This is a genomic window from Lysinibacillus sp. CNPSo 3705, from assembly GCF_028674935.1.
Lineage (GTDB): Bacteria > Bacillota > Bacilli > Bacillales_A > Planococcaceae > Lysinibacillus.
In genome coordinates this window covers 1-57,671 of the sequence record NZ_JAQZSD010000051.1, presented here as the reverse complement: position 1 = coordinate 57,671, position 57,671 = coordinate 1, and the positions used below count along the sequence as shown (strand labels likewise).

Sequence of the window (57,671 nt, the reverse complement as noted above, 5' to 3'; positions counted from 1 at the left end):
TCCGACACCAACTGCAGCGGCTGAAATGGCTGTACCTGATCAACAAGAATTATTTCAACGGGTGCTTACACAAAAATCACAACTGCATCAAATCGTAAGAGCGCAACTTATGGCAGAACGTCAGCGTCTAAATAAGCTCCAACAATCTTATCCGTTGTCAATGCCAGAACGCCTATATCGACCATTTACTGAAAGGCTAGCACAACTTGAAACGGGATTACAAAAAGCCATGCAGGTCGATTTGATGAAGAAAACAGCGCGGTTTCAACAACTACATAGTGCGGTAGAGCAGCACTCGCCCAAAAAGGCATTAGCTTTCCATCAACGAGAGCTAGAAACTCACGTCCAACAACTAACTCGTGCTGCAACTCATTATGTAACGAAACAAAAACAACAATTTGAAGCAACTGTCAGAACTTTAGAAGCATTAAATCCACTTGCCATTTTAACAAGGGGCTTTACGGTAGCTTATAAAAATAATCAAATGTTAAAATCAGCAGTTGATGTAAAGCCACAGGATCAATTAACACTTTCCTTCCATGATGGAAAGGTTATTGCAGATGTGGTAAAGATCTTGCCGAAAAATGAGGGGGAATAATTGTGGCAGAGAAACAACAAACTTTCGCAGATGCAATGACGGCACTTGAGGAAATTGTCCGTCAGTTAGAGCAAGGTGATGTACCTTTAGAAAACGCGATTGATTTATATAAACAAGGTATGGAGCTATCACAATTTTGCCATAGCAAACTGCAACATGCTGAGGAGCAGTTAATTTCTATTGTCCAAGAGACAGGTGAGACTACGGCATTTGATCCACTAAAGGGAGAGAACTAAAAAATGAACGAGCAATTAAAACATTTTATTGAAAGCAACATACCTCAAGTTGAAGCTGAAATGTTTGCACTAGTCGAGAAAATTGATGCACCAGCCAATTTAAAAGAATCCATGCTTTATTCATTAAAAGCAGGAGGTAAACGTATTCGCCCACTCTTCGTATTGGCTGTTCTTGAACTTTACAATAAGGATTTGAAGGATGGTTTAACGGTAGGATCTGTAGTTGAAGTCATCCATACGTATTCATTAATCCATGATGATTTACCAAGTATGGATAATGATGATTTCCGTAGAGGAAAGCCAACAAATCATAAAGTTTATGGTGAAGCATTAGCGACACTTGCAGGCGATGCATTGAATACACTTGCGTTTGGCATTTTAGCACGCATGGATGTATCAGCTGAAAAACGCATTGAATTAGTTAATCTGTTAAGTAAAGCAGCTGGTGCAGAAGGTATGGTTGGGGGTCAAGTACTCGATATGGAAGGTGAGAAGCGTCAGTTAAACATAGCTGAACTTGAGCATGTCCATATCAATAAAACGGGCGCTCTTTTACGATTTAGTATTGAAGCGGGAGCAGTGTTAGCTGATGTCATGCAAGAAGAACGCGAAACTTTAAAGGAATATGCGCATCATATCGGTCTTGCCTTCCAAATTCAAGATGATATTTTAGATATTGAGGGCACTACAGAAGAACTAGGTAAAACTGCAGGTAAAGATGTAGCAAGTGATAAAAGCACATACCCAGCTCTATTATCTTTAGATGGGGCAAAAGAAAAGCTTGCTGAGCATTATCAGCATGCCATTAACGCACTAGATAAATTGGAAGTAGATGCCAGCTTATTACGTGAGTTTGCAGCCTATATTGTACATCGTAAAAACTAGGGGAAAAACAAGGCGTTAAAGGCACATAATATGCTAGAATAGGTGAAGGCGTTTGCCAATGTGCAAACAATAAAGTGTTCGTACTTTTAGCATATTAATAACACTGTTATAATAGTGGAAACACAATTACGGTGAATAATTTATTGAAAAGGTGTGTGAGAAAGGTGGATTTAAATAATATAACTAGTCCAGCCTTTTTAAAAAACTTAGATAAGAAGGGTCTTGAGCGACTTGCACAAGAAATTCGTACCTTCTTAATCGAAAAATGTTCTGTCACGGGTGGTCATATCGGACCGAACCTAGGTGTTGTGGAGCTAACGATTATGCTCCATAAAATGTTTGACAGTCCACAAGATAAGTTTTTATGGGATGTTGGCCACCAAGCTTACGTGCATAAAATTTTGACAGGTCGTGCAAATCAATTTGATACATTACGTCAGTTCAAAGGGCTTTGTGGTTTTCCAAAGCGTGTGGAGAGTGAACATGATGAGTGGGAGACAGGTCATAGCTCGACATCTTTGTCAGGAGCCATGGGTATGGCAGCAGCGCGAGATATCAAAAAAGAAAAGAGCTTCGTGATACCAATTATTGGAGATGGAGCTTTAACAGGCGGTATGGCGCTGGAGGCATTAAACCATATCGGCCATGCTAAAACAAATATGATTGTCATTTTAAATGATAATGAAATGTCAATCGCTCCAAACGTCGGAGCGCTACACAGTGTACTAGGGCGTCTTCGTACAGCTAAAGAATATTCAAAAGCTAAAGAAGAGCTGGAATCGCTCATTAATAAGATCCCGGTGCTAGGCGGTAAGCTTGCTACAACTGCTGAGCGCTTAAAGGATAGCTTAAAATATTTAGTAGTATCGGGTGTGTTCTTTGAGGAGCTAGGCTTTAAATATCTTGGTCCGATTGATGGACATGATTTCGATGCTCTTGAGTCAACATTATCACAAGCTAAAAAAGTGAAAGGGCCAGTGCTCGTTCATGTCATTACGAAAAAAGGTAAAGGTTATAAACCTGCTGAAGACGATACAATTGGGAATTGGCATGGGACAGGTCCGTATAAAATTGAAAACGGTGCCTTTGTAAAGTCCGAGGTGAAAGGTCCAGCATGGAGTAGCTTGATTGCTGAGACTGTCCGCAAAATTGCTCATGAGGATAAACGCGTTGTCACGATCACGCCAGCAATGCCAGTAGGTTCAAAATTACAAGGGATTCAAAAGGATTTCCCAGAACGTTTCTTTGATGTAGGGATTGCTGAACAACATGCAGCAACGATGGCGGCAGGTTTAGCGACACAAAACATGAAGCCGTTTTTAGCCATTTACTCAACATTCCTGCAACGTGCCTATGACCAAGTACTACATGATATCGCACGTCCAAATTTAAATGTCTTTATAGGAATTGACCGTGCAGGCTTAGTTGGTGCGGACGGTGAAACACATCAAGGCGTATTTGATATTGCATTCCTTCGTCATATACCAAATATGACAATTATGATGCCAAAAGATGAAAATGAAGGTCAGCATATGGTGAAAACAGCCATTGACTATGATGGTGGTCCAATTGCATTACGATATCCTCGAGGCAATGGTATAGGCGTTCCGTTAGATGATGAGCTTATGGCGTTACCAATTGGTAGCTGGGAAGTGTTACGTGAAGGGAAAGATGCAACGATTTTAACCTTTGGTACGACGATTCCTATGGCAATGGAAGCAGCCAATATTTTAGCGCAGCAAGGTGTTGAGATAGAAGTAGTCAATGCACGTTTCATTAAACCAATGGATGAGGATATGCTTCACCGTATATTAACAAGCCGTAAGCCAATATTGACGATTGAAGAGGCAGTACTACAAGGTGGTTTTGGTAGTGGTGTATTAGAATTTGCCCATGACCATGGCTATTTAAGTGCAATAATTGATCGTATGGGAATACCTGATCATTTTATTGAGCATGGTAATGTAGATCAGCTTCTCGCTGAAATTCATATGACGGCTGAGGATACAGTGGCACGTCTGCATGTGTTACTTCAACAAAAACAGCAAGTAGGTTTAAATAAATAATGACAAAACAACCAAAAGAACGTGTAGACATTTTACTTGTAGAGCGTGGACTATGCGAAACACGAGAAAAAGCAAAGCGCTCTATTATGGCAGGGCTTGTTTTTTCTAATGAAACTCGCATCGATAAGGCGGGGGAAAAAATTGCTATAGATGCACCACTACAAGTAAAAGGCTCTGATTTAAAATATGTTAGTCGTGGCGGCTTGAAGCTTGAAAAGGCGCTACAAATTTTTGATATGTCTGTAGAGGGGAAGCTAATGCTTGACATTGGCTCCTCTACAGGAGGATTTACAGATTGCGCATTACAGCATGGTGCAAGACATTGCTATGCATTAGATGTTGGTTCTAACCAACTAGCATGGAAGATCCGTTCTGATGAACGTGTAACTGTCATGGAAAAAACAAATTTCCGCTATACGACAGCGCCAGATTTAACAGAGGGCTTGCCAGACTTTGCTACAATTGATGTTAGCTTTATTTCACTATCGCTTATTTTACCTGTCTTAAAAACTTTGTTAATGCCAGGTGGCGATGTAATGGCATTAGTGAAGCCTCAGTTTGAAGCTGGGAAAGAGAAAGTCGGTAAAAAAGGCATTGTTCGTGATAAAAAAGTACATTTAGAAGTTTTAGAAAAAACTGCTGCAATGGCGACAGAGGTTGGCTTTGTCGTTAAGGATGCTTCGTTTTCACCAATTACAGGGGGCGAGGGAAATATTGAATTTTTATTCCATTTAGTGAATCCTATAGGTGATGAAGAAATTCCTGCATATACAGCTTTTAATGCACTCGTTGAAGAAGCGCATAGTGCACTAAAATAACACGTGCTCATTTACAGAGCCGTGTTTTTTCTTGTGCTTTTATGTTTAAAATGGTAGTGTAAATATACAAATATTCAACTATTTATAAGAGGTGACCGACATGAATAAAGGACAGAGGCATATACGAATTCGGGATATTATTGCCAATCATGAAATTGAAACACAAGATGATTTAGTCGATTTTTTAAAGGATGCAGGCTATAATGTGACACAAGCAACAGTATCACGTGATATTAAAGAGCTTCATCTTGTGAAAGTACCTTTGCAGGATGGACGCTATAAATATAGCTTGCCCGCAGACCAACGTTTCAATCCAATACAAAAATTACACCGTGCGTTAGCTGATGCTTTTGTCAGCATTGATGGTGCATCACACTTTTTAGTTATGAAGGCTCTTCCTGGTAATGCCAATGCTATTGCATCACTACTTGACCATTTAGATTGGCCTGAAATTTTAGGTACTATTTCTGGAGACGATACTATTTTAATTATTTGTCGTAACGAAGATGAGCGTGAAAATACAAAAAATCGCTTATTAGAAATGCTGTAAAATAGCAGGGTAATTTGATACAGAGGTGACAATTTGTGTTAAGAGAGCTTAGTATTCGAAACTTTGCCATCATTGAGGATTTAACAGTTAGTTTTTTAGATGGTTTAACAGTTTTAACAGGTGAAACGGGTGCAGGAAAATCAATTATTATCGATGCCGTACATTTACTTGCTGGCGGCCGAGGCAATTCCGAATTTATTCGTCATGGAGCTAAAAAGGCTGAATTAGGTGGTTTATTTCAAATTTCAAGTTCGGGGCATCCTGTTTATAAGAAACTTGAAGAGGCAGGCATAGAAATAGAAGAAGATACCATTATTTTGCGCCGTGATTTAAATGATACTGGAAAAAGTGTTTGTCGAGTAAACGGCAAACTAGTGCCATTATCTGTACTACGTGATATTGGCTCTAGCCTTATCGATATTCATGGACAGCATGAAAATCAAGAGCTTATGGATGAGAAACAGCATATTTATTTACTTGACCATTTTGCTGAGGAACAACTGACACCTATTCAAAATTTGTACAGTTCTCAATACGAAGAATATCGTTCATTAAAAAAAGAATTAGCTTCGATTTCAATTGACGAACAGTTAATGGCACAACGTATTGATTTGTACCAATTCCAAATGAAAGAGCTAGAGGATGCCAATTTAAAACTTGGCGAGGAAGATGAGTTACTGGATGAACGTCGCCGTTTAATGAATTTTAATAAAATTTTCGAACGCTCGAGTGCGGCATATGAAGCTATTCAGGGTGATTCTAAAGGCCTTGACTGGATTGGCAATGCGATGGGTGCATTAGAGGATGCTGCGACAATTGACGAGCAATTTAAAGAAGCTTCAGAAACTGTCACGACTGCATTTTATGCATTACAGGATGCTGCTTACCAGGTCAAAAATGTATTGGATGAATTAGAATTTGATCCGGCTCGATTAAATGAAGTTGAGCAACGTTTAGCCTTAATACAAAATTTGAAACGTAAATATGGTTCAACAGTTGAAGAAATATTAGCGTATTACGATAAAATTAAAACAGAGTTAAATGAGCTTTTAAATCGAGACGAAATTTTACAAGTAAAAGAACGAAAAGTATCGGAAATGGAAGCAGCATTAAATGAACTTGCTGCAGAACTTTCTACTGTTCGAAAGGACGCTGCACATAATTTAAGTGAAGCTATTATGGCCGAACTACGTGAATTACATATGGAAAAAGCAAAATTCATTGTTAATTTTGATGAATTGCCTTACTTTGATGCAAATGGCAAAGACCAAGTAATTTTTTATATTTCTACGAATGTAGGCGAGCCGCCAAAATCTTTACCGAAAATTGCTTCTGGTGGAGAATTATCGCGTATGATGCTTGCGTTAAAGACGATTTTCTCATCCTCAAATGGCATAACATCTATTATATTTGATGAGGTAGATACTGGTGTAAGTGGTCGTGTAGCACAAGCAATCGCAGAAAAAATTGCTGCAATATCTGTTAATTCTCAAGTTTTATGTATTTCGCATTTACCGCAAGTGGCTGCGATGGCCGATCATCACTATTTTATTAAAAAAGAAGTCGAGCATGATCGAACATTTACGTCATTGCTGGAAATAGATACGAACGCTCGTATTGAAGAAATCAGTCGCATGATGTCTGGAGCGGAAATTACAGATTTAACGTTGCAACACGCCACAGAGCTCTTAAAAATGGCGAATGCACGAAAAAAACAAATGAGATAGCAAAAGAATCCAGAAACACTGTTGTTTCTGGGTTTTTTCTTTTTGCGCAAATATTTACCGCTTATAAGAACGCCACAAAAACACATAGTAAAAGGACAAAAATAAAAAGGAGGTGTCGTATGTATCGTCGTTGGCGTCAATTTGTCATTTTGCCTATGCTCATCGTTTTATTATTCATGCCCGTAAAGGCTTTTGCCGCAAAAAAGCTAATTCCGATGGGCGAAGCAATTGGTATTCAACTTCAGCTATCACATGTATTTGTAGCACATGATGTGCTGTTAGCTTCCAATCAGTGGATGAAAGGAGGCGCTGTAATTGAAAAAATAAATGATATTACAGTAAAAACACTTGTAGATGCCAAAAAAGCTGTTGCTCGGCAAGGACAACAGAAATGGACGATAAAAAGTGAAGGAAAAGAAATGACACTTGATTTACAGGAGCAAGAAGCAGAACATGTTATTTCCTTTCTAAAAGATGAAACAGATGGAGTAGGAACATTGACATACATTGATCCAGAGACAAAAAATTACGGTGCATTAGGCCACCAAATCGTTGATTCAACGTTACAAGAAGCCCCTATTTTCCATGCTGGCTCCATTTTTTTAGCTTCGATTCAACAAATTCGTAAAAGCATACCTGGTCAGCCTGGCTATAAAATATCCTCCATTGAAAAACAACATAATCGATTAGGAAGTATCGATAAAAATACAGTTTATGGAATTTTTGGCCGTTGGGAAGACGGTTATCAACAAAGTTTGCCTAAAGCAATTGAAATTATGCATGAAAAGGATATAAAAACAGGGAAGGCTGAAATCTATACTGCTATTGAGGGCAGTAAGGTAGAAACTTTTTCAATTGAAATTACCAAGGTTGAAAATGAACGCCTTGAATTTATAGTAACTGACAAAAAACTCATTGAAAAAACAGGTGGTATTTTGCAGGGGATGAGTGGCAGTCCTATCATTCAAGACGGTCGTTTTGTAGGTGCGGTTACACATATGTTTGTGGAGGAGCCAAAAAAGGGAGCAGCGCTTACAGTAGCAGAAATGTTAAAAAAATCATCTTAAACGAAGGAGCTGCCAAAAAGGTAGCTCCATTCTTTCATAAAAATATTTTGTTCATCAAGTATTTCGTTTATTTATGAAGCGATTAGCGACACTTTAAAAAAACTGTAGTTTTATCTCCGTTTTTTCACTAAAATAAAGGATATAAGCATTCGAAGCTTTGCAGGTATTTATCATAACTTGTCGATATAAAAAGAAAGTATCGGACTACATACTCATTTTTGGAAATTGAAAAGGTTTTTAAAACGAAAATGTCGAAAATTCCAAAGTGTGCAAAAATTGCATTAGGGGATAGGTGACGCTTTGGGGTAATTCAAAGCACAGTTCAAAAGGAGGAATTTAAATGACAAAGGTTAAAGTAGCGATTGCAGATGATAATCGTGAGTTGTTAAAAACGATGGAGCAGTATTTTCAAGGGCATCCTGAAATTGAAATAATTGCAACTGCTTCAAACGGGAAAATTTGTTTACAAATGCTAGAAGAATTCACACCAGATATTTTGCTACTAGATATAATAATGCCGCATCTTGATGGGTTAGCTGTTTTAGAGTCGATGTATCAAAATGAACGAATGTCATCAATTCAAGTGATAATGTTAACTGCTTTTGGCCAAGAAGATGTGATGAAACAGGCTGTAGATTTAGGTGCATCCTATTTCATGCTAAAGCCATTTGAATTTGATCAATTGGTTCAAAAAATCTTACATTGTGCAGGGCAGAAGGCTACACTTCCTAAAAAGACAAGTGTTTTACAACCAGCGGCACCTCAAAAATTGAATCAACATCAATTAGATAGCACGATAACAGCCATTATTAAAGAAATCGGCGTTCCTGCTCATATTAAAGGTTACTCTTATTTGCGAGAAGCTATCCAAATGGTGTTCGAAGATATCGAGTTATTAGGCTCTGTGACGAAAATTTTATATCCAGAAATCGCTAAAAAGTTCAATACAACACCATCACGAGTTGAACGTGCTTTGGATACACGGTACATCATTTAAAATCCAAGCCGACAAATAGTGAATTCATCGCCATGATTGCAGACAAGATTCGCATTGATATGATGGCGAGTTAAACGCGGTATGACTGCGTTTGTGGACGATAGGCTAGCGGAGAATAGCCGGTAAACTTATTATATATAACGATTATATTACGTATATGATGACGCTTTTTTAAACAGTTTTTAACGCTGTTTAGGGGGGCGTATTTTTTTATGTCATTAAGTACGTTTTTAATCGAAATTGACCGTTATATGTTGGATTGTTCCGCTAAAGGTCTATCAAAGAAAACGCTAAGTTCATATGAACAAACTTTAAAACTATTTGCGCGATATTTGGAGGATACCTTCGATATTACTGACGTTAAGAGCGTCACAACGGAGCACATAAAGGCTTATATCCGTTCAATCGAAGAAAGGGGCAAGTTTCAAGTAAGTGCTGCAGAAACGCCTGTTAACTATCCGGAGCGACGCGGTGATTACGGCAAACCTGTTAGCAAGACGACAATAGCAAATTATGTGCGTAACATAAAGGCGTTCTATTCGTATTTATACAACGAACAGATGATTCGCAAAAATCCGTTGAAAGACGTTAAGAATGTTAAACCGGAGCGAAAAATCAAAGTTATGCTCGAAGATAATGAACTAAAACAGTTTTTCCGTTCTTTCGACGTAAGTAAATTCGACCAGTATCGTGATTGGGTAATAGCGCGCATCATTTTTGATACTGGCGCAAGAATTAGCGAGTTATTAGAGGTAGTGCCAGCGGATATTGATTTGCGAGGAAATGCGATGTTACTCCGAAAGACAAAAAACGGTAAGCAGCGCTTTGTTTACTATTCAGAAAAGACACGTAAGCATCTAAAATCGTGGATTGCTTATAAAGATCGCTATAACGATAGCCCATACGTATTCCCAACGAATCGTGGCACAAAGTTGCGTATAGAAGGCGTAGAGCGTTCGTTTAGATTGAGGAGTCGTGATGTTGGTTTAGAGGTAACGCCTCACTTGCTTCGAAATAATTTTGCAAAAAGATATCTAATTAACGGTGGTGACCTAGCGACACTTTCTCGATTATTAGGACATGCAAGTGTTGAAATAACCTCGCAGATTTATTTAGATTTCGCAGATAAAGAGGTTATGCAGAAGTATCGGCAACATAGTCCGCTAGAGAATTTGGATATTTAAACAGAAAAAAGCCGCTAGTGTTGACGCACTAACGACTTTACAACTTAATATCTACGCTAAAAATTGCCTGGCAGCAATAGCGTTTACTTAGGGTTCATTATATCGAAATTTTTTCGATGATGCAACTCCTATTAAGTGCACCCATTTTAGCAGTAGCGACGAGGTTGCCCACTAATTCGTCGTTAAAATAACCTGGAAAGGTTGCCGGACCGTTGCAAAAAAATCGGATATATCCCTGTCAAAGCGGTTTCTTGTTTCCGTTGGGATGAATCGAGGCGTACGCTCATAATCGGTACGGTGGTTTACTGGCTAACTAAGGTTAGGGTAAGCGCAGTCAAGCGGACAAGCAGTTAGCAAAAGCTAACCAATCAAGGACAGTTCGCACACGTAGGACAGTAATTACGTGAGGCATCGCAGAACGAAAGTTCTCTACGAAACAAGACGACTAGACCCCTCAATGAAACTCCATGACGTTGAATGATCGCGTAGTTACTTTATGTCTAACTTACTTATAATAGTTTGCTAGATGTAAGGTAACAACGTTGCGCCAATTTCCTAATTTCATCAGCCATTCTGTTGAAAAATCGGGTTCGGTCGTCAAGCGTTAATCTACAATAAATATTGATGTTTTTTTGTTATTGGAGTATAGAGTGCAGCACGCTTTACATATCTTTTAACTAGGGTGGATTGATAAAGAGAGGTGATTTATCAATGTATAACAAAGCGAAGTTAGATAAATTTGCGGAGGGTGTTCGCAAGCAGACGGAGAAGTACGGATTGCCTACTGCGCCAAAAAAGAAGAAGAAAAAGAAAAAAACCGAGTAGACGTAGCGTTGTCCACTCGGTTTTATTTTACAAGTCTAGAACAAACTCAGGAATTTCATTTTTCACAATAACTTTTATAAAATTTTTATACGGTTCCGAAACCACCTGGCCATTTATTTTCGTTTTTATAATTTTAAAGTTTTCTCTATCGGAAAGTTTGTCAGATAAAGTCATTTGTTCGATAAATTTCTTTGTATATTTAATTGCGTTATTGTATTTTTTATTATCATTATCAATTAAATATATGAAATTTCTTTGTTTATTTGTTTCAAAATCAATATAAATCACTGCATATCCTATTACTTCTATAGTTCTTCCGTCCCAATATTCATCAAAATTATCCGAATTATTTACTCCTTGAATAAAAAAGAATTCAAGATTGCGATTTAAAAATAAACGACTAAATGAATAACTTTCGTGTACCAACATAGTAACTCCTCCTATTATTAAAAATATGACGATAGCCGTTATTGGCCGTCGTCTTTTTTGTTGGGTTCTAATTCAATTAAATCGTTTATGCTTGCCAATTGCAGTGCCTCACATAGCTTTTCTAAATGTTCGATTGATAAGCGATCAACATAGCCCCTACATAAATTTGAGATTGCATTAGGTCGAATATCAGCTAAATTCGCAATTTGCGCCTGTGTCATGCCCCTTTCTTTTAGTATGTCAGCAAGTTTAATATGTATTTTTCTCATTACTACCCAGCCCCTTCATAGCTATTATAACCATAATTGTATCGTTTTATTACTTATTCGTAAATAAGTGTTGACGATATATCGTATATGCGATATATTAATATCGAGAAGTAAAACAAACGGAGGTAAGAGCGTATGACAATTAAGCTAAGCGAACAAGTTACTGTAATTATCAACGATTGGTATTCCGCAATTATCGTCGAAGGAAAAGAGTTCGGAATGGTGCGAGGGACGAACGTATGAGGCAATCAACAGCTCGTAAACCGTCGTCACAGTCATTTGAACGTAGTTATATCAAGTCGTATGTAAAGTTACTCACGCAACAAGCAGCTAACACAGCGCAGAAGGTTGAAAATTATTTCTTTGCAGAAGATGGCTCAGAGGATGAATTAAAAACGTGGTATTGCGTAGCAACGGCATTTTATGTAGCCGCAATAGTATTTGTTTTTGTAGCGATAAATTAAACGGGAGGTTGTTTTATGATTACACAGATGCAGATTGTTGAAGTTGAACCAGGCTATAGTTACGTCGTTGAAAGAACTCGGATTATGGATCAGGTGCATTTAGAAGTATTCAGGCAACCGGGATATCCAGACGATGCAATTTTGTATATTGGTGAGAATGAAGTATTATTCGCATGGAATGAAGAAGTTGCTAAGTTATTTTCCGAATTGAATACGTGCGAGCCTACAGAACTTATATATTTTTTAGCACAAGCACCGAAATTATTAGCTTAATACGTAATTTTCACATAAAAACTACGGTATCGGAAGCTGATACAGGAATTTGATACGGTGGATAATACGGAGTTTGCTACAGATGACGATTTTACGGATGTTTAGGCACGTCTTACTTGCCATGACGGTTGGATAAAATGGAGACGATTCAACGCTGAGTGAAGGCAACGGAGCGCACATAGACGGATTCTATTGCGCTACATACATCAGAGCAGTTGGCGATGCTCACAGAATAACAACGGTGTTGCAAACGGTATTTAGCGTAACATACAGGCGACTTTTTAAAAGATTTAAACTAGCGGAGTGGTTGGCGACATTCCGTTAATCAGAGAGAATAACGAACTTGCTTCTTATATATGACGGTTTTCATGTTGCAGCGTGAGAACCGTTATTTTTGTTAAGTATGTAAAACTTTATATGCATATTCATGATAAAATGGAAAAAATTAAATGAGTGTGTTGGAGGAATAGTAATGAGTATTAAATTTCAATGCAGGATTGAATTACCTTATATTATTCGATTAAATGAAGCGAAAGATTATGAAAAAGATTTTTATTTTCCCGAATTTGAAAAATTTCATCTCAGATTACTCTTTAACGATATTGATTACTACAATATTTACAACGATAAATACGAGGAAAGTGTTTGTAAGTTTATTCTAATAGAAGTAATATCAAAAAACTATAATTATAAAGACTACAGAGTAAATAAGATAACAAAAAAAATTGAAGGTGAACAAATTGAATGCGAGGAAAGTGTTGCAGATGTACCTGACGATGTTGCAAGAGAGATAATGAGTGAAATTTCCATCAGGCTAAATCACGTACTTCGTTTTATTAGAGAAAACACCAAAATGTTTTGGATAGAGGAAATTCCAATTAATCGAATAAACAAAATGGTTGGGATCTTTTCATCTTTCTATTTTTACGCACCTACATATGAATTGGATAGAAACATGAGATATAATATTACATTTTTAGACACATATATAGATCAAGTTGAAAGTGAAAAAGTTGATGATAATTTTTTTGAGAATTTCAATGTAGAAGAAAATGAATACACTATCAGTTTTCAATTCTTGGATAAAGCACAATCGGCATTATACGATTCTAAGTTTAAAGATGTGATAATTTTTGCTTCAATTGCTCAGGAATCTTTTATTTCAAAGTTTATTGAGGACATTTCAATCGAGGGAGATATAGTTTTTGATAAATTAAATAGTATTTTCAGTAAATTAATGGATCTAAAGTACAACGTAATACTAAAATGCTTGAAATCTCGCAGTCTAAAAGAGATTAATTCTGAGTATTGGAATTCGATTAACTCTGTTTATAAATTAAGAAATGACATCATGCATACGGGTGTTTTAAAAGATGAATCAAAACTTAGTTTTGAGAAACTCGATAAAGACTTAAGTAATATTAGAAAAGCTTTTAATGAAATATTAGCTTTATAACAGTAAAAGGAAATAAAAGATAATACGAGTCTTTATGCTAACACATAAATCCTCTATGTCGCTAGCGCTCCATATCTGATATTACATTATTGATGATATCTAGCGATTGTAATAATATCATTGTAATAGACAGACGCGGACTTATTTTGCGTTCTTTGCAAAATGAGGACGCAAAGGTTTTAATAGGTTGTTCCAACCAAACGGAAACTTTACTGATTATTTACCTTTGATATTTGGCGTTATCCAAACGTAATACTACTGATAAGATAGACGAGATGTCGATGTGATATGTCTGAATACACAATATATGCGTATTTCATAGCTTTTTAACTACAAAAGTAACTATATATTGTGTTGTTTTGTGATTATCCAACGGGACGTAAAAGGCAGGTAATTTTTCGATTTTGGGACGTAAAAGGCAGGTAATTTTTAAGGAGTGGGAAATTGTGAAAATACAAAAGGGTCAAGTTATCGAGGAATTGGCGTTCGAAGCGTTACCAGGTTCTGGCGCAATTGAATTTATGAAAAGCGTATTGGACTTGGACGGATGCGATATATACGATGCCATGCTGTTGTTGCGAGAGTTAGAAGAAGAATCACCGGAAATATTTCAAAATAAGCGTGTTAGACCGTGTTGTGCTTGCGGTTATTTATTCTACGATCATTCAAAGCCTAATTCGGCGGTCGTATGCTCCGAAGAATGTAGGTCGCGTAAAAACGTCTACTTGCGAAAGTTGAAACGAAGAGAACAGGCGATTGAGAACGGTACGAAACGTGAAATGGCTCGCGATAACCACTATTCGCATGAGTATGGATTTTGGTCGAGTGATGAAAGATTAATGGAAACGGAACAACGCCATTTCGTGAATACCGATGACCTAGAAAAGACGGTTGCACGTTCGCAGCAACGCCAATTAATGGGAGGTAAGAAGCGCTCGACTTCCCAGAATATTGACGATATCCAATCGGCAACTACCCGTCGTTCTCGCGAGTTTTGGGGTACAACTTGGGCTACGGCATATGACGACGAGAAGTAATTTTATACTGCGGTCATTCCGTCTAATAGTGGAATAGCGGTTTTTAGATGGTTGCGTGCAGATTAGCTAGGTTGAGTTTTTAGCTAGTTGTTGGCTATACATTATAGGACTATCGAATGATTTTATAGGAAGGTTGCACACAAATACCGTGTTTTGCGCCTTACCTTATGTAGAGGAAGTAAAAACTTTCATCCACTAATACACTATTTGCCGTTTTAGACACCTATACAAGGGAAGCCATACTTTATGCGATAAGTCATTATATAGTTTGAGGAAGTAAATATCATAAATTCAAGCGGTCCATTCGGGCGGCTTTTTTATTTTGCTAAGTAGTTGAGGAATTTACACAACAAGTTTAGAGGTGGTGAGGAAATGTCAAAATTGAACGCAGCTCAAATCAAGTATTATCGTGAGGCACTCGGATTAACACAAAGCGAGTTGTCGAAGGAATTAGGTATTTCAACAACGATGCTAAGCTCTATTGAACGCGGCGACCGTCGCCTCACACCAATGGTCGCAAATAAAGCGTTTCAAAAATTCGATGAATCACGGCATCGTTTGGCGAGGGTTATCGCTGAACTAGGCGAACTCGCCGATGCTTTACAAAAATAAAACGGAATCAGAAAAGGAGAAGATATGACATGACAGCATTATCAGCAGGCAAACAATTCGTACAATTAAACCCAACAACACGATGTAAGGCTATCGCACAAAAACAAAACTACGTAGTAAAAGACGGCAAGCCTTACAGCCTAGACACTGGCGAATATTTAGGCGATTTATTCACTCATGACTTAGTACCAAAAATGACGGAATCCAAGTTCCGAGCTATTGAATCCATACAGGCGTTAGGCTCTCACGAAGAAGAAAACGGAGGCTTTGTATTCGCCTTCTTTCAGCAGTCACGAACAATAATTGAACGTTTCCCTTCATTAAATAACGCTGACATGGCTCGATTAATGTACCTTGGAACATACATCGCATGGAATACAGGACGATTGCAATACGATAACGGCAAGGTAATCAGTCATGAAGGTTTTGAAAAGTTGACTGGCCTTAGTCGCAAACGTGCACGCGAACTATTCAGTCGTTATTGCCAGGAAGGTATCATTTCAGAGTCGGAAGGGGTGCTATACATGAATCCTACCGTCTTTTTCAGAGGAAACATTAAGTCAATTCAATCGCACACAGCGGATTTGCAACATACACGAATGTTTAAGAAAACAGTACGTGATTTATACGATTTATCGAACGGCAAAACGGTCGGACAGCTTGCGCTAGTCTACTCGGTATTGCCGTTTTTAAATTTCGAGACAAATATCGTTTGCCACAATCCAGATGAAACGGACGCTGAGCGCTTACAACCGATGAATATTGAAAGTTTAGCGGAGTTACTAGGTTATGCAAATGCTGCAAAGCTGAAAATGACGATGAATCGCGTGAAAATTGACGGAAAAGTAGTGTTTGGATTCTTTGAAAACACGAATGACCGTCGCCAAAAAGGAATCACAGTAAACCCACGTGTAGTATTCGGCGGAAATGGTGAGCAGTTACAAGCAATAAGAACACAATTTAATCAATTCGGAGGAGCTTAGAAATGAGACTAAAGCAAACTATTACACAAATCGGCGTCGCAGAATATGACGTGCAGATCGAAATGGCAGACGGAAGCATTTATGCTGAAACTTTTACTCAGAGCAATGCAGTTTATCCGGCATTTAAGACGCTCATTCGCGTACTGCAACCTTTTAAGGACGTAGCTTTACGTGTTGAAACGAACAGTAAGCCACTTGCAGACGAATACAATGCAACTCAGCAGAATCCGAACGCAGCTTTACTGAACCACTTGAAAATGGTAATTGCGCGACAAAATCTCGATGTCACAATCGAGTGCGTAGCGTAAATATAAACACTTGAAATGAAATGGAGCAGATATGAAATGACATTAGAATACCTTCAATTAGTCGCAAAACTAGCTTACATCGAAACAAAACTTGCACTTGCAGTGGAAGTAGGTGAGCGCAATGTGTAAAGAGCTTACTTGTCGTATTTGTAGCGAGACAAAAGCAATTGAGCTATTCCGACGTGATGCGAAGAGCAAAACTGGACACCAGAACATTTGTCGAAGTTGCCGTAGTAAGCATCGCGAGAGAAATGGCGAGACTCATAGAGTACGTGCTCGACATTATGCAGCTAGGGCGGGGGATACAATACCACTCGTTTCCTGGGAGTATATTGCCGAATTAGCCACGCAAGATTGTGTATATTGCGGTATATCGCTCAAAGACGAGGGTGTTGTTGCGACGTGTGATCATGTTTACCCGCTGAAAGACGGCAATGCGTATGGAGGAGCAAATATTCCTTCAAATGTTCTTCCGGCATGTAAAAAATGTAATGGCAAAAAGAACGGAATTTTTGCGATAGAAGCATTCGATAAATATCTCGAGCAGTTCAAACCGGAACTATTACGACCGTTCGTTCAGCGTTTTATCGGCGGTCTTATTGGTCGGAAACTGACCGACATTGAAGTTGAGCAGATGATAGGTCACCTACGCGACGAGGCTGCAGAGGTCCGACGTAATGAGGCGAAACAAAAGGCGGTGCAATCCGCTGTCTAATAACCGAGATTTCGAAGCCTGGCGCATACCGGGCTTTTTTATTTTATACGTAGGTGCGGGACATAACGAGGCTATTCGGCGCTTGAAACAACGAAAAGGTTATAAAGTCATGGCCACGTACACAGATCACACAGGAAAGTTACATGCGGTGCAATTCAAGATTCCTGACAATTTACATAGGGGTCTTAAAAATGTACTAAAACGGCTCGAAAACGGCGATTATGAGCCTTCCTAATAAATAAGTCGAGTAAATATTTTTAAGCGCTAATATCGAAAGAATTGCTTAAATTTATTACCCTAGATGGTCAAACGGAAAGGAGTGACTCTAATGCGCTTTGCTTTACTATCACTTGTCAATTTGCGAGAGGTTTCGTTCATTTCACTATTAATCTATCAAACAGATGAGCGCGGTATATCTAATGTAATTGGCGAAATCTCAAAGCCTTACGAGGATGTAACTAGCTTGCTAGACGATTTATATACGTATGAAATAAACGAGCTGCAGACGGATAGCCAGGAATTGTATCGAGACTTAATGAGCGCTCAGTTCCTGGTGATTTATCGCAGAGAAGTCGAAGGGACACGCGAGCAGATAACTCGTAACGAGGAAATGCTAGTCGATTTATTCGAGTTGGACAAGCAAGACGAAACTGTTATTCCGACGTGGCGATTATGGTGTATAGACAAGTTAGAAAAAATTATTCAAATACTAAAAACAAAGGGGATTAAATCGGATGGCAATTAAAGAACACGAGTTTACATTATTACAAGATTACAGAAATGAAGGTGCTGAAAGAGCAGCAAAACTAGCGCAGTATCAAGCAGACTTAACTAGTGCTCGCTCGCGTTTAAGTGAGTTGCAGACACAGTATGAGTATACGTTTACGGAGAGTGTTAAGCGCGGTACGGATGCAACTGCTCAACTCGTTAAAATTGACGATGACATTGCACTACAAAAAGAGGTTGTCACACGCCGGGAACGTGATGCTCGTTTAGCGCACGCAGCATTACCGGAAGGGACTATTTCATCCGTCGACTTAGTAGACGAATATCAAAACGTGTTCGTGCCTAAGGTTCGTGCAGAGTATGAACCGATTGTACACGCAAAATTAAAAATGGCGCGAGATTTGTTAATTAGCTGTATCATTGACCACCGCAATGGTGAAGATGCTTACGGATATTTACGTGAGGAAATGGTGGGAATTTCTAAAGCTAATCGTTACGAAGGTAAAACTAGTGCGGTTATGGTGATAGAACACCCGACAAGCTCGGCGAAAGTTATGCGGAGTCTAGGAGTTACAAATGGGGTGCATGAAGTAATCAACCAGGTTGGTTTATTCACTAACGGGCATAAGCCAAACGATTTCGAATATATCGCAGAAGTAACAACAAAAACAAAAGGAGCGAAATAATTATGAGTAAATATGACGAGCAATTAGAAGCATTGATGGCACAACAAGCGAAGGGTAAAGGCACTAATTTCCGCGTTTTAGAATCTGGATTAAAGCAGAAATTGAAAGACGGTACAATTCGACAACAGGACGTAGCAATCGCATTACAAGTCGCAAGTGAAATTGGTTCGTTAAGTTCGCGTGTTTTATATGCAAACATTAAACGAGCCGCACGACAAGAGCACGAAACGGAACAAACTGAATAACGCAATATTAACGCAAGAGGCATGACGTTTTAATCGACGTTGTGCCTTTTTCTATCCATAAAAACGCAAGGAGGATACGGAAATGCAAATAAATCAACGCAGACAGGAAGTAACACAAATACTAGGCGATAACGAAGTAATATTCGCTGCAGCTAAGTTTATCGTTGAAGTAGAACGACTGCACGGTAATATTTCGAAAATAAAAGTTAAGCAAGCTGAGCAATTACGTTTGCCACTCTTAACTATCGCGGTGAGTGACCGTGTACAAGCTAATCACGCTCGAAAGCGATTAGAGGCATTAAATGCTGCAATCGAATATGCAAATGGAGATGTGAGCGCACGCAAACGATATATCGCAGCAAGTCAACAAGCTGATCGTTTAGCGGAAATAGTGGCAAAGAGAGTTGATCGCATCCAATGGCCATAAATTTAACAGCCGTATTTAAGATGCGTGACCAGGGTTCGGCGCAAATGCGTAAACTTACGCGGATGATGGATACTATGAACCAATCAAGTCGTATTGTTAGCGAAGGTGTATCGAAAACGAAAAAATCAGTTAGTCAGCTTGGTTCTACTGCGACATCAGCTTCGAGTAAACTAGGCGGGTTCGCTACGCAAGTTAGCCGATTACATGTAAGTTCTAACGGTTTAAGTGCGTCATTAAAGGGGGCTCAAAGCACACTTGTTGGACTAGCCGGTGCATATCTAACGGCACAAGGCGCAGCTAAAGCATTCGACGCGACAATTGGCAATGCAGCACGCTATGAACAATCTGAAGTCGCAGTAAAAGCGATTTTTAATGACGACAAAAAGTCCAATGCGTACATGAAGATGGTTGATAAAATGGCTATTGATAGTCCATTACTTAACTCTACCGATATGCTAGCGTCATCCAAATCGTTAGTAGCGATGACTAAAAACGTTGATGACTTAGGTAAAGCCTGGTCGATTATTGAACGTCTTATGGTACTTGACCCGACCCAAGGAACTGACGGAGCAGCTTTTGCCTTGAAGGAAATGTGGCAAGGCGATAGTTTATCGATGGTCGAACGTTTCGGACTAAATAAAGGTGAGCTAAATCGTGTTAAAAAGTTAGCAATCCCGCAACAAATATCGGAGATTAATAAGATGCTAGACGGCATGGGAATTACCCAAAAAACGGTATCCTCAATGGGAGAGACGACCCTCGGATATTGGGCGCAAATAAACGAACGAGTCGGAAAGTTCATGCGGCAAGTCGGGAAGATGGGGAACTCGAAACTAGGTGCAACCTTAGGGCAAATCGTTAAAGCGTTCGATAACATGGATTTAGACGGAATGGCAGCAAAATTAGACAAGATATTAGCAAGTCTTGTAGACAAAGCTATTGCATTCGGAAAATTCGTATGGGAATGGAGGAAGCCAATCGCTTATATTGCCGGAGCAATTACTGCAGCATTAGGCGCCTTTGCAATAATCGGAACAATCTCAGTTCTTGCGAATCCAATTTCGCTAATTGCCGCAGCAATATCTGCGGTGGCCGTCGGATTCAAAGCTCTTTACGACAATAGCGAATCATTCCGTGGTGCCATCAACGGTATTATCGGCAAAGTAAAGGAACTGTGGTCCGCATTTAAAACCGGAGGTACGAGCGGATTAATAGATGCGCTATTTCCGCCAGGCATCGCAGATAAAGTAAATGGAATTGTGGATGGAATTAAATCGAAAGTCTCCGAATTAATGACGGCGTTTAAAGAAGGTGGGTTTGGCGGAGTATTCGATAAGCTCTTTGGAGACGGAACGTTTGAATCGCTCAAAACTAAATTCGGAGAAGTCCGCGAATATATCGCCGAAAAAATAACGGAACTTAGTCCGACATTTGACCGTTTGAAAGAGATCTTCTCTACGGTATGGTCCACGATAGTAGACGTGTTAACAAACGCTTGGTCGATTATTGAGCCGTTCTTAAGCGGTTTCTGGAACATGCTGCAGATTCTCGGAGATATTGCGATGATAGTATTTAACAACGTTATTATGCCGGCCATTTCGTTTTTAGCTCAGCTATTCTCGACGTTATGGTCTGTTGCGCAACCAATACTAGAAGGACTCGGTATAGGGTTTGAATTAGTATCAACTATACTTAAACGTCTTTGGGATAACGTCCTTACACCGTTTATTGATTTCATATTAACCGGCGTCAAAAATGCGTTTGATGTGTTTACTGGCGTTCTGCAAATAGTACAAGGCGCATTCGACTCGCTAGGCGGTGCTATATCGACAGCTTACGGATACGTAAAAGACTTTATCGGATTTTTAGGCTCCGTTAAATTACCGGATTGGTTAACTAATGGTGTTAATGCAGGCGTAAGTTTCGTCGGTAATATGTTCGGCGGGGACAAAGGCGGTAAGAAATCGCATTATAGCGGACTAGACTCCGTACCATATGACGGATATTCAGCGCGTCTCCATAAAGGCGAACGCGTTTTAACTGCGCGTGAAAACAGGGAGTATTCGGAAGGTAAAGGTGGAAACGGTTCTGGCGGAGGAATTGTCGTAACAGGAAACTCGTTCACCGTCCGCGAAGAAGCTGACATCGAAAAGATTGCGTATCAACTATCGAAATTAATCGAAAGGCAGGCGACACAAGTTGGCTAAAAATCGTATCGAGTTTTGGTTGAAAGATCGGCATAACGTCTAAACAAACGGTAGGCATCGGCTTTTATAGCGGTGCTTGCCGTCTTTTTTTGTGCCTAATCGCGTAAGAACTCCGATACTAAATGATAGCAATCGGGCATAACGCAAAATCGACGCATTATATAGAAGAAACTCGAAATTAACATTGCCGAATATGTCCGCTTTTAACGCATTCTCGACGATTATCACCGTTTGACAATCGGCATAATCCGTCATTAACTTGACCTTCCGAAATTGACGACATTATATAGAAGAAAGCCGAAAAGACAACTTTAGTAGAGTTTAGTTCTGACGCATAATTGACGGGTAGAGGCATCGAATGGACGCGCACCTGAAACGCTTAGCGAGAGGTTTACATTACCTTACATAATTCGAAGGTTTCGCCGGTACATATAATAGAAGAAAGCCGTAATCATTACTATTCATGTAAAGTGAGATAACGTAATGTTAACGCAGATTACAGGGGGCAGACGACCGGATTGGACGGGGCGGTCTGAAACTCAAGGGGTTCAAAATTAACGCTGTTTTGACGCAGAATAATAAACATCATAATCGAAGCTATCGAATGTATGCTTTTTAATAAAAGGATACATATAAAACGTTGATAAATAGCCGTTTAATAATTGCGTATCAAACGAATGTATGCTATTTTAGATGTAACGATAAAAAGGATACATTCAAAAGGGGCGTAATTATGGCTAATCATAACGAGAAAAAAGGCATGTTAATCGATGTGCAGCCGTTAAAATCGAAAGAAGAAATAAGCGAGATGTTAGAAGCTTTAGGCATGTCGAAGGAATATGGCCTTCGCAATCAACTGCTATTCAAGCTCGGCATATCTACCGGCTTACGTTGCGGAGACTTAGTTGCGCTTAGAGTCGAACAAGTAAAGGGTAAGTCATCGTTTAAGATTCGGGAAGGTAAGACGAAGAAGGAACGCACTGTCCACCTCGATCAGCTAATGGTAGCTATCGCAGACTATATCGATACATTGCCGCCTGGAACAACGTACTTATTCCCATCACGCAAAGGCGACGCACATATTAGCACAACACAAGCTTATCGTATTATTATTGATGCTGGCGATAAAATCGGCAATCATTCCGTTGGTTCTCATACAATGCGTAAGACTTTCGGATACACTTATTACAACGCTACTAACGACATAGCAACGCTAATGGAAATCTTTAATCATAGTTCGCAAAAGACAACGCTTCGTTACATCGGAATGACTGACGAACGAATTAAACAAAGTATTAAAAACGTTTCATTCTTTTAATAAACGCGATCAACAGCGATTCAATTCGTTTGTTGGTCGTTCTTTTTTTTTGCGTCGAAAGCGCGTAACCCCCAAAGGCCTCGATTCTGACTGGCGTCATCTGGCCCTCAGACCTTGCACACAACTTTTCAACGTTTTGGCGTATACCTTGATATTAATAACGAGGTGATTTCTAATGAGATTTGCTAAACATAAATAAATGAATTTCTTTAATTGATAGAAATTGTTTAAGGTATAATAAACATAAAAAAGGGTGATTAAATTGCGCAAAACTGGTTATGAGAAAAAAATAGTAGCATTTATAGATATATTAGGTTTCAAAAATATTGTTGAAAATACAGATAAAGCTTTTTCTATTATTGAAATAGTAAGTGAGATTAAAAAGTCAAAAAAAGAATTCATAAAAGAAATGTCCGCAAAAGAGATAGAGGTCACTTGGTTTTCTGATTGCATTGTAGTATCAGCTCCACTAGATATTTACTATGTTGATTTTATCTTAGATATTATTCAACAAATGCAATGTGAACTAATAAAAAATAAAGTACTTATTCGTGGTGGTATTGAAATAGGAGATTGTTTCCACAAGGGTGAAAAGCTATTTGGTCCTGCAATGAATGAGGCTTATAGACTTGAAAGTAAAATAGCTACTGTCCCAAGAATTGTATTATCAAAGGAATTAATCAAATATATAAAAGAATCTCAACGGATAGAGGAAAAACATCAAGAAGATAATTTTACTTATAACTTAGAAGTATGTAATGAAAATGAATTGGCGAATATTACGGAATATTACATAAGTGAAGTAACAATTGCTTCACAAATATTTGAACGTTTGATTATAAAAGATGATGATGGATATTATTTTATTAATTATTTAGATGAAATTATCTATACGTGCATCCATACTGCTAGTTATGAAAAAGAAATAATTAAAAGTCATGATGGAACTATAGTGGATACTTCTTATCAAGCTTTTAAGGAGATTTGTGAAAGTTGGTATATTGATATCATAGAACCTATACAAAATTTTATTAAAGAGAATCTAAAAGGAAATGATATGAATGTATTGTTAAAGTATGTCTGGGTGAAAGATTATTATAATAGATGTTTAGAAAGTTATAAATCAGATCTAAGTGATGAATTTGAAAGCGATTTTTATTGGAAATTGTTTGTATAATGATTTAATAGAATGGTAATACTTCTGACGTAAAACTGACGTATGATACCTACTAACTTCCAAGATAAGTAGACGAGCATCGACGAGGATTAGATATATATATGCTGAAATACACAAGATGAATTGACGTAAAATTGACGCTTAGTCTTAGAGCCGTAAGGGTTTGCTTGATTTTACCACTAGAATTTTATTTACTGGTGATGTAGGCTGATTGTAGCGCTAATAAATTTTACATCGATGTAAAAATCGGAGAGAAAATGAATACTAAAGCTATGTATGAAAAAACTGGGGTTAGTGAGCGTACAATTCAAAACCATATGAAAGAAGTTCGTTACTTTATTCGGGGTTTTGCAATGAATCGCCGTGGGAACAATTATTTTACGCCGTTAGAGGCAGAAGCGTATTATATTATGATTAGAATTATTGAGGAAACTAATAACGTTAAATTTGGAATTCGAGCCTTGATTGAATACATGGAAAGGCTTCGAGTTTTGGCCCGTATTAATTCAATCGTAAATAATGATCCATTTTAAGTTTACTTACTAAATAATGTAGTGTAATATTATCGGTAAATATAAACCGTTAAAAACTACGAAGGCTATCGTCAGAATGACCGCTAAACTTACGTAGTATGATCGTTAAATATAATAAGTAAATCCCGCCGCCAAGCTTACCGTGGCAATTATGAATCGATTTCGTCGATGTTTGGATACACGGTACATCATTTAAAATCCATTTGGATACACGGTACATCATTTAAAATCCAAGCCGACAAATAGTGAATTCATCGCCATGATTGCAGACAAGATTCGCATTGATATGATGGCGAGTTAAGGTTAGAGCTACAAGGGATTACAGGACTTATAGTTGATATATTATAGATTTATTTACCGATAAATCACTTTTTGAACCTATAAATAACTAAATATATGCGGGTAAATGTTAACGCACATTCATTTATTGAGTTTACGAAAATTCAAATAATGGAGGTGTGTTTTTTTTTTTGCGTAAAAAATTCTTGTCAAAAACACTAAGAATGGACATGAATTTTTGTGCTTGCTAGAGCGTTGTGGCGAGCGTTGACCAAATCTAATGAGAATATTTTAATTGTGAGCTATAAAGGCAATTCAGCGAAAGCACTCTTTGAAAAGTTAATGCAAATGAATGATGCTGTCCCAAGAAAGAAATTCCCTAATGTGTTTTTACTGCATTTGATTCAGAGGGGCAATAGTTTCTACCGATGAAAACATTTGATGAACGAGGAAAGAAGAAGTTGCAAATAGGCTTTATCACTTCTGGAAAACAAAGGCAATTATGATTTCAGATATGAAGGTGAGCTAGGGCTTGTGAATATCGAGTGTAAGACTACCTTTCAGCAAATGTAGATGTTCGTTGAAGCAAATGGTCGCTTAGGTAATAAGCGTGGGAATAGTGAATTGCACCATGATGATAGTGTGATTTCAACAGCATTAGCGATTCAAGGTATGAAAACAAATAAATGGTATGTATAGGAGAATCACAATGAAAGCATTTAAAAAGTATCGTGACAGTATGGAATCAATATATAACAGGCATACACCTCATAGAGCTGTACCAAGCGAATCTGAGCAATGGTTGACAAAATAGGTAGGCTTCGAGATTGAATCTCTTAAAAGGCGTTTGGGAGAGTGTGAGAAGGAGCTTGCTTTTTCTCTCAAAGCAATGCGCATTATAGGGATTCCTTTTGTTCCTGTTGAAGTTATTGAACAGCAAATAGAATCGTTATTGAATGAGATTGAACATAAGAGGAAGCAATTGGCTCTGTCAAAACAATATCTATTTTAATATAGCAGAAAAATATTACAGACATTTCCACCCCCAATAAAAGTATGATTGAGGTTGAGCTGATAGAGTTAAAGGTTCAGTCAGAAGATGTATTGCGTCCACTTTTAGATGGTAAATAACGAAACCCTTATTTGAGTTTCTTCTATATATTGATTACCAATTTTTACACACATATAAAAAAATATGAAATATTATTCTGTAATTATGTATATTATGGTAATATATAGTTCTATAATAAAATTCAGGAGTGGTAGTTTTGGAAGAAAAAGAAATAGTTCAGAAGTCACTAGAGGAAAGATTCAATGAACAGAATAAGAATAAACAATCAAAAGCACAATATACGCTTTTTAGTGTTATAGGTTTTATTGGCGCTATTGTATCAATTAGCATGGGCTTTTATAAATTGTGTATTTATGAAAACAATGATAGTTTTAGAAGCTCTAGTAAAAATGTCTACGTTGGCGGTGATGCCTATAACTACATTATCAATGGTACATATGCAACGAGTTATTTTGTGTTAGCGGTAGTATGTATGGTATTTGCTTGTTCAATGTTAATCTTAAAGAGTATTAATCAGAATAAATAGGAGTTTAACTTTAATGAAGAAAATTACTGTAGGTTTTTTATTAGTGACTACAGCTATTTTTATTAGCGCCTGTGGAAATAAAAGCAATGCACCTGAAAATGTACGTGAGGATGTATGGAATAATGGAATACAATTTGCTATCTTTATGAAAGATACGATTAATGAAGAAAAAAATATCGAAGGATTCCATGAAGCTTTCGAAGATTACTTTACAACTTATAAAGAAGATGCAACAGAAGAAGAAAAAAAATATTAGATGCTTTGAAAGCTACACAGCTTATTTATGGTGTGACTAAGGCGATTCAAAGTGGAAGTGGTTTTGCCACTGATGAAGGATTTAATGAAATGTATAAACATGTAGAAGAAGCGATAGGGGTTTCAAATTTAGAATATAAGAATTATGATAAAGAAGGAATGGAAAAGACGCTTTCAAAATACGAATAGATATTTAATTAAGAACATTAAAAAGGTAGGGCAATTGCTCTGCCTTTTTGTTTTGGAGAATTTTATCTTAAGAGTAGTAATTAATTTGGTAGGTGTAGTGGTATTAAAATTTATATAGAAGATAGTATATAATGATGAAACTCTTTAACTAACAATAAATAAATGAAACTTTAGTTAAATAAAGTGTTCGAAAACCTAGATATATCAACATTTCAATTTTTAATTTATATTATCCCTTAAGACAAATAGTGAATTCATCGCCATGATTGCAGACAAGATTCGCATCGACATGATGGCGAGTTAAGGTTAGAGCTACAAGGGATTATAGGACTTATTTAGAGAGAATTCATTGGATTTATACCGACTAATTACTGAGATCATATAACTTAATGTTAATTAATTGAATTAAACTATGAAACACATTCATTTATGGGGAATTCTAATTCATGGAAGTGTTTTTTTGGGGTTCTATATTATTTTGGGGGGTATTCATACAATTACACGCATAAAAAAAGCACAGATTCACTGATTTATATATACTTGAATTGTCGAGAAACAAGAATAGGAAGGTGAACTGTGGTAAATGAATTTTAACATGAATATCCCACGATAAAAAAGAATGTAGAGATTACAAAAAGTGACGAAACGGAATGCATATGGCTTTCGACGCTGCGATCACTTTTTAAATTTGAAGTATAAAGAAATCGGAGTTCATCTGGGTTAGTGTGCTAAAAGATGACACCCCGACATTTGACTTAGAACCAATTTAATTTGCGAAGAGGAGCGATAATTTATGGATTATTTTTTAGAAATAGTAAAGGAATTTGATATACCTACAATTACAAATGAAACTTTATTGACTAATGGAAAAACAGCTTCAACCTTTTTATTGCATACAAAAACTTCGGAAAAATATATTTTGAAATCCGTTGAAACGAAAGAGCAGGCTTACTTTGAATATAAACTTATACAACATATTAGAACAAAAAATAAAAACATTGTGAGTGAGATTTTAACTTCAAAGTTTGATAAGCCATTTACTCAAATAAATAAGAATTTATTTCAAATACAAATTTACGTACCTTCAGTAAACGAAAAAGCTCCTTTGCAAAAGGTTTTAAATACTTATCAGATGTTACAAGAATATTTAAGGGATTTTCATTATGAATCAGCGCGTCATAATCGTTTTGCATTAGATAGGTTATGGATAGATACAAAAGAACTTTTATATGAAAACTTCCCCCAAATTTATGATGAACTATGCCCATCAATTGAAAAATTAATGGTTTTAGATCATAATCAGACGAATTGGATTCATGGAGATTTAGGCGCGTGGAATATTTTGTTAACTGCTAAACGAAATGTTTGCTTCATCGATTTTAGTGAGGCGCGGAAAGGACCTAGATATTTTGATTTAGTAGCAATTTTCGCGTCATATTTACCTCGGAATTTAGAGGAATTTGATACATACACTCAAGTATTTTTAGCAGAATATGAAGTTTCGATTAATTTGAATGAGTTCTACCAAACGTTAGAACTTTGGTATGTTAAAGGGATTTTAAGTTTATTGAAAGTCGGTACTCAATCAACTAAAGAGCGCATCCTTTATTTTTATGAAATTATTAAATATATAAGAAGCATATAGGAGTTCTGTTTTTTGTCCAATGATAAAAATATTAGTAATTCATTCCTACTGTCGTAAAAGCTGGAGTTTTATCAACTCTACAATGCTGGTTCGAAATGGTGGCTAGAATTCGACAGTTTACGGAAACATAAACGACTTCGTTGGCTATCTTGCTAGTGTTAGGCCACCAGACTGGCTAACGAACGGAATCCGCTCAACTGTCTCTTTCGTTGGTGGGCTATTGTCTGGCGGAGGTAAAGGCGGTAAGAAATCGCATTACAGTGAATTAGATTCTGTGCCATATAACGGTTACTCAGCGCGTCTCCACAAGCAAATATTATAATTTTAAGTGTTTTTTATTATTAGTTTGCTTTGGGATAGGATTTTCTGAAGCATAATAAAAAAAGCCCTTTTCGAATCTGAAACCAATGACTTCTTCATTTTCTCCAGTCTTATAGTCTTCGATAACAGTGAAAGGAATAGCTGTGATTCCTTTATTGCGTTCGGTTTGGCGGAGATTGACCGGTAAATCAAATTTAAGTAACGTAGCGAAAATTTTAACGCCTTTTTTTAGACAGTGTGCGCAGACTGTTTAAGATGGCGTATTTTTAATGTCTAAAAATCAAAAATTGAATGTATATATTGGATGGTTCTGTAAAAATCTAAATGTGCTTACTTTTTTAATCCGCCTAACCTGACGTTTTATGCTAATACGCAGTTAAAGGTTAACTGCAGCAGACATTGAATTTATGGAAAATTAATCTCATATTTTAAATGAAGAATAAACATTTGGAGGAGGAATTTAGATGGGGTTATTTGATGGGATAATAGGTAATGCGAGTGAAGTAAATCTAGAAAAATTACGGGAAGAAGTTAAAGATTTATTAACACCTCATGAAACAATTAAACATGCCTATAAAATTATAAGAGACACTTTTATTTTTACGGATAAAAGACTTATTTTAATCGATAAACAAGGAGTAACTGGGAAGAAAACGCAATATCATTCAATTCCATATAAGAGTATTCTTCATTTTTCAGTCGAAACTGCGGGAACGTTTGATTTAGATGCAGAGTTGAAAATTTGGGTTTCAGGTAGTGAATTACCGATTCAGAAAAACTTTAATAAATCAACTAACATCTATAAAATTCAAAGTGTGTTAGCGGAATATGTATTAGGAAAGTAATAAATATAACTTCTTTCAGCAGAAGTCATATCCAAATACCTGTACCTGACGCTACCAAAACACTTGCTGAAAGAAGTTAAAGCTTGTGGCGGTTGTCACGGAATCGGAAAGGAGTTCTTGGTGAAGCAAAGATGCCAGACGCAATTATGCCGAAACTTGTCAACATACTGTAGGTCGTCTATCTTTGCTTGAACGTATATAATTATATTGGGTGATAACATATGAAAAGTGTAAACTTACAGCTTGACGAAAATAACTCGTTAGAAATAACGCAGATAGAAGAAAATTTATTTGAGATGCGACTTGGAATGAATGGAAGCATTAGTGTGCACTATATGACACGTGAACAGCTTCTGAATTTCGATCTTCTTGGCGCTCCTATTCGCATTGAGGCTATTTTAGAGAATGATTCGTAACTATATTTCAAACCTATATGAGTAGTTGATAAATGGTTTTCAAGACATTTTCATTTAGTATTGTAGGCCTAATGTAGGTTTATGAAAATTTAGACAGATACATTAGTATTATTTCAATTTATTAAAGATTTTGTGAATTCCTAGAATATTAACGGTGGATTTATTCAATTCGTGAAAGAGATTTTTAAAATTTGAGTAAAAAAATACCTTTTTATAGTATAAAACGACTAAATGTGATATTGAAAATAAAAGTATATATAAATATATTGCTTACAAAGTATGGGTAAAATCTTTCTTGGTAGTGACAATTGTCTCTAAACAAATGTAATTAGATTGTATATACTTACTGTTAGAGGGAAGGAGGAGGTAACTTGATACTAGTTCGAAATGATAAATTCGAAATAACCGAAGAAAATGGTAAGGTCTATATGATTACTTACAGTGCCGGCTATCCATTAAAGGAATTTGATAGTATTTTACGTAGTCATCCCCGACTTAAATTGTCAAATTTTTCAATATTAAAAAATGTCTTAGCAACAGAAAACAATAGCCCTGTTGAAATTGGACGCTGGCTTCCAAATGTTGAAGCAGAAATTGCACGAGATAAAATGTCTGCCTCGATATTTGTATATGAAACACATGATTATATACAAGAGAATAAAGAGAAATTAACTCAACAAATTCTGGAAACAATCGAGAGCGAAGGAATTGTTTATGGAATATTAGATTTTGATATTTCTAAAATTGATCCAGGAAAAGCATTTTTAATTGCACAAGGCACACCACCTGTAGCAGGAACTGATGCACAAATTACATACTTACCTAAACCAGAGAGAAAGCCAGTAATTCGCGAAGATGGGAAAGCTGATTATTATGACATGAACTTTATTTCTGAAATTTCAGAAGGTTCTTGGCTAGGTGAAAAAATCCCTGCAACATTAGGTAAACCGGGGAAAAATGTATTGGGAGAAATTATGCCAGCTGTACCAGGCCGTGATTTTCCTATACGATACGATAAAAAATCAGCTTATGAAGTAGAAGAGGATGGAAAAACTGTCATTCGTTCTAAAATAGCTGGTGTCTTAGATGATGTTAAAGGTATGATCGGTGTTAATAGACATTTGCCGATTAATGGTGACGTTGGCGTTGAAACAGGGAATATTGAATTTAATGGCTCGTTAAGTATAAAAGGAACAGTTACATCAGGCTATACAGTCATTGCTACTGGAGATATTTCCATCGAGGGTGCTGAAAGTGTAAGCGGTGCCAAACTTATTAAATCCATTGAAGGAGACGTTTATATTCGTGGAGGGATTTTTGGTTTAGGCTCAACTGTTGTAGAGGCAGGCGGAAATATTTTCGTTAAGCATGTCAATGAAGCAAATCTAGTTGCAGTGGACAGCATTCATATAGGATTTTACGCATTAGGATCACAACTCTCTGCGCATTCAATTTTTGTGGACGAACGAAAAGGGAAAATTATTGGGGGCCGTGCGGTAGCTAAAAATACAATCGTCACTGCCATCTCAGGAAACCGTTTAGAGCGTCGGACGGACTTAATCATTGAAAGCGTTAATAAACAAGAAAGATACGCTTTGATGCAAGAGAAGGCTACACAGCTTAAATCGCTACAATCAGAAATCTCTGAGCGCGAGGGGAAAATTAAAAGCTTACTGCCTTTCCTTGATAAAATGTCTAAGGAACAAATAGCTACATTTGAGGAAACAAAACAAAGCTTAACAAAATTGAAAGCGGATGCAGTAACAATCGATCATGAGGTTAAGCTCATAATGGATGAGATGCGTCATGCTGGAAAAGAAGAAATTATTGTGACGAAGGAAGCTCATCCTGGTACCTATATTCAAATTGGCAAAAAATCATCCTTATTAAGTAAGGTGACAAATGGTAAATTTATTCTCGAATTTGGTGAGTTAAATGTCTAGGGAATCATTCATTCCTGTATTTGCACATCGGGGGGCTTCAGCGTATACACTTGAAAATACTTTGAAGGCTTTTGAAAAGGCTTTAGAGCTAGGAGCAGATGGGATTGAATTAGATATCCAACTTTCAAAAGAAGGTATTCCAGTTGTGTATCATGATCCACAGCTGTCAAGATTGGTTGGCATCAATAAGCATGTGAACGAATGTACGATAGAAGAGCTAGTAAGCTTTAAACTTGGGAAGCCATGGAGGCGATTGTTTTCAACGTTTAAAATCCCGACGTTTGATGTCGTTTTAGCTTGGGCAAATTCACAACAGCTACCCCTTAATATCGAATTAAAATCAACAATTCTTAATAATAAAAGCGCACTTATTCAAATGCTTCATGGGCTTACTTTGCCAGTTGGTAGTCATTTTTCATCGTTTCACTATGAGCTACTGGAGATTGTAAAACAATATAAGCCAAACTATGAAACAGCACTTATAGCAACAAAAAAATTAAAGTGGGATTTGCTTAGTGATTACAAAGCTATTGACAGTGTTCATATGCATAAAAGGTACTATAAGCCAAGATATTTGGAGGCTTGTGTAGCGAGCAATAAAGCATGTCGTTATTATGCAATCGATGGGGATGAAACATTTTTATTGAATCCGCATCCTTCTGTAATTGGTTGGATTACTGATTTTCCTGATAAAGTAATTGCGAAACAGCAACGATAATCATTCTGATGAATGAAGATAAAAATAGCTATCCAATAAGTTTTTTGAACTTAAAAGGATAGCTATTTTTATTTTTTTTGGAAGCGCGGAGCCACTTTTCCATTTTTTCGATCGCGGTGGAGTAAAAATCCTGCGAAAAAGCCAAAGCCTATAACAAAAAGAATAATGCCAACGACGAATTGTAGCCATAAAAATGGGAAAGGTGAGATGAGCTTACCAAATAATGTATCACGCATAAATTTAATGCCACCTGCAGCCATAAGACCTGGAATAAGCATTACAATAAATGCAGCTAAACGAGCCATGCATGTCCCCCCTTATTCCTAATTTTAATTGTACCTGTGGATATTGGAATGTCAAGGAAGCTATGTAACTGATGTACCCAAAAACTAGTAAAGACTAATGGAACAGTTGTAACTGAATGTTTAGAAAATTCTTACTTAAACAAGAAAATGTAATAATAGTTGATAAATTGTGAAATTGTGAGTATTGTAAAAATAAATGGAGCGTTATTATCCATTGTTAAACAATTTTAAATTCTTTCAGCTGGTGTCCAAATACTAGCTGAAAGAATTTAAAGCCTCCGGCAGATGTCGCGGAATCGGAAAGAAATGTGCAAGCATAAAGCCGTTTCCGGACGCCATTATGCCAAGGCATAATTGATATACTCATTATACTGAATTGGAATGGGCATTTGGGGATGCACTTTCAAAAGCAAAGGGGCGAGTTTTCATGGAAATCTTCAAGTATATGGAAAAGTATGATTATGAACAATTGGTATTTTGCCAAGATGAAGCATCAGGGTTAAAGGCGATTATCGCTATCCATGACACAACACTTGGGCCAGCACTAGGCGGGGCACGTATGTGGACATATGCATCAGAGGAAAATGCGATCGAGGATGCATTACGTTTAGCACGAGGGATGACCTATAAAAATGCTGCAGCTGGTTTAAACCTTGGCGGAGGAAAAACGGTTATTATCGGTGACCCATTTAAAGATAAAAATGAAGAAATGTTCCGTGCACTAGGACGTTTCATCCAAGGGCTTAATGGTCGCTATATTACGGCAGAAGACGTTGGTACAACAGTGACAGATATGGATTTAATGCACGAGGAAACAAATTATGTAACGGGAATTTCTCCGGCTTTTGGTTCATCAGGAAACCCATCTCCAGTAACTGCTTACGGGGTATACCGTGGTATAAAAGCAGCGGCAAAAGAAGCCTTTGGATCTGATTCACTAGAGGAGCGTATTATTTCTGTACAAGGTTTAGGCAATGTAGCCTACAAGCTTTGCGAATATTTACATAATGAAGGTGCAAAACTTGTTGTTACTGATATTAACCAAGCGGCAATTGATCGAGTCGTGAATGATTTTGGTGCGACTGCTGTAGCACCAGAGGAAATCTATTCACAGGAAGTTGATATTTTCTCACCCTGTGCATTAGGAGCGATTTTAAATGATGAAACGATTCCGCAACTAAAAGCAAAGGTTATCGCAGGTTCTGCCAATAATCAGCTACAAGATTCTCGCCATGGTGATTATTTACATGAATTAGGGATAGTGTACGCACCTGATTATGTGATTAATGCGGGTGGCGTAATAAATGTAGCGGATGAATTATATGGATATAACCGTGAGCGTGCGATGAAGCGTGTGGAAGGTATTTATGATAGTATCGAAAAAATCTTCGAGATTTCTAAACGTGATGGCATTCCAACATATGTTGCGGCTAATCGTTTAGCAGAAGAACGTATCGCTCGAGTATCGAAGTCTCGTAGCCAATTTTTAAAAAATGAAAAAAATATTTTACACGGTCGTTAAAAACCGTTTATTCGTTTAAAGAAGTCGCATTGTCGACTTCTTCTAACTTTATAGTAGCTTAATAGTTTAAATGACTATAAACGGCAAGGTCAGATCATTTTTCTTAGTACAAAAGGAACAAGAGTTTTCTCAAAAGGGGGAATCCATATGGCTCAAAATTATGATGTTGTCATTTTAGGCGGAGGTACAGGTGGCTATGTTGCAGCAATTCGAGCTGCACAGTTGGGCTTAAAAACAGCTATTGTTGAACGTGAGCGCCTAGGCGGAACATGCTTGCACAAAGGCTGTATACCGAGTAAGGCCTTACTTCGAAGCGCAGAAGTATATCGTATGGCAAATAAAACAGCTGCTGAATATGGTGTTGATATTGAAGGCGCTACATTGCAATTCGACAAAGTGCAGGTAAGAAAGCAAACGATTGTTGAGCAATTGAGCCAAGGTGTGAATACACTGATGAAAAAAGGCAAAATAGACGTTTATCAGGGAACAGGTCGAATTTTAGGACCGTCGATTTTCTCACCAATGCCTGGCACTATTTCAGTTGAAATGAATAATGGCGATGAAAATGAAATGCTCGTTCCAACAAATGTGGTCATTGCCACCGGATCAAGGCCAAGAGGAATGGCAGGACTAACAATTGATGGTCAATATGTGATGAACTCTGATCATGCACTGGAGATGGAACATTTGCCAAAGTCATTATTAATAGTTGGCGGAGGCGTTATTGGAATTGAATGGGCCTCTATGCTTTGTGATTTTGGGGTTTACGTAACGGTCATTGAATATGGGCCATCCATTTTACCTGCAGAGGATACGGATATTGTAAAAGAGGTAACTAAGCAGCTTGAAAAAAGAGGCGTCCGAATTGTGACGAACGCCCGCTTAGATACAGGGACCTTTAAAATTGAAAATGATAACGTTTTCATTTCTGCGAAAGTCGATGATAAGGATGAATTATTTGAGGCTGATAAAGTACTGCTTTGTGTTGGGCGTGAAGCAAATACACAAGGTATTGGATTAGAAAATACAGAAATAGCAGTTGAAAATGGGTTTATCAAAGTCAATAATTCGTATCAAACGCAGGAATCACATATGTATGCCATTGGGGATGTTATCGGTGGCTTACAATTAGCTCATGTTGCTTCGCATGAAGGGTTGTCTGCGATTGAGCATATTGCAACGGGGGAAACAGAGGCGCTTAATGTTCTAAATGTACCAAAATGTGTGTATTCTTACCCTGAAGTTGCGAGTATTGGCTTAACAGAGAAGGCTGCTCGAGAGCAAGGTTATTCATTGAAAGTCGGTAAGTTTCCATTCAAGGCGATTGGAAAAGCGCTAGTTAATGGAGAGACAGATGGCTTTGTGAAAATGATTGCCGATGAAGAAACGAATGATATTTTAGGTATTCATATGGTAGGACCACATGTGACAGACTTAATTGGAGAAGCATCACTTGCTAAATTATTGGACGCAACGCCTTGGGAAATTAGTCAGGCTATTCATCCACATCCGTCACTAAATGAGGTACTAGCGGAATCAGCGTTAGCAGTGGATAATCGCGCCATTCATTTTTAATTTAGCGAAAGTGAAACGTCGGGAAGGGGTGTTCGTATGCAAAGTGTTCAAATTAAGCATGAAGATTTAGGTTTATCAAAAGAAGATGTACTTGCAATGTTCGAAACGATGTTAATGGCGAGAAGGTTAGATGAACGCATGTGGTTATTAAACCGTTCTGGGAAAATTCCATTTGTTATTTCTTGTCAGGGACAGGAGGCAGCACAAGTAGGGGCAGCATTTGCTCTTGATAATAATAAAGATTATATTGCACCTTATTATCGAGATATGGGAGTTGTTTTACATTTTGGCATGACACCAAGAGATTTGATGTTATCCGCCTTTGCTAAAGCAGAGGATCCAAACTCGGGTGGGCGTCAAATGCCAGGTCACTTCGGGCATAAGAAAAATCGTATTCTAACAGGCTCATCGCCAGTTACTACACAAGTTCCGCACGCGGTAGGAGTTGCTCTAGCAGGCCGTTTACAAAAAGAAGATTTTATTACTTTTGTTACGCTAGGTGAAGGCTCTTCAAACCAAGGTGATTTCCATGAAGGTGCGAATTTCGCAGGAGTGCATAAGCTGCCAGTAATTATAATGGTAGAAAATAATCAATACGCAATTTCTGTGCCTGTAGAACGTCAATTAGGCTGTGCAAAAGTATCAGATCGCGGTATTGGCTATGGTATGCCAGGTGTTACTGTTGACGGGAAAAATCCGTTACAAGTTTATAAGGTTGTGAAAGAAGCAGCTGATCGCGCACGTAGTGGGGAAGGTCCGAGCTTAATAGAAACAGTGACTTATCGCTTAACGGCCCATTCTTCGGATGATGATGATCGTCAATATCGAACGGCCGAGGATATAGCAGAAGGAAAGGCAAATGATCCAATTCTGTTGTTTGAAAAGTACCTAACGGATGTAGGCGTTATGACAGAAACACTACGTGCTGAAATAGAAGAACGTGTCATGGCAGAGGTGAATGAAGCAACAGATTATGCAGAAGCTGCTCCGTATGCAACACCAGAGCATGCTTTGAAATATGTATATGCACCAGCGGACGGAGGTGATATGTAATGGCAGTGATGTCTTATATTGATGCGATTACATTAGCGATGAAGGAAGAGATGGAACGTGATGAGCGTGTTTTTATTTTAGGAGAAGACGTTGGTCGCAAAGGCGGAGTTTTCAAAGCAACAGCAGGTCTTTACGAGCAATTTGGTGAACATCGTGTACTTGACACGCCTCTTGCCGAGAGTGCCATTGCAGGGGTTGGTATCGGTGCTGCGATGTATGGGATGCGCCCGATTGCCGAGATGCAATTCGCTGATTTCATCATGCCTGCCGTTAATCAAATTGTTTCTGAAGCAGCAAAAATCCGCTATCGTTCAAATAATGATTGGTCTTGCCCAATGGTTATACGTGCACCATTTGGTGGCGGGATTCATGGAGCGCTCTATCATTCACAGTCTGTAGAGGCACTTTTTGCAGGTACACCAGGCTTGAAAATTGTTATACCATCAACACCTTATGACGCAAAAGGCTTGTTAAAAGCTGCAATCCGCGATGAGGATCCAGTACTGTTTTTTGAGCATAAGCGTGCTTATCGACTCATTAAAGGGGAAGTACCTGTCGACGATTATACATTGCCTATTGGTAAGGCAGATGTGAAGCGGGAGGGGGAAGACGTTACTGTCATTTCGTATGGTTTAGCTGTCCATTTTGCATTACAAGCAGCAGAACGCCTAGCAGCAGACGGTATTTCAGCACATATTCTTGACCTACGCACAGTATATCCACTTGATAAAGAAGCGATCATTGAGGCGGCAAGTAAAACAGGTAAAGTTTTACTTGTAACTGAAGATAATAAAGAAGGAAGCATTATGAGTGAGGTTGCAGCAATTATTGCCGAGCATTGTTTATTTGAGCTCGATGCACCAATTCAGCGCCTTGCAGGACCAGATGTTCCAGCTATGCCATATGCACCAACGATGGAAAAATATTTTATGATCAATCCTGATAAAGTTGAGCGTGCAATGCGAGAACTTGCAGCATTCTAATATAAAAGGTTCATCCACTCATGTGGTAAATAGAAGCTTTGAAAAGCTAAAATAGCTGTGATTGTTTATCTACGCGTCATAGCCTAAAGCTTATTCATTCACAGATATTTCAAGACTCTTCATCAAAAGTTCAGGATGACATTTCTTAATTCGTTATGTCATGTATATAAGTTGATTGGAGTGAAGACTGGGCGACTCCTTGGGGATTAGCGATAGGGGAACGAAGGCTAAAGCCATCACATCCTGTGATAACGCCTTCGTGACCAACATCGTGTTGGCCCGAGACCCTGGCGCGAGCAACGCGAGTGAAGCGGCTCATCGGACGCCCCCAGGAAGCTCTGCTCTGCGCGAAAGCGAAGCGTCAGCAGCAAAGCGCCCAGTCGGAACGGAAATCAACCCCCACTTAATGATGATGAGTATTTTATAAATATGATAGTAATTTGATAGATCCAATTACACCTAGGCATAATATTGATGGGAGGAATAGATGATGGCTATTCAAAATATTACAATGCCACAGCTCGGCGAAAGTGTAACAGAAGGTACGATTGAAAAATGGCTTGTTAAGCCAGGTGATACGGTAAAAAAATATGATCCATTAGCAGAAGTTGTAACAGATAAAGTAAATGCGGAAATCCCGTCTTCTTTTGAAGGAGTCATTACAGAGCTACTTGTAGAGGAAGGGCAAACGTTACCAGTAGGTGCAGTCGTTTGTTCCATTGAAATAGCAGGTGACAGTGAGTTACCTCCTCCTCCTCCTCCGAAAAAATCAGCGGTCAGTACGGCAATTTTAAATGCAGGTGTACAAAAGAAACAGGAGACGCAACAGCCAACTACAGCTACAAAAGCATCGCAAAAAACAGTTCGACAGGATAAAGTGCGTTATTCACCAGCTGTTCTCCGACTTGCACAAGAGTATGAAATTGCCCTTGATAAAATCACAGGTACTGGTGAAGGGGGACGTATAACAAGAAAAGACTTAATGCAACTGATTGAGGCAGGAAATGTGCCAACTTCTCTAGTGGAAACACCTTCTGCAATCGATTCGGCCGTACCACAGTCAGTACCTGTTGTAGCACCAACATCACAGGAGAATACGAAACTAGCCACATCTGTACAACCAATTCAAGTAGGCGATATTGAAATTCCGGTCACAAAAGTACGCCGTGCGATCGCCAATAATATGGTACGGAGCGTTCATGAAGTGCCACATGCATGGATGATGATGGAAGTAGATGTTACGGATTTAGTAGCATATCGTGATAACATCAAGACAGAGTTTAAGCAAAAAGAAGGCTTTAATATTACGTATTTTGCTTTCTTCGTAAAAGCAGTTGCTCAAGCTCTAAAGGAATTCCCAATGTTGAATTCCATGTGGGCAGAAGATAAAATTATCCAAAAACATGACATAAATATTTCCATTGCAGTCGCAACAGATGATGCATTATTCGTTCCTGTTATAAAACACGCTGATGAAAAATCAATTAAAGGTATTGCTAAAGAAATTAATGAGCTCGCAGTGAAAGTTCGTGCAGGAAAACTGACGATGGATGATATACAAGGTGGTACATTTACGGTTAATAATACAGGTGCATTCGGCTCTGTACAGTCGATGGGCATCATTAATTATCCACAAGCCGCTATTTTACAAGTGGAAAGTATTGTAAAAAAACCGGTTGTTTTACCTGGTGGAATGTTCGCTGCACGAGATATTGTGAATTTATGTTTATCTTTAGATCATCGCGTTCTTGATGGACTTGTCTGTGGTAAATTCCTAAGTAGAGTAAAAGAAATACTCGAAAATACAAATAAATCTTCAACGTCAGTCTACTGATGACTTCTCGGAAACCTGTTATATAACGGTTTCCGATTTTTTTTTGCTTTCCGAGTCGCAATTTGTCATGTAGAATAACAAATAGAAACTACTAAGGGGGGAAGCTGATTAAGCGTCCGCATGTCAAACAACATGAAAAATATTGAATTTGAAAAGCCGTCCTATTCAGAATGGCAAGATGCAGCAATCAAGGCTTTAAAAGGGAAACCATTCGAGTCTCTTTTAACGAAAACGAGTGAAGGTATTACATTAGAACCTCTTTATACCCAAGAAAGTTTAGTAGCAAAACTTGGTGAAGAACTTGATAAACAAGTTGCTACAATCCGTTCCCTACAAAATAACGAAGCATTTCAAGTGGCACAGCAAATATATGCTGATACTAGTGAAGCATTTTTTGCACAGCTGGATGATAGCTTAGCTCGAGGCAATGAAGTAGTAACAATTGATAGCCGTGTAAATTTCGAATGGACTGAAGAAGTATTGGTACAATTAGGGACTTATTTCTCAGAATATTCGTTTAAAATTGTGGTTGAAAATTCAAATGATCCATTATTAGCAGTGTTCGACAAAATAGCAGTTAATCAGCGAGAAACTATCAAAGGTTTCATCGTATCTAAAAATCCTATCTCTTTAAATGATTTCCCGAGCGTGCGCTCAATCGGTGCGGATACGACGGTTTATCATAATGAAGGCGCAAATGCTGTGCAAGAATTAGCCTATGCACTTGCATTAGCCGCAAAATACGCAAAACAAGAAGAAAGCTTTGAAGCGTTCGCGAAGAAATTTTATGTATCTTTTGCAGTCGATACACAGTTCTTTACAGAGATTGCAAAACTCCGTGCTTTTAAAGTACTTTGGAAAGCGTTCTCATCCGCTTATGGAGTATCTAAAAGCGTAAAAGTTCCAACTATTGCTGAAACATCATTAAGAAGCTTCTCTAAGCTGGATGTTTATGTAAACTTATTACGTTCAGCGAATGAAGCTCTTTCTGGCTTAATTGGCGGTGCGGATGTCTTTACAGTTCACCCTCATGATGCATTAACGAAGCCAACCGATCAATCGGTTCGTATTGCACGAAATGTATCGTTAATCTTAAAAGAAGAAACAAATGTTTTAAAAGTTATAGACCCAGCTGGTGGTTCTTACTTTATTGAGTCATTAACAGCAGATTTTGTGAAGGAAGCTTGGGCATTATTCCTAGAAATTGAAGCAGCTGGAGGTATTGACGCTTACACTGCATCAGGAAAGCTTACGGAGGAACTAGAAAAATCCTATGAAGCTCGTATCAAAGCGGTACAAACGCGTAAGCAATCATTAATAGGTACAAATATTTATGCTAATCCAGCAGATGTACTTGAAAGCGAAACAAACCCAGTGTTTGCAGAAATTAAGCGAATTGCTATACCTTTTGAGCAATTACGTGCGGTAATGACTACTGCAAATGTGAAAACAGGAATCTTATCATTAGGTACACTTAAAAGTTCAAAACCACGTGCTGATTTCGTGTCAGGTTTCTTAAACACTGTAGGGCTAGTACCAGAAAAAAGCGAACCAGTTGCTACAGCTGAAGAAGCATTAGCTTGGTTAAACGCTACAGAAGCAACATATGTAGTAATTGCAGGTAATGATGACGATACAAAAGAATTAGTACCAGCAATTTTAGCGGGCAAACCAGCTAACGTAATTGTTGACGTTGCCGGTAAATTTAAAGACGAAGAAGAAGCTTGGTTAGCAAATGGCTTAAACGGCTTTATTTTCGCAGGACAGAACATCATCGAAAAATTAAATTCAGTGTTCGCTAGCATGAAGGAGGTCCAACGATGAGCAAGCCAAATTTTAGTGCAGTTGAAATCGAAAAAGTTTTAGCAGTCGAAGCGCCTCAAGCGTCAGAAGAAAAATTTATGACTAATGAAGGTATCGAGATTAAAGATGTATACACAAAAGAAGATATTAAAGAGGCAAAACATTTAAACGATGTAGCAGGTATTGCACCAAATACGCGCGGTCCATACCCTACTATGTATGTTGCTCGTCCTTGGACTGTTCGCCAATATGCTGGTTTCTCAACAGCTGAAGAATCAAATGCATTCTACAAACGTAATCTAGCAATGGGTCAAAAAGGTCTTTCTGTTGCCTTTGACTTAGCAACTCACCGTGGCTATGACTCAGATCATCCTCGTGTAACAGGGGATGTTGGTAAAGCTGGTGTTGCAATTGACTCTGTAGAAGATATGAAGATTTTATTTGATCAAATTCCTTTGGATCAAATGTCAGTTTCTATGACAATGAATGGTGCTGTATTACCAATTCTTGCATTTTATATCGTTGCTGCTGAAGAGCAAGGCGTTACACCAGACCAATTAGCGGGTACCATTCAAAACGATATTTTAAAAGAATACATGGTTCGTAACACATATATTTATCCACCAGCAATGTCTATGAAAATTATTGCAGATATTTTTGAATATACAGCGAAATATATGCCGAAATTCAACTCAATTTCAATCTCTGGTTACCATATTCAAGAAGCGGGCGCAACAAATGACATCGAACTTGCTTATACACTAGCAGATGGTCTTGAATATGTTCGTACAGGGCTAAAAGCTGGAATCGATATTGATGCCTTTGCTCCTCGTCTATCATTCTTCTGGGCAATTGGTATGAACTATTATATGGAAGTTGCAAAAATGCGTGCTGCACGCCGAATTTGGGCACAAATGATGTCAACGTTTAATCCGAAAAACCCTAAGACATTAGCACTTCGTACACACTCACAAACATCTGGTTGGTCTTTAACAGAGCAAGATCCGTTTAATAATGTGGCACGTACACTAATCGAAGCGAATGCGTCTTCAATGGGGCATACGCAATCTCTTCACACAAATGCACTTGATGAAGCGATTGCTCTACCAACTGATTTCTCTGCACGTATTGCACGTAATACCCAGCTGTTCCTACAAGAAGAAACGGCAATGACAAAAGTTATTGATCCTTGGGGTGGTTCATACTATGTGGAAAAATTAACAGACGAAATTACAAAATCTGCATGGGCATTAATTGAAGAAATCGAAGAACTAGGCGGTATGGCGAAAGCGATTGAAACAGGTCTCCCAAAAATGAAAGTCGAAGAGGCAGCAGCAAAACGTCAAGCGAAAATCGACTCTAAAACAGAAACAATCGTAGGTGTAAATAAATATCGTCTAGAAAAAGAAGAACCGATCGACATTCTCGACATTGATAATACATTAGTTCGTCAAAAGCAAATTGAACGTTTAGAAGCAATGAAGGCAGCCCGGGATGAAGTAGAAGTACAAAAGCATCTAGCTCGATTAACGAAAGCAGCGCAAGATGGTGAAGAAAACTTATTAGCGATAGCTGTAGATGCAGCGCGTGCTCGTGCTTCTTTAGGTGAAATTTCTGATGCAATCGAAGTTGTGTCAGGTCGCCATAAAGCAGTAATTCGTTCAATCTCTGGTGTTTACTCTGCAAACTTCTCAGATGAGGAGCAAATTGCTGAAATGAAACAAATGACTGAGGAGTTCCTTGAAAACGAAGGTCGTCGCCCACGTATTTTAGTGGCGAAAATGGGACAAGATGGACATGACCGTGGTGCGAAGGTTGTAGCAACAGGGTATGCTGACTTAGGCTTCGATGTAGATATTTCACCACTATTTATGACACCTGCAGAAGCAGCTCAAATGGCTGTGGAAAATGATGTTCATGTCATTGGTGTATCTTCATTAGCAGCTGGTCATAAAACGCTTGTTCCTGAATTAGTAGCAGAGTTAGAAAAACTGGGCCGCGAAGATATCATTATTATTGTTGGAGGTGTTATTCCAGCACAAGATTATGAATTCCTTTATGAAGCTGGCGCAGTAGCAATATTTGGACCTGGTACAGTTATACCTGTATCGGCACAAAAGATTATTGAAGAGATTTATAAACGTTTAGGCTATGAGGAAGTGTCTGAATAATGGACAAAAACAAAGGAATGCCTGAAAGTGCGCTATTTGTTATGGACGGAGTAGAGGCAACTCACGACGGGATGCAATATGGTACACCGAAAAAATTCCGCAAGAAAAAAGCAGACAATTTAAACATTCAGGAGCTTGCACAAGAAGTGCGTGCAAGCTCTCGTACACACTTGTCAAAAGCTATTACGCTCATTGAAAGTTCAAATGCCACACATAAAGTGCAAGCACAAGAACTTCTTCAAGAGCTTCTACCACATACAGGGAACAGTGTTCGTATTGGGATCACAGGCGTTCCTGGTGCCGGAAAGAGTTCGTTTATTGAGGCTTTCGGAACGATGCTTTGTGAGATGGGGAAAAAAGTGGCAGTCCTTGCGATTGATCCAAGCTCTTCTTTATCGGGAGGAAGTATATTAGGCGATAAGACTCGAATGGAGGAGCTCGTGAAAAAGCCTAATGCATTTGTTCGTCCCTCTCCATCGGCTGGTACCCTAGGGGGTGTTCATAAGAAGACACGTGAAACGATGCTTGTTTGTGAAGCGGCTGGCTACGATGTCATTTTAATAGAAACAGTCGGTGTTGGACAAAGTGAAACGTATGTCCGGGGTATGGTTGATTTCTTCTTGCTGTTAGTTTTAACAGGTGCCGGGGACGAGCTACAAGGCATGAAAAAGGGCATTATGGAATTAGCGGATGCCATTGTTGTTCATAAGGCTGATGGTGATAATGTTCGTCTTGCTAAAAAAACGGTATCTGAGTATAAGCAAATTTTACATTTCTTACAGCCGGCAACCCCAGGATGGATGTCCACAGCAATGCCAGTCAGCTCATGGGAAAAACGTGGTCTCGACAAAGTCTGGCGTACAATAGGGGAGTTCAGACAAATCGTTGAGGCAAATAATTACTGGTCAATTAGACGCCAAAATCAGACGAGAGATTGGTTCCAATCGATGATTACCGACCATTTAATCGATATGTTTTATGGTAATCCAGAGCGTAAAGCACAGGTACAACTTTTAGAACGTCAAATTTTAAATGGACAGTTGACAGTCACACAAGGTGTAGATCGTTTGTTTAGCGACGAACAATCATAGAAATAATATTACCTTTGTTATGAGCAACTAGGTGCACAAATTCGTCACTAACTGCTATGATAGGAGATGTATATGCGCCAATATCTAAAGCTATTAGTTTAAGATGACGCGAACTTGAAAGGAGCTTATCGCTATATGAATATGGATTACGATTTATTTATGCAAGAAATTTTAAAAACGGCACGTGCAGAAATTGAGGGTGCTGGTTATGAGCAACTTCGCACGCCAGAAGCTGTTGAAGAGGCGTTTGCTCGTCCAGGTACAACTTTAGTCATGATAAACTCAGTATGTGGCTGTGCAGGTGGTATCGCACGTCCAGCAGCAGCACAATGCGTACATTACGATAAACGTCCAGACCATCTTGTAACGGTATTTGCTGGTCAAGATAAAGAAGCAACTGCAGCTGCTCGTTATCACTTCGGTGAAGATCATTTACCATCTTCCCCATCATTTGTGTTGTTAAAGGATGGACAAGTAGTAGCAGAAGTTGGACGCTATGAAATTGAGGGACATGACCCAATGTCAGTAGTAACAAACTTACAAGCAAACTTTGAGGAATATTGCGACGAACTTTAATTTTATTCATAGAGTTAAAAGAGAAGCTATTCTATAAGTAGGTTGCCCCGCAGCTACAAAATATCTGCGGTGGCTTACTACTGGGCCATGCTAATTGATCCTCGATTAGCATGGTGTTATAGCTTCCTTTTATTTTCAATATACTGGCCAATTGACGTTCGGAATATTTGTAATATTGGCTAAATGAATAATCTAAAATTCGAAATGAATAAAATTAACAGGTGTGTTGATAAGCGATAATGGGCATTATTTGTGGTGAAATCCTTTATGTTTCTTGGACTACTTCAATTGTCGCTCGTCGCCAAAAGTTGTGATGACATTTGTAAAACGTATTTAATGAATATTGTTGATTGTAGTGGAGGTTGGGCGACTCCTTGGGGATCAGCGTCACAGATGAGACACTGGAGCGAGCAAAGCGAGTGAAGCGGCTCATCGGACGCCCCCAGGAAAGCGCCCAGCCGGAACGGAAATCAACCACACATTATGGTATGAGCCTATGTTTATGAAATATGGCTAATCAACACGCATGTAAAATTAGAGTACTAAAAGATAGGAGGCAGTCGACTTGAAGAAGTTTTCAATCGGCTATCGTACATTAAAAACGGCCTTTGGTGCAGCAATCGCTATTGCCATTGCCCAATACTTTGAATTAGCTTCTTATGCATCTGCTGGTATTCTAACAATATTATGTGTACAGCCAACGAAGAAAAAATCTCTTCATGCTGCTTATACACGATTCGTCGCAAGTATTATCGGTATGCTTTATGCATTTTTGAGCTTTGAGCTATTTTCCTATCATCCGCTTACATTAGCAGGTATGCTGATCGTTTTCATACCAACAATTGTATCATTAAAGGTTGCAGATGGTTTTGTTTCTAGTGCAGTAATTATCATGCATATTTATGCAGCCAAAAGCTTTTCATTGGCACTAGTTTCTAATGAATTCGCATTAATGGCAATTGGATATGGTACGGGAATAGCTATAAATATGTATATGCCAGACATTCAAAAGGAATTAAATTACTATAGAGTTAAAATTGAGGAGCTTTATAGTAAGATTTTTTTAGAAATTGCCAACTATTTAAGAGAAGGCGATACATTGTGGAATGGGCAGGAAATTATTGACGCCATTAAAATATTGAATAGTGCAAAATCCCTAGCGTTTAAAGATGTTGAAAATCATTTTACGAGACGAGAAAATGACTACTACGTGTATTTTGATATGCGTGAACAGCAGCTAGAAATTATCGATAGGGTTCTTCCGAAAATAACGGCACTTCCTGTTATAGTACAAGAGGCAGTAATCGTCGCTGACTTTTTAAAAGACCTCGGTGAGCATGTTCATTCAGGAAATACGGCTAGTCATTTTAGGGAGAAGTTAGAGCAGGTAAAGTTAGATTTCGCCCAATTACCTTTGCCGAAAAATCATGAGCAATTTTTAGCACAAGCAGCTCTCTATCAATTTATTGAGGAAATGGATCGCTATTTAGAAATTAAGCAGTCTTTTAAGGGCTTAAAGGTAAAGAAAGAGCGCCCGCAGTAATGCGGACGCCTAGCTTTCCATTACACTAGCATTGATAAGCCGAATGCTAGAGATGAAATTACCATGATTGCTATCATCGTATAAACGACAATTTTTTGAAATTTTTTATTACTCATATGCTCGTTCGCTCCTTCTTTTCTTATAAATAGTTTAGCAAATCTGAAAAATTTCTCAAGTAGTAGAGTTTTGACGAAAAAGTCTGTAAAATAGATTATGTACCATAACAGAAGGAGATGTCACCATGGAGAGAGTAGATCATATTGGGATTGCAGTCCGCGATCTTAATGAACGCATTACATATTATACAGAAACTTTAGGCCTAAAGCTGCTGAAAGTGGAAGAAGTAGAATCTCAACAGGTTCGTGTTGCATTCATTGATGCGGGTAATGTAAAAATTGAGTTATTAGAACCGATGAGTGAAAAAAGTACTATTCACGGATACATCGAAAAACGTGGAGAAGGTATCCATCATGTAGCCTTCGGTGTAACAGGTATTCGTGAGCGTATGGCTGAGCTTCGTGAAAAAGGCGTCCGTCTTTTATCTGAAGAGCCAGGACCAGGTGCTGGTGGTGCAGAAGTTGCTTTCATGCATCCGAAATCATCTTTCGGTGTGTTATATGAATTATGCGATAAAAGTGGAAAAGGGGATAAGTGATCAGTATGGATATGTTCGACAAAATTAATGACTTGTATGACCGTAAGACAGTAATTGAACTTGGTGGCGGCTATGAGCGCATCGAGAAGCAACATGATAAAGGCAAATTAACTGCTCGTGAGCGTATTGAATTATTACTAGACGAAGGTACATTTTTCGAGATCAACCCATTCATTACACACCGTACAGTAGACTTTGGCATGGACAAGATGGAAGGCCCTGGTGATGGTGTAGTAACTGGTTTCGGTAAAATTAATGGACGTCCAGTATACTTATTCTCTCAAGATTTCACAGTATTTGGTGGAGCACTTGGTGAAATGCACGCAAAAAAAATGGCAACAGTGATGGATTTAGCTGCAAAAAATGGTACACCATTTATCGGTATTAATGATTCAGGTGGCGCTCGTATTCAAGAGGGTGTACTTTCACTTGATGGTTATGGTCATATTTTCTACCGTAATGCAATCTACTCTGGGGTAATTCCTCAAATCTCAGTTATCATGGGACCATGTGCTGGTGGGGCGGTATATTCACCAGCAATTACAGACTTCATTCTAATGGTTGATAAGACATCTCAAATGTTTATTACAGGACCGAAAGTTATTGAAACAGTAACAGGTGAAAAAATCTCTGCTGAAGATTTAGGTGGTTCAAAAGTAAACAACGCTGTAAGTGGTAATGCACACTTCCGCGCACCATCTGAAGAAGAAGCTATTGATCAAATTAAGAAGCTATTAAGCTACTTACCACAAAATAATAAAGAAAAAGCTCCTCGTCAGGCACGTCCAGAGGGTGATGACTATCGTCCGGAAATCGTGGATACTGTACCGATCGAAACAACTCGTCCTTATGATGTACGAAAAGTAGTCGAGCAAATAGTGGACGAAGACTCATTTATGGAAGTTCATGCAGAATTCGCGAAAAACGTTGTAGTTGGTTTTGCGCGTATTGCTGGGGAATCAGTTGGTCTTGTATGTAACCAACCTAAAGTATTAGCTGGTGGATTAGATATTGACTCTTCAGACAAAGCTGCTCGTTTTATTCGTACTTGTGATGCTTATAATATACCAATCATCACATTTGAAGACGTTTCTGGTTTCTTCCCAGGCGTTAAACAAGAGCATGGCGGTATCATTCGTCACGGAGCAAAAATCCTTTATGCATACTCAGAAGCAACAGTACCAAAAATCACAGTGATTCTGCGTAAAGCATATGGTGGTGCGTACGTTGCCCTTAATTCGAAATCAATTGGGGCAGACTTAGTATTTGCTTGGCCTAACGCAGAAATTGCTGTTATGGGTGCGGCAGGTGCAGCTAACATTATTTTCGCGCGTGAAATTGCAAAATCGGAAGATCCAGAAGCAACACGTGCAGCGAAAATTGAAGAATATAAAGAGAAATTCGCAAATCCATACGTGGCGGCATCTCGCGGTATGGTAGACGATGTTATTGATCCACGTGATACACGTATTAAGCTAATTCAAGGGCTAGATATGTTAGCGAACAAACATGAAACACGTCCAGAGAAAAAGCACGGAAACATTCCTCTATAAAAATTGTACAAGCCTAGTATCCTTTGGGATTTCTAGGCTTTCTTTTTTCGAACATTTGATAATAAAAGATCTAATGAAAATAACAGATAATTGAAACATTTCCTGTTTTCATTCGTACATATATATAAGAGGAGTTGAGATGGATGGAATGGAAACAATTACAAAAAGAGCAAGAAATGATTCATGCACAATTAAGAACTGCTAGTAGGTTAAGTGAACAAAAGGATTTAATTGAAAGGCAAATCGAGCGTGCACAACAGGAAATTTACAAACATTCTAAAGCACTCAATCAAATTCGTTTGAAACTCGATAAGTTAGAAGGTTTTTCTTTTATGAATATGATTCGTACGTGGGCAGGGCAACAAGATGAGCTACTTGCAGAAAAAATTGATGAAGCAGCTATTCTTGAATTGAAAATAAATGAAGCAAAGAAGATGGAACTTGATTTGACAGATGATTTACGGCACATAAACAGTAAACTTACTCAAATTAACGAACAAGAGTTGCATGAAGTTTTAAAGCAATTAAATGCTCAAAAGAAAGGCTATTTACAAATACATGCGCCTGAACAGGCAAAAAGGCTTGAACAATTAGCGCACGAAGAAATGTTAACGAAACAACTTATTTTAGAGATAGGGGAAGCGGAAGAAGCTGGTGAAGCAGCGCTTACTAAGCTTGGACAAGCTGCAGAGTCCTTGCATTCTGCAAGTGGTTACTCAGCATGGGATACGTTTTTTGGTGGAGGTCTCATTGCTACACATTTAAAGCATGATGCACTTGATGAGTCCGAAAATTATCTCCATAATGCTCAAATTGCATTACAGCGCTTCCAAAATGAACTACTGGATGTACAAGATATGTCAACGAAATCGTTAGCAGTTGAAACAGATGGATTTGTAAAATTTGCGGACTATTTCTTTGATGATATTTTTTCAGCTTGGTCTGTCCATTCTAAAATATCTACCGCTAGAGAGCAGGTTTCTCGTGTACAAGATGATGTCCATAATACGATCTTGCGTCTACAGGATAAACATAATAAGGCAGATGGCTATTTGCAGTCCCTACATAAAGAAACAGAAGCGATTTTTCAAAGTAATCTGTGAAAAGACTCTCCCTTTAACGGTAAATTAGTAATAACATAAAAAGCAGAAAAAACGCTCAATACTCTGAGCGTTTTTTTGTAAAGTCCCCACGAAGGTTATTAAGTATCTCCGTAGTATTCTGCAAAATGCAAAAATCCAAATTTCCTCACAAGAAAGTTTCTTAATTCGCCATGAGTAGCTTTTTCGATTGGAGGATCTGTTAGGGTGTAGGCTTTGGCATTTAATGCAGCAAATTTATCTTGATCTACTGCATTATGTTCTTTATCTTCAGTAATCTCTGAAGAAATTGCGACTTTTGGATAACCCATTAAAAATATATGTGTTCTTAATGCCATACTTGGTGTCGAATGCAACAATATAAATATAACCAACAAAGAAACAATAATTATCACTTTTTTCTTCAAGGCACCGCTCCTTAAAATTGACGTGAATAATCTATAAAATATTTTAACATAAATTTCTAGTTAGCTAAAAATTACCCGTCTATAATTTGCGAATTGAATGGAACAGGATAATTATTGCCATCAATTGAAAAACAATGTAATCGTTTTATTTTACCAAACGCAGCAGTATGCTAAAATATAGAAGATAACTATGACGTGGATAAACACGTAAACTAAGGGAGTCCTACAACATGACAAGTCGTTTAGTAGAAGAGTTTTTTGAGCTCGTACAAATCGATTCAGAAACAAAACATGAAGAAGTGATTGCGCCGATTTTAATCGACAAATTAACAGCACTCGGTTTTACAGTAGAACAAGATGATGCACATACTCGTAACGGGCATGGAGCAGGTAATATACTTGCTACGCTAAAGGGTTCATTAGATATTGACCCAATTTATTTTACTTCTCATATGGATACAGTTGTCCCAGGTAAAGGGATTAAACCATCTCTTCGTGAAGATGGTTATATCGTTTCGGATGGTACAACGATTTTAGGTGCGGATGACAAAGCAGGTCTTGCCGCATTATTTGAAATGGCTAAACGCTTAAAAGAGCAAAATATTGAACATGGTGATATTGAATTTATTATTACAGCTGGCGAGGAAAGTGGGCTCGTTGGCGCTAAAGAGTTAGATCCATCTAAAATTAAAGCGAAATACGGCTTTGCTGTAGACAGTGATGGCAAAGTAGGAGGCATTGTAACAGCGGCTCCATTCCAAGCAAAAATTGCTGTTAAAATAATTGGGAAAACAGCACACGCTGGTGTCGCGCCAGAAAAAGGAGTGTCTGCGATTACGGTTGCTTCCAAATGTATTGCACAAATGAAGCTAGGTCGATTAGATGAAGAAACAACAGCTAATATTGGTCGCTTTGAGGGTGGTCAGGCAACAAATATTGTCTGTGACGAAGTAACGATTCTTGCGGAGGCTCGTTCGATCGACAAAGCGAAGCTAGATGCCCAAACGAAGCATATGCAGGAGACGTTCGAGCAAGTAGCGGCTTCTTTAGGTGCGAAGGCTGAAGTTGAAGTGAAGCTAATGTATCCTGGATTCCGTGTAACAGAATCAGATAAAGTTGTGCAAGTGGCAATGGCAGCTGTACACAACATCGATCGTACACCAAAGCTTGGTATTTCAGGCGGAGGTTCCGATGCTAATGTTATTGCGGGCTTCGGCATCCCTACAGTAAATCTTTCTGTTGGATACGAGGACATTCATACAACAAATGAAAAAATCCCAGTCGAAGAATTAGAAAAATTAGCGGATTTACTTGTTGAAATCATTAAAGAGTCTGCGAAAAAATAACTACAAAAATCGAGGATGTGACCGCATGGAAAGTGTAAAGGCAGTAGTTTTTGCTTGTGGTACAGAGGAATACGCAGTACCCGTGGAACAAGCGATTTCGATTGAAAAGTTAGAGCAAGTAACACCGATTCCTCACTTGCCTAATTATCTTCTAGGCTTCACAAGAATTCGTGGCGAGCTTGTCCCTGTGCTTGATTTTGAGCGTATTCTTTATAATCGTTCTTCTAATGCTACAACAGCACGAATTATAGTATTGAACACGGATGTTGTGAATTATGGATTACTTGTAACAGAAGCTCGTGAAATTCTTGATTTTGATGAGTCGGTATTAAAGCAAATGGGACTTGTTAATTATTCAAAAACACGCTATTTTACAGCTGTGGCTAATCTTGAAAATCGTATGATCACCTACGTTGACCCGAAGATACTTGTGAATTCATTAGAAGGTATACGTGAAATAATAAATTATTTACACAAAATGCTTGAAAATGAAAAAGAAAACGTAGAGGCATAAGTTTTTGTATGATTATTTCATAGTTAATATTGGGGACAGAATTACATATATGTGATTCTGTCTTTCTTTTTAAATAGCTTTATTAAAATGAAGCGGAATACCTCTGCCGAATATTAAGCTTATCACCAAAACGTGTCGTTGATTTTCGTTCCGACTAGCTCTTCCATCCACGATTTTTCAATCGCTACAAGTTAGTAACATAAATTACTTATTTCTAATATAGTAAAAATAACCTGTGTTCATATGTATATATTTGAAAGTTATCAATAAAATTATGCGATTTACCTACTGACATATCCATACTAACATCGTATTATGTATGGTAAGAAAACTACTGTAAAAGGCAAACTTCACCGAAAGGGAAGGACGCAAAGCAATGAGTCTAAACACTATTTTAGTGCATGATTGTCAGGTTGCCAGGTTCTGTTCTATGAGCCTCGGCCAATAGAATGGAGATGTAAATGTGGGAAGTCATTCACTATCAAAAGCAATCATTGTTTTTATAGTAGCAATTATAAGTACGCTAGGATTAACAATGGGAAAGGTAGACGCAATGGCCATGCAGGATAGGGCTACTTGGTTATGGGACACGGCAAAGATTGTTGAAGATGAATCAGGAGTACTTTCATTTTTAGAAAGCAAACAAGTTAATAAATTATATTTACAAATTAATAGTGATATAGCAAGTAATTATTACAAAGGTTTTATCGATAAAGCAACGGCAAAAGGGATAAAAGTATATGCGTTAGATGGTTCTGCAAGTTGGGTTTCAACAGAGGGCTTTAAAATGCAGGACCAGCTATTTGATTGGTTACAAACATATAATGAAAATGCAGCAACAACAGAGCAATTTTCTGGCGTTCATCTTGATGTAGAGCCCTATTTAAATAGTGGTTGGAGCTCGAATCAAGCGAAAACGATTGAATCCTATCAAGCGCTTGTTACTAGAGCGAAAGGGGATACCGACCGATTACTATTGCCATTGGAAGTTGATATGCCATTTTGGTTTGATGAAATTACTTACAAAAACCAATTTGGTAAAGGTTTATTAGCTGACTGGGTAATTGACCAAGTTGAAAGTGTTTCAATAATGGCTTATCGGGATGCTGCTAAAGACATTATTAATATCGTTGAACATGAAATAAACTATGCAAAAAAAGTAAAAAAGTCAATTGTTATTGGTGTGGAAACAGGAGCCACTGATGAAGGGAATAATATTACCTTTTATGATGATGGAGAAGCCTATATGAACAAACAGTTAGCACAAGTTCATCAACATTATGCCAATAAAAAAAGTTATAATGGTTTTGCCATTCATCATGTCGATAGTTGGATGAATATGCAGCCGTAAAAAATCCTCTCCAGCATTAAGTTGGAGAGGATTTTCTTTGCCTTATGAAAGTCGGCCGCTATAGTCTTCGAATTTAAATTCACGAATGACTTTAATGCCTTCTTCATCGTTATAAGAAACGATTGATGGAAGATTTACGCCATTAAACATATGATTTTTCACCATTGAGTAATGTGCCATATCTGTAAATACTAGACGATCGCCTGGTTGTAAAGGCTGTTCAAATGAATAATCACCAATTACATCACCAGCCAGACAAGTAAGCCCGCCTAGACGATATGTGTAAGCTAGCTCATTTGGTTGACCAGAGCCAATAATCATTGGGCGGTATGGCATTTCTAGAACATCTGGCATATGGCAAGTTGCCGAGGTATCTAAAATTGCTAGGTCCATACCGTTTTTCTGTACATCGAGAACAGTTGCTACTAAATAGCCTGTATTAAGTGCAACAGCTTCACCTGGCTCTAAATAGACGAGAAGGTTATACTTGTCTTGAATGTAATTAATAATATTCACAAGCTTTTCTACATCATAATCCTCACGAGTGATATGGTGACCTCCACCAAAGTTTAACCATGTCATTTGATGTAAAACATCACCAAATTTTTCTTCGACAACTTGTATAATACGCTCTAACGTATCTGAGTTTTGCTCACACATTGCATGGAAGTGTAAGCCATCAATACCGTCAAGCTGTGACTTGTCGAAGTTGGCTAATGTTGTGCCAAGACGAGAATTCGTGTAGCAAGGGTCGTAAAGTGCGGTTTCAATTTCTGAGTACTCAGGATTAATACGAATACCACATTCAATTGTTTTATTAGCAGACTTTACTTTGTCCTTATATTGATTCCATTGGTTAAATGAATTAAACACAATATGATCAACATAGCCAAGAAGCTCGTCCATTTCATGTTCGACGTAAGCTGGTGCATAGACATGAACTTCTTTGCCCATTTTTTCATAGCCGAGTCGAGCTTCAAATAATGAGCTAGACGTAATTCCTGCTAAATATTCACCTACTAATGGGAATGTTGAATGCATTGAAAACCCTTTTAAGGCAAGTAAAATGCGGCAACCTGTGCGATCTTGAATTGATTTTAAAAGTTCTAGATTTTTTGTTAATAATCGTTCATCCACTACATAAGAAGGGGATGGAACTTTTGAGAAATCAATTGGCTTCATCGACTTAATTCCTTTGCATCTAACTCTAGGTCAAGTAATTCTGGGTTATGGCTTTCTTGCCATGGTAGACCCCATTTATTTAGTGCATCCATGAATGGATCTGGATTGAAATCTTCGACATTCCAAACGCCAGGTTTACGCCATTGACCGTTCATCACAAGCATTGCACCAATCATTGCTGGTACACCTGTTGTGTAGGAAATTGCCTGTGAACCAACCTCGTTATAGCATTCCTCGTGGTCACACACATTGTAGACATAATATGTTTTTTCTTTACCATCTTTTAGACCGCGAATGATACAACCGATATTCGTTTTTCCTTTTGTACGTGGTCCAAGTGATGCTGGATCAGGTAGTACAGCTTTCAGGAAGTGAATTGGTTGAATCATTTGTCCTTCAAATTCAATCGGCTCAATAGAAGTCATACCAACATTCTCTAATACTTTTAAATGTGTTAAGTATTTTTCAGAGAATGTCATCCAGAAGCGGATTTGCTTTAAGCCTTTAATATTTTTAGCAAGTGACTCTAGTTCTTCATGGTATAAAAGATAAATATCTTTTGGTCCGATTTCTGGTAAGTTATAAACCTCTTTTTTCTCAAGTGGTGCAGTTTCAATCCACTCGCCTTCTTTCCAGTAACGACCATTCGCAGTAATTTCACGAATGTTGATTTCTGGGTTGAAGTTTGTAGCGAAATGGTAACCGTGGTCACCGGCATTTGCATCCACAATATCTATGTAGTGGATTTCGTCAAATTCATGTTTTTGTGCATGAGCTGTAAAAACGCCCGTTACACCTGGATCAAAACCGCTACCAAGTAAAGCAGTTAAACCAGCTTTTTCGAACTTCTCTTTATAAGCCCATTGCCATTTATATTCAAATTTTGCCGTTTCAGGTGGCTCGTAGTTTGCAGTATCCACATAGTGTACACCTGTCGCTAAGCAAGCATCCATAATCGTTAAGTCTTGATAAGGTAGTGCTACATTAATAACAACTTCTGGCCCGAAGGCTTTAATTAGCTCAATAACCTCTTCCGTATTGTCTGCGTCTACCTGTGCGGTATGAATCTTTGTTTTTCCGCCATCTAGTTTTTCTTTTAGAGCGTCACATTTTGAAACAGTTCTACTTGCGATACAAATCTCCTCAAACACGTCCGAATTTTGAACACACTTGTGTACCACAACGCTGGCTACTCCGCCAGCTCCTATAATCAATGCTTTACCCAATTGTCTACCCCCAAATTCATATAAGTATTGTCAAACAAGCTGATTATACAGAAAATTGAATTACTACTCAATCATTCTTTTTAAATTTTCCACAAAATTTTTTATTTTTCAACAATAATGTAACGTATTCAGAGGGGAATGCCACGGAAAAAGAAGCATTTCGTGAAAAAAATTCCCTTAACTCTGATGTAGAAAAGGGAAAATCATTTTTGTTCAATGGCAGCGTTTGGGAAAATCTGGGGGACTTCAAGTAATCTAAAACCACCCGAGTTATTTAAAAAAACGATTCGATATTTGTTGTTTTTCATCCCCCCATAAATAAAAAAAGATCAGTAGTAAAGTGCTTAAAAACCCCATCACAAGGGCATATGTGCTGATGGCCACATCTACTTGACTTTGCATAGCGTAAATGAAAATAGCTCCTAGTGTTAACAAATTTCCAATAATAAGCGATACAAAATGAAATCGTTTATTCATAGCACAAGCCCTCCAATTTACATGTTCTCCCAAAAATGAAAAATCACTTCAATTATCTCACAATTCAGAACTTTATCCAATACATTTTTTATCTGGGGATTGACTAAGCGACGGAAAAGCATGATTTAGCGTTGGAAAGGCAAGAGTTAGCGTGGGAAATCCAAGTCTTAGCGTCGGAAAGCATGTCCAAGTGTCAAGTCCTTAATATTGTGTAAAATTTTATACGAAGTTTTTCAACCTTGATTTTAGTTTTCCTAAATTTTACATCTAACATTGGAATTCGCCGCTAAAACTTTGAGTTTCGCCGCCAACCACACAAAGAACGCCGCTAAACCATAGAATTGCGCTGCCAACCAAGCAAAGAACGCCGCTAAACC

Annotated in this window: 58 protein-coding genes, 2 pseudogenes and 1 riboswitch (1 of these 61 running past the window's edge); of the genes and pseudogenes, 52 read left to right on the top strand and 8 right to left on the bottom strand. The window is 38.1% G+C overall.

The window, feature by feature from the left end; all coding sequences use genetic code 11:
• From xseA to PVA17_RS18555, 10 genes and pseudogenes are all read left to right on the top strand, one after another.
• A protein-coding gene (gene xseA / locus PVA17_RS18600; protein WP_274068548.1) for an exodeoxyribonuclease VII large subunit crosses the window boundary here: on the top strand, nucleotides 1-598 show its final stretch. It extends 755 nt beyond the left edge of the window; 598 of the gene's 1,353 nt are visible here — the last part of the coding sequence; its start codon lies beyond the left edge, outside the window; its stop codon occupies nucleotides 596-598.
• Between the two features lie 2 nt (nucleotides 599-600).
• Nucleotides 601-834, top strand: a complete 234-nt coding sequence (gene xseB / locus PVA17_RS18595) for an exodeoxyribonuclease VII small subunit (protein WP_053483717.1) — start codon at nucleotides 601-603, stop codon at nucleotides 832-834.
• Nucleotides 835-837: 3 nt separating this feature from the next.
• Complete coding sequence (locus PVA17_RS18590) at nucleotides 838-1,719, top strand: polyprenyl synthetase family protein (protein ID WP_274068547.1); 882 nt, start codon at nucleotides 838-840, stop codon at nucleotides 1,717-1,719.
• A 164-nt stretch (nucleotides 1,720-1,883) separates the two neighbouring features.
• Nucleotides 1,884-3,785, top strand: a complete 1,902-nt coding sequence (dxs, locus tag PVA17_RS18585; RefSeq protein ID WP_274068546.1) for a 1-deoxy-D-xylulose-5-phosphate synthase — start codon at nucleotides 1,884-1,886, stop codon at nucleotides 3,783-3,785.
• Nucleotides 3,785-4,603 (top strand): TlyA family RNA methyltransferase, encoded by an 819-nt coding sequence (locus PVA17_RS18580; protein WP_132356659.1) that lies wholly within the window; start codon nucleotides 3,785-3,787, stop codon nucleotides 4,601-4,603. The genes dxs and PVA17_RS18580 overlap by 1 nt, the downstream gene beginning before the upstream one ends.
• A 100-nt stretch (nucleotides 4,604-4,703) precedes the next feature.
• Nucleotides 4,704-5,153, top strand: a complete 450-nt coding sequence (gene ahrC / locus PVA17_RS18575; protein WP_079561797.1) for a transcriptional regulator AhrC/ArgR — start codon at nucleotides 4,704-4,706, stop codon at nucleotides 5,151-5,153.
• A 35-nt stretch (nucleotides 5,154-5,188) separates the two neighbouring features.
• Entirely contained in the window at nucleotides 5,189-6,880 is a 1,692-nt protein-coding gene (recN, locus tag PVA17_RS18570; protein WP_274068545.1) for a DNA repair protein RecN, read from the top strand.
• 119 nt (nucleotides 6,881-6,999) lie between these two features.
• Entirely contained in the window at nucleotides 7,000-7,947 is a 948-nt protein-coding gene (locus tag PVA17_RS18565) for a SpoIVB peptidase S55 domain-containing protein (RefSeq protein WP_132356657.1), read from the top strand.
• A 340-nt stretch (nucleotides 7,948-8,287) separates the two neighbouring features.
• Nucleotides 8,288-9,018, top strand: a pseudogene (spo0A, locus tag PVA17_RS18560) (sporulation transcription factor Spo0A).
• A gap of 138 nt (nucleotides 9,019-9,156) precedes the next feature.
• Entirely contained in the window at nucleotides 9,157-10,128 is a 972-nt protein-coding gene (locus PVA17_RS18555; protein ID WP_274068544.1) for a tyrosine-type recombinase/integrase, read from the top strand.
• Nucleotides 10,129-10,980: 852 nt separating this feature from the next.
• Here PVA17_RS18555 and PVA17_RS18550 read toward each other — a convergent pair.
• Both PVA17_RS18550 and PVA17_RS18545 read right to left on the bottom strand, forming a co-directional pair.
• A complete protein-coding gene (locus PVA17_RS18550; protein WP_274068543.1) occupies nucleotides 10,981-11,382 on the bottom strand; it encodes a hypothetical protein in 402 nt (133 codons plus the stop codon).
• 38 nt (nucleotides 11,383-11,420) lie between these two features.
• On the bottom strand, nucleotides 11,421-11,651 hold the full coding sequence (locus PVA17_RS18545; protein WP_274068542.1) for a helix-turn-helix domain-containing protein: 231 nt from the start codon (nucleotides 11,649-11,651) through the stop codon (nucleotides 11,421-11,423).
• A gap of 239 nt (nucleotides 11,652-11,890) precedes the next feature.
• Here PVA17_RS18545 and PVA17_RS18540 point away from each other — a divergent pair, with 239 nt between their 5' ends.
• The 26 genes and pseudogenes from PVA17_RS18540 to PVA17_RS18415 all read left to right on the top strand — a co-directional run bounded on the left by PVA17_RS18540 (nucleotide 11,891) and on the right by PVA17_RS18415 (nucleotide 33,027).
• Entirely contained in the window at nucleotides 11,891-12,115 is a 225-nt protein-coding gene (locus PVA17_RS18540) for a hypothetical protein (RefSeq protein ID WP_274068541.1), read from the top strand.
• Between the two features lie 15 nt (nucleotides 12,116-12,130).
• Nucleotides 12,131-12,388: a hypothetical protein gene (locus PVA17_RS18535; protein WP_274068540.1), complete on the top strand. Its 258-nt coding sequence runs from the start codon at nucleotides 12,131-12,133 to the stop codon at nucleotides 12,386-12,388.
• Between the two features lie 472 nt (nucleotides 12,389-12,860).
• Nucleotides 12,861-13,844, top strand: coding sequence for a hypothetical protein (locus tag PVA17_RS18530; protein WP_274068539.1), 984 nt, complete (start codon nucleotides 12,861-12,863; stop codon nucleotides 13,842-13,844).
• 446 nt (nucleotides 13,845-14,290) lie between these two features.
• Nucleotides 14,291-14,881, top strand: a complete 591-nt coding sequence (locus PVA17_RS18525) for a hypothetical protein (protein ID WP_274068538.1) — start codon at nucleotides 14,291-14,293, stop codon at nucleotides 14,879-14,881.
• A gap of 372 nt (nucleotides 14,882-15,253) precedes the next feature.
• On the top strand, nucleotides 15,254-15,493 hold the full coding sequence (locus PVA17_RS18520) for a helix-turn-helix transcriptional regulator (protein WP_274068537.1): 240 nt from the start codon (nucleotides 15,254-15,256) through the stop codon (nucleotides 15,491-15,493).
• Between the two features lie 29 nt (nucleotides 15,494-15,522).
• Nucleotides 15,523-16,476 (top strand): hypothetical protein, encoded by a 954-nt coding sequence (locus tag PVA17_RS18515; protein ID WP_274068536.1) that lies wholly within the window; start codon nucleotides 15,523-15,525, stop codon nucleotides 16,474-16,476.
• 2 nt (nucleotides 16,477-16,478) lie between these two features.
• Entirely contained in the window at nucleotides 16,479-16,784 is a 306-nt protein-coding gene (locus PVA17_RS18510; RefSeq protein ID WP_274068535.1) for a hypothetical protein, read from the top strand.
• A 121-nt stretch (nucleotides 16,785-16,905) separates the two neighbouring features.
• A complete protein-coding gene (locus PVA17_RS18505; RefSeq protein WP_274068534.1) occupies nucleotides 16,906-17,499 on the top strand; it encodes an HNH endonuclease in 594 nt (197 codons plus the stop codon).
• A gap of 328 nt (nucleotides 17,500-17,827) precedes the next feature.
• Nucleotides 17,828-18,244, top strand: coding sequence for a hypothetical protein (locus tag PVA17_RS18500; protein WP_274068533.1), 417 nt, complete (start codon nucleotides 17,828-17,830; stop codon nucleotides 18,242-18,244).
• A complete protein-coding gene (locus tag PVA17_RS18495; RefSeq protein WP_274068532.1) occupies nucleotides 18,234-18,911 on the top strand; it encodes a hypothetical protein in 678 nt (225 codons plus the stop codon). Before PVA17_RS18500 ends, PVA17_RS18495 begins: the two co-directional genes overlap by 11 nt.
• A gap of 2 nt (nucleotides 18,912-18,913) precedes the next feature.
• Nucleotides 18,914-19,156 (top strand): hypothetical protein, encoded by a 243-nt coding sequence (locus tag PVA17_RS18490; RefSeq protein ID WP_274068531.1) that lies wholly within the window; start codon nucleotides 18,914-18,916, stop codon nucleotides 19,154-19,156.
• A gap of 82 nt (nucleotides 19,157-19,238) precedes the next feature.
• Nucleotides 19,239-19,583: a hypothetical protein gene (locus PVA17_RS18485; RefSeq protein WP_274068530.1), complete on the top strand. Its 345-nt coding sequence runs from the start codon at nucleotides 19,239-19,241 to the stop codon at nucleotides 19,581-19,583.
• Nucleotides 19,584-19,627: 44 nt separating this feature from the next.
• Nucleotides 19,628-21,790 (top strand): phage tail protein, encoded by a 2,163-nt coding sequence (locus PVA17_RS18480; RefSeq protein WP_274068529.1) that lies wholly within the window; start codon nucleotides 19,628-19,630, stop codon nucleotides 21,788-21,790.
• Nucleotides 21,791-22,523: 733 nt separating this feature from the next.
• The gene (locus PVA17_RS18475; RefSeq protein ID WP_274068528.1) at nucleotides 22,524-23,108 is read left to right on the top strand and encodes a tyrosine-type recombinase/integrase; all 585 of its coding nucleotides are present in this window, start codon (nucleotides 22,524-22,526) and stop codon (nucleotides 23,106-23,108) included.
• Between the two features lie 262 nt (nucleotides 23,109-23,370).
• Nucleotides 23,371-24,285 (top strand): adenylate/guanylate cyclase domain-containing protein, encoded by a 915-nt coding sequence (locus PVA17_RS18470; protein ID WP_249105136.1) that lies wholly within the window; start codon nucleotides 23,371-23,373, stop codon nucleotides 24,283-24,285.
• A gap of 257 nt (nucleotides 24,286-24,542) precedes the next feature.
• Complete coding sequence (locus PVA17_RS18465) at nucleotides 24,543-24,818, top strand: hypothetical protein (protein WP_274068527.1); 276 nt, start codon at nucleotides 24,543-24,545, stop codon at nucleotides 24,816-24,818.
• Between the two features lie 141 nt (nucleotides 24,819-24,959).
• Nucleotides 24,960-25,119: pseudogene (locus PVA17_RS25570) on the top strand (sporulation initiation factor Spo0A C-terminal domain-containing protein); the annotation flags it as partial.
• Nucleotides 25,120-25,670: 551 nt separating this feature from the next.
• Nucleotides 25,671-25,796 (top strand): hypothetical protein, encoded by a 126-nt coding sequence (locus PVA17_RS18455; protein ID WP_274068526.1) that lies wholly within the window; start codon nucleotides 25,671-25,673, stop codon nucleotides 25,794-25,796.
• 569 nt (nucleotides 25,797-26,365) lie between these two features.
• Nucleotides 26,366-26,695: a hypothetical protein gene (locus tag PVA17_RS18450; RefSeq protein ID WP_274068525.1), complete on the top strand. Its 330-nt coding sequence runs from the start codon at nucleotides 26,366-26,368 to the stop codon at nucleotides 26,693-26,695.
• A gap of 13 nt (nucleotides 26,696-26,708) precedes the next feature.
• Nucleotides 26,709-26,951, top strand: a complete 243-nt coding sequence (locus PVA17_RS18445) for a hypothetical protein (protein ID WP_274068524.1) — start codon at nucleotides 26,709-26,711, stop codon at nucleotides 26,949-26,951.
• A 5-nt stretch (nucleotides 26,952-26,956) separates the two neighbouring features.
• On the top strand, nucleotides 26,957-27,139 hold the full coding sequence (locus tag PVA17_RS18440; RefSeq protein WP_274068523.1) for a hypothetical protein: 183 nt from the start codon (nucleotides 26,957-26,959) through the stop codon (nucleotides 27,137-27,139).
• A gap of 793 nt (nucleotides 27,140-27,932) precedes the next feature.
• Nucleotides 27,933-28,784, top strand: a complete 852-nt coding sequence (locus PVA17_RS18435) for an aminoglycoside phosphotransferase family protein (protein WP_274068522.1) — start codon at nucleotides 27,933-27,935, stop codon at nucleotides 28,782-28,784.
• A gap of 785 nt (nucleotides 28,785-29,569) precedes the next feature.
• On the top strand, nucleotides 29,570-29,950 hold the full coding sequence (locus PVA17_RS18430; RefSeq protein WP_132356642.1) for a PH domain-containing protein: 381 nt from the start codon (nucleotides 29,570-29,572) through the stop codon (nucleotides 29,948-29,950).
• 221 nt (nucleotides 29,951-30,171) lie between these two features.
• Nucleotides 30,172-30,366, top strand: coding sequence for a hypothetical protein (locus tag PVA17_RS18425; RefSeq protein WP_274068521.1), 195 nt, complete (start codon nucleotides 30,172-30,174; stop codon nucleotides 30,364-30,366).
• 371 nt (nucleotides 30,367-30,737) lie between these two features.
• A complete protein-coding gene (locus PVA17_RS18420; RefSeq protein WP_274068520.1) occupies nucleotides 30,738-32,309 on the top strand; it encodes a flagellar assembly protein A in 1,572 nt (523 codons plus the stop codon).
• Complete coding sequence (locus PVA17_RS18415) at nucleotides 32,302-33,027, top strand: glycerophosphodiester phosphodiesterase (protein ID WP_274068519.1); 726 nt, start codon at nucleotides 32,302-32,304, stop codon at nucleotides 33,025-33,027. The genes PVA17_RS18420 and PVA17_RS18415 overlap by 8 nt, the downstream gene beginning before the upstream one ends.
• A 68-nt stretch (nucleotides 33,028-33,095) precedes the next feature.
• On the opposite strand, the gene PVA17_RS18410 is transcribed toward PVA17_RS18415, so the two are convergent.
• Nucleotides 33,096-33,332 carry a DUF2627 domain-containing protein gene (locus PVA17_RS18410; RefSeq protein WP_132356638.1) on the bottom strand — a complete coding sequence of 79 codons (237 nt, stop codon included), beginning with the start codon at nucleotides 33,330-33,332 and terminating at the stop codon, nucleotides 33,096-33,098.
• Between the two features lie 427 nt (nucleotides 33,333-33,759).
• On the opposite strand from PVA17_RS18410, the gene PVA17_RS18405 reads away from it, so the two are divergent.
• From PVA17_RS18405 to PVA17_RS18360, 10 genes are all read left to right on the top strand, one after another.
• The gene (locus tag PVA17_RS18405) at nucleotides 33,760-34,854 is read left to right on the top strand and encodes a Leu/Phe/Val dehydrogenase (RefSeq protein ID WP_274068518.1); all 1,095 of its coding nucleotides are present in this window, start codon (nucleotides 33,760-33,762) and stop codon (nucleotides 34,852-34,854) included.
• Nucleotides 34,855-35,001: 147 nt separating this feature from the next.
• Entirely contained in the window at nucleotides 35,002-36,429 is a 1,428-nt protein-coding gene (gene lpdA, locus PVA17_RS18400) for a dihydrolipoyl dehydrogenase (protein ID WP_274068517.1), read from the top strand.
• Between the two features lie 36 nt (nucleotides 36,430-36,465).
• Nucleotides 36,466-37,482: a thiamine pyrophosphate-dependent dehydrogenase E1 component subunit alpha gene (locus PVA17_RS18395; protein WP_132356635.1), complete on the top strand. Its 1,017-nt coding sequence runs from the start codon at nucleotides 36,466-36,468 to the stop codon at nucleotides 37,480-37,482.
• The gene (locus PVA17_RS18390; RefSeq protein WP_274068516.1) at nucleotides 37,482-38,465 is read left to right on the top strand and encodes an alpha-ketoacid dehydrogenase subunit beta; all 984 of its coding nucleotides are present in this window, start codon (nucleotides 37,482-37,484) and stop codon (nucleotides 38,463-38,465) included. Before PVA17_RS18395 ends, PVA17_RS18390 begins: the two co-directional genes overlap by 1 nt.
• Before the next feature lie 490 nt (nucleotides 38,466-38,955).
• Nucleotides 38,956-40,299 (top strand): dihydrolipoamide acetyltransferase family protein, encoded by a 1,344-nt coding sequence (locus PVA17_RS18385; protein ID WP_274068550.1) that lies wholly within the window; start codon nucleotides 38,956-38,958, stop codon nucleotides 40,297-40,299.
• A 120-nt stretch (nucleotides 40,300-40,419) separates the two neighbouring features.
• A complete protein-coding gene (locus tag PVA17_RS18380) occupies nucleotides 40,420-42,123 on the top strand; it encodes a methylmalonyl-CoA mutase family protein (RefSeq protein ID WP_274068515.1) in 1,704 nt (567 codons plus the stop codon).
• Complete coding sequence (gene scpA / locus PVA17_RS18375) at nucleotides 42,120-44,273, top strand: methylmalonyl-CoA mutase (protein WP_132356632.1); 2,154 nt, start codon at nucleotides 42,120-42,122, stop codon at nucleotides 44,271-44,273. Before PVA17_RS18380 ends, scpA begins: the two co-directional genes overlap by 4 nt.
• Nucleotides 44,273-45,364 (top strand): methylmalonyl Co-A mutase-associated GTPase MeaB, encoded by a 1,092-nt coding sequence (gene meaB / locus PVA17_RS18370; protein ID WP_132356631.1) that lies wholly within the window; start codon nucleotides 44,273-44,275, stop codon nucleotides 45,362-45,364. The genes scpA and meaB overlap by 1 nt, the downstream gene beginning before the upstream one ends.
• 135 nt (nucleotides 45,365-45,499) lie before the next feature.
• A complete protein-coding gene (locus PVA17_RS18365; protein ID WP_274068514.1) occupies nucleotides 45,500-45,940 on the top strand; it encodes a BrxA/BrxB family bacilliredoxin in 441 nt (146 codons plus the stop codon).
• A 565-nt stretch (nucleotides 45,941-46,505) separates the two neighbouring features.
• On the top strand, nucleotides 46,506-47,483 hold the full coding sequence (locus tag PVA17_RS18360; protein ID WP_274068513.1) for an aromatic acid exporter family protein: 978 nt from the start codon (nucleotides 46,506-46,508) through the stop codon (nucleotides 47,481-47,483).
• Between the two features lie 20 nt (nucleotides 47,484-47,503).
• Here the strand turns inward: PVA17_RS18360 and prli42 are convergent, their stop codons facing one another.
• Nucleotides 47,504-47,599, bottom strand: a complete 96-nt coding sequence (prli42, locus tag PVA17_RS18355) for a stressosome-associated protein Prli42 (RefSeq protein ID WP_156304613.1) — start codon at nucleotides 47,597-47,599, stop codon at nucleotides 47,504-47,506.
• 125 nt (nucleotides 47,600-47,724) lie between these two features.
• On the opposite strand from prli42, the gene mce reads away from it, so the two are divergent.
• The 3 genes from mce (at nucleotide 47,725) to PVA17_RS18340 (ending at nucleotide 50,794) form a co-directional block, all read left to right on the top strand.
• Nucleotides 47,725-48,138, top strand: coding sequence for a methylmalonyl-CoA epimerase (gene mce / locus PVA17_RS18350; RefSeq protein WP_132356629.1), 414 nt, complete (start codon nucleotides 47,725-47,727; stop codon nucleotides 48,136-48,138).
• Between the two features lie 5 nt (nucleotides 48,139-48,143).
• Nucleotides 48,144-49,691 carry an acyl-CoA carboxylase subunit beta gene (locus PVA17_RS18345; protein WP_274068512.1) on the top strand — a complete coding sequence of 516 codons (1,548 nt, stop codon included), beginning with the start codon at nucleotides 48,144-48,146 and terminating at the stop codon, nucleotides 49,689-49,691.
• 143 nt (nucleotides 49,692-49,834) lie between these two features.
• Complete coding sequence (locus PVA17_RS18340; protein ID WP_274068511.1) at nucleotides 49,835-50,794, top strand: coiled-coil domain-containing protein; 960 nt, start codon at nucleotides 49,835-49,837, stop codon at nucleotides 50,792-50,794.
• 98 nt (nucleotides 50,795-50,892) lie between these two features.
• On the opposite strand, the gene PVA17_RS18335 is transcribed toward PVA17_RS18340, so the two are convergent.
• Nucleotides 50,893-51,198, bottom strand: coding sequence for a hypothetical protein (locus PVA17_RS18335; protein WP_274068510.1), 306 nt, complete (start codon nucleotides 51,196-51,198; stop codon nucleotides 50,893-50,895).
• A 230-nt stretch (nucleotides 51,199-51,428) separates the two neighbouring features.
• Between PVA17_RS18335 and PVA17_RS18330 the strand changes: the two genes are divergently transcribed.
• The 3 genes from PVA17_RS18330 to PVA17_RS18320 all read left to right on the top strand — a co-directional run bounded on the left by PVA17_RS18330 (nucleotide 51,429) and on the right by PVA17_RS18320 (nucleotide 54,409).
• Nucleotides 51,429-52,544 (top strand): M20/M25/M40 family metallo-hydrolase, encoded by a 1,116-nt coding sequence (locus tag PVA17_RS18330; protein WP_132356625.1) that lies wholly within the window; start codon nucleotides 51,429-51,431, stop codon nucleotides 52,542-52,544.
• 25 nt (nucleotides 52,545-52,569) lie between these two features.
• Entirely contained in the window at nucleotides 52,570-53,058 is a 489-nt protein-coding gene (locus PVA17_RS18325; RefSeq protein ID WP_132356624.1) for a chemotaxis protein CheW, read from the top strand.
• Between the two features lie 332 nt (nucleotides 53,059-53,390).
• Nucleotides 53,391-53,479: riboswitch (cyclic di-GMP riboswitch) on the top strand.
• A gap of 42 nt (nucleotides 53,480-53,521) precedes the next feature.
• Nucleotides 53,522-54,409 carry an amidase gene (locus tag PVA17_RS18320; RefSeq protein ID WP_274068509.1) on the top strand — a complete coding sequence of 296 codons (888 nt, stop codon included), beginning with the start codon at nucleotides 53,522-53,524 and terminating at the stop codon, nucleotides 54,407-54,409.
• Between the two features lie 42 nt (nucleotides 54,410-54,451).
• Here PVA17_RS18320 and nspC read toward each other — a convergent pair whose 3' ends face one another.
• The 3 genes from nspC to PVA17_RS18305 all read right to left on the bottom strand — a co-directional run bounded on the left by nspC (nucleotide 54,452) and on the right by PVA17_RS18305 (nucleotide 57,294).
• On the bottom strand, nucleotides 54,452-55,591 hold the full coding sequence (gene nspC, locus PVA17_RS18315) for a carboxynorspermidine decarboxylase (protein ID WP_132356622.1): 1,140 nt from the start codon (nucleotides 55,589-55,591) through the stop codon (nucleotides 54,452-54,454).
• Nucleotides 55,588-56,817 carry a saccharopine dehydrogenase family protein gene (locus PVA17_RS18310; protein ID WP_132356621.1) on the bottom strand — a complete coding sequence of 410 codons (1,230 nt, stop codon included), beginning with the start codon at nucleotides 56,815-56,817 and terminating at the stop codon, nucleotides 55,588-55,590. The genes nspC and PVA17_RS18310 overlap by 4 nt, the downstream gene beginning before the upstream one ends.
• Nucleotides 56,818-57,087: 270 nt before the next feature.
• Nucleotides 57,088-57,294 carry a hypothetical protein gene (locus tag PVA17_RS18305; RefSeq protein ID WP_132356620.1) on the bottom strand — a complete coding sequence of 69 codons (207 nt, stop codon included), beginning with the start codon at nucleotides 57,292-57,294 and terminating at the stop codon, nucleotides 57,088-57,090.
• Nucleotides 57,295-57,671 lie beyond the last annotated feature (377 nt).

Coding starts and splice junctions, on each gene's coding strand:
- PVA17_RS18590 (WP_274068547.1), top strand. CDS start 838: ATGAACGAGCAATTAAAACATTTTATTGAAAGCAACATACCTCAAGTT.
- PVA17_RS18580 (WP_132356659.1), top strand. CDS start 3,785: ATGACAAAACAACCAAAAGAACGTGTAGACATTTTACTTGTAGAGCGT.
- ahrC (WP_079561797.1), top strand. CDS start 4,704: ATGAATAAAGGACAGAGGCATATACGAATTCGGGATATTATTGCCAAT.
- PVA17_RS18565 (WP_132356657.1), top strand. CDS start 7,000: ATGTATCGTCGTTGGCGTCAATTTGTCATTTTGCCTATGCTCATCGTT.
- PVA17_RS18555 (WP_274068544.1), top strand. CDS start 9,157: ATGTCATTAAGTACGTTTTTAATCGAAATTGACCGTTATATGTTGGAT.
- PVA17_RS18550 (WP_274068543.1), bottom strand. CDS start 11,382: ATGTTGGTACACGAAAGTTATTCATTTAGTCGTTTATTTTTAAATCGC.
- PVA17_RS18545 (WP_274068542.1), bottom strand. CDS start 11,651: ATGAGAAAAATACATATTAAACTTGCTGACATACTAAAAGAAAGGGGC.
- PVA17_RS18540 (WP_274068541.1), top strand. CDS start 11,891: ATGAGGCAATCAACAGCTCGTAAACCGTCGTCACAGTCATTTGAACGT.
- PVA17_RS18535 (WP_274068540.1), top strand. CDS start 12,131: ATGATTACACAGATGCAGATTGTTGAAGTTGAACCAGGCTATAGTTAC.
- PVA17_RS18530 (WP_274068539.1), top strand. CDS start 12,861: ATGAGTATTAAATTTCAATGCAGGATTGAATTACCTTATATTATTCGA.
- PVA17_RS18520 (WP_274068537.1), top strand. CDS start 15,254: ATGTCAAAATTGAACGCAGCTCAAATCAAGTATTATCGTGAGGCACTC.
- PVA17_RS18515 (WP_274068536.1), top strand. CDS start 15,523: ATGACAGCATTATCAGCAGGCAAACAATTCGTACAATTAAACCCAACA.
- PVA17_RS18510 (WP_274068535.1), top strand. CDS start 16,479: ATGAGACTAAAGCAAACTATTACACAAATCGGCGTCGCAGAATATGAC.
- PVA17_RS18505 (WP_274068534.1), top strand. CDS start 16,906: ATGTGTAAAGAGCTTACTTGTCGTATTTGTAGCGAGACAAAAGCAATT.
- PVA17_RS18500 (WP_274068533.1), top strand. CDS start 17,828: ATGCGCTTTGCTTTACTATCACTTGTCAATTTGCGAGAGGTTTCGTTC.
- PVA17_RS18495 (WP_274068532.1), top strand. CDS start 18,234: ATGGCAATTAAAGAACACGAGTTTACATTATTACAAGATTACAGAAAT.
- PVA17_RS18490 (WP_274068531.1), top strand. CDS start 18,914: ATGAGTAAATATGACGAGCAATTAGAAGCATTGATGGCACAACAAGCG.
- PVA17_RS18485 (WP_274068530.1), top strand. CDS start 19,239: ATGCAAATAAATCAACGCAGACAGGAAGTAACACAAATACTAGGCGAT.
- PVA17_RS18480 (WP_274068529.1), top strand. CDS start 19,628: ATGCGTAAACTTACGCGGATGATGGATACTATGAACCAATCAAGTCGT.
- PVA17_RS18475 (WP_274068528.1), top strand. CDS start 22,524: ATGGCTAATCATAACGAGAAAAAAGGCATGTTAATCGATGTGCAGCCG.
- PVA17_RS18465 (WP_274068527.1), top strand. CDS start 24,543: ATGAATACTAAAGCTATGTATGAAAAAACTGGGGTTAGTGAGCGTACA.
- PVA17_RS18455 (WP_274068526.1), top strand. CDS start 25,671: ATGTTCGTTGAAGCAAATGGTCGCTTAGGTAATAAGCGTGGGAATAGT.
- PVA17_RS18445 (WP_274068524.1), top strand. CDS start 26,709: ATGAAGAAAATTACTGTAGGTTTTTTATTAGTGACTACAGCTATTTTT.
- PVA17_RS18435 (WP_274068522.1), top strand. CDS start 27,933: ATGGATTATTTTTTAGAAATAGTAAAGGAATTTGATATACCTACAATT.
- PVA17_RS18430 (WP_132356642.1), top strand. CDS start 29,570: ATGGGGTTATTTGATGGGATAATAGGTAATGCGAGTGAAGTAAATCTA.
- PVA17_RS18425 (WP_274068521.1), top strand. CDS start 30,172: ATGAAAAGTGTAAACTTACAGCTTGACGAAAATAACTCGTTAGAAATA.
- PVA17_RS18415 (WP_274068519.1), top strand. CDS start 32,302: ATGTCTAGGGAATCATTCATTCCTGTATTTGCACATCGGGGGGCTTCA.
- PVA17_RS18410 (WP_132356638.1), bottom strand. CDS start 33,332: ATGGCTCGTTTAGCTGCATTTATTGTAATGCTTATTCCAGGTCTTATG.
- PVA17_RS18405 (WP_274068518.1), top strand. CDS start 33,760: ATGGAAATCTTCAAGTATATGGAAAAGTATGATTATGAACAATTGGTA.
- lpdA (WP_274068517.1), top strand. CDS start 35,002: ATGGCTCAAAATTATGATGTTGTCATTTTAGGCGGAGGTACAGGTGGC.
- PVA17_RS18395 (WP_132356635.1), top strand. CDS start 36,466: ATGCAAAGTGTTCAAATTAAGCATGAAGATTTAGGTTTATCAAAAGAA.
- PVA17_RS18390 (WP_274068516.1), top strand. CDS start 37,482: ATGGCAGTGATGTCTTATATTGATGCGATTACATTAGCGATGAAGGAA.
- PVA17_RS18385 (WP_274068550.1), top strand. CDS start 38,956: ATGGCTATTCAAAATATTACAATGCCACAGCTCGGCGAAAGTGTAACA.
- PVA17_RS18380 (WP_274068515.1), top strand. CDS start 40,420: ATGTCAAACAACATGAAAAATATTGAATTTGAAAAGCCGTCCTATTCA.
- scpA (WP_132356632.1), top strand. CDS start 42,120: ATGAGCAAGCCAAATTTTAGTGCAGTTGAAATCGAAAAAGTTTTAGCA.
- meaB (WP_132356631.1), top strand. CDS start 44,273: ATGGACAAAAACAAAGGAATGCCTGAAAGTGCGCTATTTGTTATGGAC.
- PVA17_RS18365 (WP_274068514.1), top strand. CDS start 45,500: ATGAATATGGATTACGATTTATTTATGCAAGAAATTTTAAAAACGGCA.
- prli42 (WP_156304613.1), bottom strand. CDS start 47,599: ATGAGTAATAAAAAATTTCAAAAAATTGTCGTTTATACGATGATAGCA.
- mce (WP_132356629.1), top strand. CDS start 47,725: ATGGAGAGAGTAGATCATATTGGGATTGCAGTCCGCGATCTTAATGAA.
- PVA17_RS18345 (WP_274068512.1), top strand. CDS start 48,144: ATGGATATGTTCGACAAAATTAATGACTTGTATGACCGTAAGACAGTA.
- PVA17_RS18340 (WP_274068511.1), top strand. CDS start 49,835: ATGGAATGGAAACAATTACAAAAAGAGCAAGAAATGATTCATGCACAA.
- PVA17_RS18330 (WP_132356625.1), top strand. CDS start 51,429: ATGACAAGTCGTTTAGTAGAAGAGTTTTTTGAGCTCGTACAAATCGAT.
- PVA17_RS18325 (WP_132356624.1), top strand. CDS start 52,570: ATGGAAAGTGTAAAGGCAGTAGTTTTTGCTTGTGGTACAGAGGAATAC.
- nspC (WP_132356622.1), bottom strand. CDS start 55,591: ATGAAGCCAATTGATTTCTCAAAAGTTCCATCCCCTTCTTATGTAGTG.
- PVA17_RS18305 (WP_132356620.1), bottom strand. CDS start 57,294: ATGAATAAACGATTTCATTTTGTATCGCTTATTATTGGAAATTTGTTA.